Raw genomic sequence first — 55,092 nt, forward strand, 5'->3', positions numbered from 1 at the left:
GATTGAATGCTCGGCCGTCGTGCCTTCCTGAAGCTTTTCGGCGGCAGCATATTCGGATTGATGGCACTCGGGGGATATGCCCTCGGATACGAGCCGGTCGTTCGCCTTAACGTTACGCGTTATGCGCTGACTCCACCCGGATGGGCGCCTGGGCTCAAGCTCAGGATCGTCGCGCTTGCCGATTTCCATGCCTGCGAGCCGTGGATGAATGCCGAGCGCATTGCATCGATCTGTGCCCGCGCCAATGAGCTTGGTGGCGACATCATCTTGCTGCTCGGCGATTACACGTCAGGAACAGATCTCATTACCAACCGTGTCGATCATCGCATCTGGGCGGCAGAGCTCGCGAAGCTGAAGGCGCCGCTTGGCGTCCACGCCATTATCGGCAATCACGACTGGTGGCATGACGCGACCGCCCAGAGAACCGGTCATGGGCCGACATTCAGCCATCGGGCATTGGAAGCTGTCGGGATCGAAGTCTATTCCAATCGCGCGGCGCGCCTGGAGAAGAATGGACAAGGCTTCTGGCTTGCCGGCGTCGAGGACCAGTTGGCCTTGCGCCGCAGCATGCGCTGGAAGAGGCCGCTTACCAAAGGACTGGACGATCTCGGCGGCACGATGGCGCAGATCGGCGACGACGCACCGGTCATCCTTCTCGCCCATGAGCCAGATATCTTTCCTGCCGTTCCCCAGCGTGTCTCGCTCACTTTCTCGGGGCATACGCATGGCGGGCAGGTGAGGATTTTCGGCTGGTCGCCTTATTCGCCCTCGCGTTACGGTGACCGGTATGTTTATGGCCATATCGTCGAGGAGGAGCGCCATATTATCGTGTCCGGCGGCCTTGGCTGCTCCATCGCGCCGGTACGCTTCGGCGTGCCGCCTGAAATCGTCGTGATCGACGTGGGATAGGGATGATGTCGAAACGCAAGCTCATCAGATTGAATGCCGGTTCCCAGCGCTTCCAGATGCGCATCGCGGGGCTTGGATTTCGCGACGGCCATGTCCTGGTGCATCGCGCCGTGCATGAGACGTTTTGGACCTTTCCGGGCGGTCGGGCGGAGATCGGCGAGACCTCGGAGGAGACGTTACGGCGGGAAATGGTTGAGGAGCTTGGCGTCGAGGTTACGGTCAGGCGTCTGCTCTGGTCGGTCGAGAATTTCTTCCATTACGAAGAGATGGATTGGCATGAGCTCGGCCTCTATTACCTGATGGAGATTCCGGCGGATTTTCCCTTCGATCCCACGAAGATCGTGCATCGAATCCAGGATGGCGATGATGAGCTGGAGTTCAAATGGGTACGAGCGACGCGGGAAGCGCTGGTGGCGCTCGATATCCCGCCCTATTTCATCGCCGAAGAAATCGAAAACCTGCCGCTGATGTCTCGCCATCTCGTCTGGCGGGATGGTGATCTCGACAAGGCTTGACGAGGAGGCTTTATGTCCGCTTTCGATCCGGTTCGCAGCTTTCGCAAGCTTGCCTATAACAGCGCATTGGCGAATGTCCGACTGCATCGTGCCTGTGCGGCCCTGCGGCCCGGCGAATTTGAGGCCAAGCGCGTGAGCTTCTTTCCGTCGATCAAGGCAACCCTCAATCATATTCTGACGGTGGACTGGTTCTATGTCGATGCGCTGGAAGGCGGGACTCTGGGCCTCAAAGCTTTTGACATCGAGGAGCCCTATGATCGGCTGGACGAGCTGAGCCAGGAACAGGCCGATGTCGATCGCAGGCTGGTCGCGTTCTGCGAGGCGCTGACGCCGGAGACTGCGATGTGGATCATCGATATCCAACGCGACGGCCGCATCCAGCGCGAGAGGGCGGATGATGTGCTGAACCATCTGTTCCAGCATCAGACGCATCATCGCGGTCAGGTGCATGCCATGCTGGCCGGAACCAGCGTCGCGCCGCCGCAGCTCGACGAGTTCATCGTTTCAGACGATGCGCGCTTCAGGGGCGATGAATTGGCAGCGCTTGGTTGGGACGAAACGAAGCTGATGCGTTGATACCGGCCTTTTGGTGCGCCGATTTAGCCAGTGTCTCTATTGTTTGCTTGAGCAGGGCCTTTCCGCCGCCTCGCCAGCCAAGGGCTTGGATTTTTGACGTATCCATGACATTGACTGCGCCGCGCTCCGCTGGAACTGGCGGCGCGTGTGGACAGCCGGTTGCTGTCTGGAGATGGCTAAGGATCTCGCGCGTGTCGGTCAGAATATCCGACAAGTTGAAGGCCTCACCGTCCATGCGGCCGGCTTCTGTTTCCAGCAGAAGACGAACCGCACGACCGAGGTCGCGGCCGTGAACCTCGGTTCCTGACCGGAAAGGAACCGGCTTGCCATCCAGATAATCGTCGAACAGGTCATCCCATTTATTGGGCCGCAGGTCACCATAGACGCCCGTCGCCCTCAAGCTCGCGGTTATGAAACCGGGTGCGGACAGAGAAAAAAGTGCGTGTTCGGCGTCGCGCTTCACCTCGCCGTAGAGCGTGTTTGGCATCGGCTTGATCGCCTCGGTCAGCTCCTCTCCGGAAATCCCGTCTCCATAGACGGCGCGGGAGGAGAGAAAGATGCAGCGACGCATGCCGGCCTTCCGCGCCGTCTCGAACAACTTAACCGTCCCATTGAGATTGAGCCGGCGAAAGCCTTCCGGATCTTCCCCTTCGCCACCGCGATATTTACCGGCTACATGGCTAAAGGCGGCGTGCACAAAAAAATAGGCATCGTCGAAAGCGCCGCTCTGATTTCCCGTCGGATCAAGGCTTAAGGGGACAAAAGAGACAGGCTGCGAAAAGAGGCCCGAGGGAGGCGGATTGCGCCCGCCGATCGCAACCTTGTATCCGGCTGATAGCAGCTCTTCGGCGATGTATCGGCCGACGAGGCCTGTTCCGCCCGAGATGAGGACCTTCATGCCGCGGCCTGCGGATTTGTAAGTGTAGCGATATCGGGCAGGTTCCGGCCGGTATGGAAGCTATGCCACAGCTCGATCAGCGGTCTCAGCTGCTCGGCCTTGGGATGGTTTTCCTCCCAGGGCTTTTCATATTGATAGTGCAGGATCGAGACGCTGTTCCAGTTCCAGAGCTCAGGCATGCTGAACCAGACATATTGCAGCATGTTCATGAAGATGGGCAGTCCGTGCCAATCCGGGAAGAAGGCCTCGAGAAAGGTCTGGTCCGTGCGCCGCCAGAAGACGTCGGGGCGATCGAGCAGTTCCAGCATGTGCCGAAAGGTCGCAAGCGACGGCTTGGCGACGAAGACGCCGGAATTCAACCGATGGAAATCCGCAAGGCTTTCGTAGACGTTCGGTGCTGCCGAAAATTCCGGATAGTCGAAGAGCCTATCGACATTGCGCAGCACCAGAGCATCTGCATCGATGAAGACACAAGTGTCATATTCGATCAGCTGCCAGAGCCGCAGTTTGCAGAAATTGTCGAGCGGCGTGTGGAAGGAAGGCTTGCGACCCTTGGTAAAGGGGGCGGCGGTGTGCAGGTTGCCGCGGGCATGCCGCTCGTTGAAGGCATCCGACAAGGGAAGATGCTCGACTTCCACCAGCCGGCAGTCGAGTGCTGCCAATGGGGCGAGGTCGTTTTCGCTAACCCCTTCCGTATGCAGCACGACGATATCGGCCTTGGTGCCGCTGTGGACGATCGAGCGCGCCAGCGCAACGGCACCCATCGCGTAGTCGGCGTTCGTGACCAGTGTCACAAACGCCTGGCCGGCGCGGGGCCGGGTTTGCGGGCGCAATCCCTGCAGCATTTCGCTACCCGGCATCATGACACGGATTTCAACCTCTTGCCTTCGGGATCATGGTTGACCGTCGCGGCGAGATCCTTGGTCCAGGCGGAGATGGCCGGCACGCGCGAGCGGTCGACGCGATAGGCATATTTCTTGGCGACATCGACGATTTCGCCGAGGAGACCCGCCTCGAGTGTAATCGGCGCCAGGCCGAGATCGAGGAATTTGTCGTTCTTGACGATCAGCTCGTTCTCCGGAGCTTCCTTGCGCGGATTGGGCAGGCGCACGACTTCCGCGCCGCTCATCTTGGCGATCATCTCGGCGAGATCGCGCACGCGATGCGTTTCCGTCATCTGGTTGAAGATTTCGACGCGGGCGCCGCGGGCCGGCGGGTTCTTTAGCGCCAGTTCGATGCAGCGCACCGAGTCCTGGATATGGATGAAGGCGCGGGTCTGGCCGCCGGTGCCGTGTACGGTCAAGGGATAGCCGATCGCCGCCTGGATGAGGAAGCGGTTGAGCACCGTTCCATAGTCGCCGTCATAGTCGAAACGGTTGATCAATTGTTCGTGACGGCGCGTCTGCTCCGTATGGGTCCCCCAGACGATGCCCTGATGCAGATCGGTAATCCTCAGCCCGTCATTCTTGGCATAAAACTGAAAGAGCAGCTGATCGAGGCACTTCGTCATATGGTAGATGGAGCCAGGATTGGCCGGATAGAGGATCTCCTGGCTGACGGTGCGGCCATCGGTCGTCTCGATGCCGACCGGTAGATAGCCTTCGGGGATAGCGGCGCCGATCGTCGAATAGCCATAGACGCCCATCGTGCCGAGATGCACGAGATGCGAGTCGAGGTTGAGCTCGACGAGCGCGTTCAGGAGATTATGCGTGGCGTTGACGTTGTTGTTGACCGTGTAGTTCTTGTGCCGGTCGCTCTTCATCGAATAGGGGGCGGCGCGCTGCTCGGCGAAATGCACGATGGCATCGGGGCGATGCTCGGCCAGCCACTTCTTCAGGAGCTCATAGTCCTTGGCCAAATCGATCAGGTGGAAATGGATCCGGCGGCCAGTTTCGGCGTGCCATATGCGGGTGCGTTCCTGAATCGAATCCATCGGCGTCAGCGACTGGACACCCAGCTCGGTATCGATCCATCGGCGAGAGAGATTATCGAGGATGTGGATCTCATGACCGGCGTCGGAGAGGTGAAGAGAGGTTGGCCAACCGATGAATCCGTCACCGCCCATAACCGCAATTTTCATAGGATCTTCCTTCCATGCCGATCCGCTAGCCGGTGCGATTCCGGATAGTCGGAGTTTATGACAATTGTTCAAAGCTTGCTTGATGGCAGAACTTCGGCCAAAGAGGTGCCGGACATTCAAGGAGATGCGGCAACGATGAACAGCCCCTTTCTGATTGCTGGGGAACTGGAAGCCGGAAGCCACCGGCTGGTGCAGCGAGTCTACTATGAGGATACGGATTTTTCCGGGCTCGTCTATCACGCGCGCTACCTTCATTTCCTCGAGCGGGGACGCACGGACTATCTGCGTTGTCTCGGCGTGGAACAGCGTGAACTCCTGAATGCCGACGAGGAGGGGCTGGTTTTCGTTGTCCATCGCATGGAGATCGATTTCAAGGGGCCGGCGCGCATGGATGACGTGCTGACGATCCGGACCGTCACCGAAAAGGCTGGCGGCGCCAAGATGGTACTGTCCCAGGAGATCCGGCGCGACGATATGCTGCTGATAGCAGCCAAGGTCATCATCGCTGTCATCAACGCCAAGGGGCGCCCGCGCCGGCTGCCGGAAAAGCTGGCGGCACAGATGCTGACCGCATCGGAAAGTGCCGGTTGAACTCAAGTTCTCCTCGATCGGTGACGACGGTCTCGTCGAGGGCCGACGGTGATTGGCAACTGGCAGCTTGCAATAACTTGAGTTTTATGTGAAGGAATTCGCCGCGCAAGATTTGTCTGCGTTTGCCGCCGGTTTCGTCCGGTCAGTTCTTCCCTGGAGCTAGAATAACCTTCGCCGCCGTTAAATCCTTCATGTTTCGACGCTAACATTCTTTTAACCATAATAGTGTCTTACTGGTTATGTCGGAGTTTGTGCGGTGCACGCCTTCCTTTGACCAAATTTGACGGCAAGAAGGCAGTTGTAAGCTTGGAAGGCTTGACCAGGGCGTTCAGCGGCGGCTGCCAAACAATTCTTGTGAGATCACTTTTAGCCGCCCGGTCTAGCGCCGGGCGTTTGGATTCGGGGATTTTGGATCAATGGAACAAGTAGCACTGGCAGCGGCCACCACACCGGACATCACCCTCTGGTCGCTCTTCATGCAGGCGGGCCTGGTGGTCAAGCTCGTTATGATCGGCCTGCTGGCAGCGTCCGTATGGACCTGGGCGATCGTCATCGACAAATATCTGAGCTACGCGCGGGCACGCAGGCAGTTCGATCATTTCGAGCAGGTCTTCTGGTCTGGCCAGTCGCTCGAAGAGCTCTACCGCACGCTTTCGGAGCGCAACAATACGGGCCTCAGCGCCATCTTCGTCGCGGCCATGCGCGAATGGAAGAAATCCTTCGAGCGCGGCGCCCGTTCGCCGATCGGCCTGCAGATGCGTATCGACCGCGCCATGGACGTGACGCTCGCGCGTGAATCGGAACATCTGGTCGCCCGCCTGGGTTCGCTTGCCACCATCGGTTCGGCTGGCCCGTTCATCGGTCTCTTCGGCACCGTCGTTGGTATCATGACCTCGTTCCAGGCGATCGCCGGTTCGAAGTCGACCAACCTTGCGGTCGTTGCGCCGGGTATCGCCGAAGCGCTGCTCGCGACCGCCATCGGTCTGGTCGCGGCTATTCCCGCGGTTATCGCCTACAACAAGTTCTCGGCCGATGCCGGCAAGCTCTCGGGGCGCATGGAAGGTTTTGCGGATGAATTCTCCGCCATTCTTTCGCGTCAGATCGATGAGAAGCTGCAGCCGCGTCAGGCAGCACAGTAAGTAGCGGACAGAACCGGAGTAATTCACATGGCAATGTCTGTTGGAGGCAAGGGTGGCGGCGGTGGCCGCCGAGGCGGTCGTCGCGGCGGCGGCCGGGGCGGCCCGATCGCCGATATCAACGTGACGCCGCTGGTCGACGTCATGCTCGTGCTGCTGATCATCTTCATGGTGGCGGCGCCGATGATGACGTCGGGCGTGCCGATCGACCTGCCGCAAACGCAGGCGGGCGCGCTGAACGCCCAGACCCAGCCCATCACCATCTCGATCAAGGCAGATGGCCAGGTGTTCCTGCAGGAAACGCAGATCGACGTCGCCGAAATCGCCGCCAAGCTGCAGGCGATCGCGACCACGGGCTACAACGAACGCATTTTCGTGCGTGGCGACGGCAAGGCGCCCTACGGCGTAATTGCCGACGTCATGTCGCGCATCCAGGAAGCCGGTTACAAGAATATCGGCCTGGTTACGCAGCAGATAACGGACCACTGACGAACCGACATGAAGCGCAGTCTTGCTACCTCTGCTGTCATTCACATCCTGGTGCTGATCGGCGCCATGGTGACGCTGAGTGCGCCGGCGCCGCTTGAGACGCCGGAAAGCACGGCGATGGATGTCGATATCGTGACGGCGGATCAGCTGCAGCAGGGCGAAAAGAAGGCGCCGGTGACGGATCACGCCGCACGCAAGCCGACGACCAAGCAGGATCAGGTCGCCAACGCCCAGAATACCGGCGAGAACAAAGTCGACATCAAGAACCCGGTCGTGCCGACGCAAAGGCCGGAGAGCGAGACTGCGGCCCTGGCGCCGAAAAAGGTGGATGCGCCCGTTCCGCAGGACGATCCGAAGCCGAACGACGTCAAGACGATCGAACAGAAGGAAACGGAGGCTGCGCCCAAGGAAGTGGCCGCCATTCCGCAGCAGAAGCCGGATGTAGTGCCGACGCCGAAGCCCGATCCCACGCCGCCGACCCCGAAGGCCGACGCCACGCCGACCCCGCCGACGCCGCAGCCGACGGAGCAAGCTGAAATTCAGCTGCCAAACAACGTCCCTGTGCCGGATGTGAAGCCGCAGCCGACGCCGCCGAAGGCTGCCGAGCCGAAGCCGGAAGTAAAGCCGACGCCGAAGCCGGACGTGAAGGTCGCCGACGCCAAGCCGACGGACAAGACAACGACGCAGAGTACAAGCAAGACCACCTCGGCAGACGACGGCAAGAAGGACGCCGACAAGAAGCGCCAGACTCCAAAGGCCTCCAGCAAGGGCCTTGACGATGGTCTCGCCGATCAGATCAACGATCTTCTCAACAACACCTCGTCGAAAGGCGGCGCGAAGCGCTCATCGCAGCAGGCTTCCGCAGGCGCCGATACCCAGGTCGCTTCGCTTGGCGGCAAGAAGTCGCTTGGCGCCGGAAAGCTCAGCCAGAGCCAGCAGGACGGTTTGCGCGATCTGATCCAGAAATACTGGAACCTCCCACCCGGCCTTGAAGGCGCTGGCGACGTGCGAATCAAGGTGCACTTCAAGCTCGACAAATCCGGACAGATCGTCGGTCAGCCGGAAGCCACGACGAATGGCGGACCGGCTTCGACACAAGGTGCCATGCAATCTGCCGCTGTACGCGCGGTTCTTCGCGCGCAATCGGAGTTCATGACGATTCTTCCGGCGGACAAATATGAGGATTGGCAGGAAGTCGTCGTCAACTTCAGCGCAGCGGATCTGGGGATGTGATGCGGGGAGTGCGGCTTTTGACGAACCACTGTCCCCGTCTCGGCATGAGCTTGCTTGCGGCTTTGGGGATGATGTTGGCTAGTTCCATGTCGGTGCAGGCTGCAAGCCCTACGCAGCCGCATGAAAATTCGACCAGGGACAGTATCCGCTACGCCGTCGCGAGAAACTGGAACGTCGCTCCCGGCCTGGAGGGTGCGAAGCATGTCCGTGTCCATGTGCATCTCAAGCTCAGCCGAAGCGGAGAAATCGTGGGCGCGCCAAAGGTTACCGTAACCGGCGGTCCCAAGGCGACACAGCAAGCCATCGCGGCAAGCGCAATGCGAGCCGTGCTCCGGGCTGCCCCGCTCAAGAATCTGCCAACAGATCACTATGACGACTGGAAAGAAGTCACCCTCAACTTCGAACCGGCTCTCTGACGAATTAATGCTGAAAGGCTTGATACATATGATCAGAAACTCCCTCGTTCGTCTCCTGCTGGTGCTAGCAGGCTTGATGGCTGTGGCATCCACTCCGGCCTATGCCGTGGTCGAGCTCAACATCAACAAGGGCAACGTCCAGCCCATGCCGATCGCTATCACAGACCTTCTGTCGAATGATACGCTCGGCCCGCAGATCTCGAGCGTGATCGCCGCCGACCTGCAGCGCTCCGGACTGTTCGCTCCGATCAACAAGCAGGCCTTCATCGAGAAGATCACCAATCCGGATTCGACCCCGCGCTTCCAGGACTGGACCTCGATCAACGCGCAGGCTCTCGTGACCGGCCGCGTCACGCAGGAAGGCGGCCGCCTTCGCGCCGAATTCCGCCTCTGGGATACGTTCGGCAACAGCCAGATGATCGGCCAGCAGTTTTTCGCCCAGCCGGATAACTGGCGCCGTGTCGCGCATATCATCGCCGATGCGATCTATCAGAAGATCACCGGCGAAAAGGGCTATTTCGATACCCGCGTCGTTTTCGTCGCCGAAAGCGGCCCGAAGACGGCCCGCAAGACGCAGCTCGGCATCATGGATCAGGACGGCGCCAATGTGCGCATGCTGACCGACGGCAGTGACCTCGTGCTGACGCCACGCTTCTCGCCGAACCGGCAGGAAGTGACCTACATGTCTTTCGCCAACCAGCAGCCGCGCGTCTATCTGCTGCAGCTGCAGACGGGCCAGCGCGAACTGGTCGGCAACTTCCCCGGCATGACCTTTTCGCCGCGCTTCTCGCCGGACGGGCAGCGCGTGATCATGAGTCTGCAGCAGGAAGGCAATGCCAATATCTACACGATGGACCTGCGCTCGCGCACCACGACACGCCTGACCTCGACGGCCGCGATCGATACCTCGCCGTCCTATTCGCCCGATGGCACGCAGGTTGCCTTCGAAAGCGACCGCGGTGGACAGCCGCAGATCTATGTCATGAATGCCGATGGCTCCAACCAGCGCCGCATCTCGTTTGGTAACGGCTCCTACTCCACGCCGGTTTGGTCGCCGCGCGGTGATCTCATCGCCTTCACCAAGCGTGCCGGCGGCAATTTTTCCATCGGTGTCATGAAGCCGGACGGTTCCGGTGAGCGAATCCTGACCTCCGGCTCCTACAGCGAGGGACCGACCTGGGCGCCAAACGGCCGCGTCATCATGTTCTTCCGCGCGCCGTCCGGCGCAAGCGGGCCGCAAATTTATTCGATCGACCTGACCGGTTATAACGAACAGAAGATCCCGACGCCGGGCTTCGCTTCGGACCCGGCATGGTCGCCGCTTCTCGAGTAATGAAGGGCTCGCCACTTTATCGCCGCAAAGTCCTGTGACTGGACCGTTTGGCGACAATTTTAGGACATCATTAACCATACTTGTTGGAATCGGATTAACCGAACCCGGTTACAGTCTGGCAACCCTGATAGAGACTTATAGGAGAGACCGGCCATGAGCCGTACCGCAACCCAGGCCGTTGGCCACATGCAAAACCTCGCACGCAACCCGATCATGATCGCGCTTTTCGTCGGCCTTTCTCTGGCTGGCTGCGCTTCCAAGAAGGGTCTGCCGAACGATGCCAACGGTCTTGGCCTGAACGGTGCCGGCAATGCTACTCCGGGCTCGCCGCAGGACTTCACGGTCAATGTCGGCGACCGCGTTTTCTTCGTTGTTGATAGCTCCTCCATCAGCTCCGAAGCTGCCCAGACGCTCGATCGTCAGGCCCAGTGGCTCGCCCGTTATCCGAACTACTCCATCACGGTCGAAGGTCATGCCGACGAGACCGGCACGCGCGAGTACAACCTTGCTCTTGGCGCACGTCGCGCAGCAGCTGCGAAAAACTACCTCGCTTCGCGCGGTGTTCCCGCGAACCGCATGAAGACGATTTCCTACGGCAAGGAGCGCCCGGTCGCTACTTGCGACAACGAATCCTGCTGGTCGCAGAACCGCCGCGCTGTCACCGTGCTCAACGGCGCCGGCTCCTGATAGGCGAAGAAAGACTGATCGAAATGCAAAAGGCGGCCTCCTGGCCGCCTTTACTTTTTTGACCACACTTTGGCCGAACTCCGTTGCTTTTTGAGAGTAATTGTAAAAATCTCCTGTTCGAGCCCTCCGGCCCGAAGAATCAATAGGACAGGACGATCCATATGAAAAAACTTGTCGTGGCGAGCATGCTTTGTCTCGCTGCCGTCGTGGGTAGCGAACGCGATGCTTCTGCCTTGTCGTTGTTCGGAATCCATCTCGGGGGCCGCGAGGCTTCCGCGCAATCGGCTTCCGGCAATTCCCAAAGACAAGCACAATACGGCCAGGCGCCGGTCATCAACGTTCAAAACAGCGATGCCGAAGTTCGCCTGCAGCAGCTTGAGGACCAGATGCGCCAGCTGAATGGCCGTGTCGAGGAAATGAGCTATCAGCTGTTGCAGATGCAGGAGACGATCCGCAAGGCGCAGGAAGACAATGAATTCCGCTTCCAGCAGCTTGAAAAGCGCGGCGGCGGTGCTGCGCCGGCTGCCGGTGGGACGATGAAGAAGAGCGAGGCCGACGTGCCCGCGCAGAGCGGCGGCCAGCAGGACGATATTGCCGGCGTCATTACCGATTCGCAGAACGGCAGCGCCGCGCCGCGCGGCGCCGGCGGTGGCAAGCCGCCGAGCCAGCTTGGCTCTATCCAGTTCGACCAGAGCGGCGATCAGATCGGTTCCTCGATGACGGGGGCCAACAATGGTTCGGGCGCGCCGCCAAGCGCGGGCTCCGGCTCGCAGACGGCTTCGCTCGGCAGCGAGAACGACCAATACAAGGCTGCCTACGGTCATGTCCTGTCCGGCGACTATAGCGTCGCCGAACAGGAGTTCCGTCAGTATCTCGACAGCTACCCGAGCAGCTCCCGGGCTGCGGATGCGAATTTCTGGCTCGGCGAAGCGCTTTATTCGCAAGGCAAGTATAACGAGGCCGCCAAGACTTTTCTAAATGCGCATCAGAAATATAGCACCTCCGAAAAGGCGCCCGAAATGCTGCTGAAGCTCGGCATGTCGCTCGCGGCGCTCGACAACAAGGACACGGCCTGCGCCACGCTTCGCGAAGTGACCAAGCGTTATCCCAAGGCCTCCAAGGCTGTGACCGGCAAGGTTGCCAGCGAAGAGAAGCGGCTTGCCTGCTGATTGCCATGCCCATTGACGCTGTGACCAGCGGTGCCACAGTCCTGATGCCCGAAGCCGCCGCGACGGAATTTCTTCATTCTCTTTCGAAGCCTGCTCATGTTCTGGTCGCCGTTTCCGGCGGCAGTGATTCCACCGGGCTTCTGATTGCCCTTGCCGAGCGGCTGAAATCTCATCCTCACAAAGATATTACTCTGAGCGCTGCGACCATCGATCATGGTCTGCGCGCCGCAGCAGCAGATGAGGCGCGCGAGGTCGCGGCATTCTGTGCTTCGCGCGGCATTCCGCATTTCGTCCGCCGCTGGGAGGGGGAAAAGCCCGAGACCGGCATCATGGCGGCTGCGCGTGAAGCGCGCTACGGATTGCTCGCAGACCTGGCCTCCGATATTTCGGCCGATGTGATCGTAACAGCCCATACGCTTGATGATCAGCGCGAGACGATGGCGATGCGCAGCGCGCGCCGCGGGCAGGGCGGTCATGGCACAGGCATTGCTGATGCGGTCTTGTTCGATCGGCGCATCTGGATCGTCAGGCCGTTTCTCGCCTGTCGGCGGGCGGATATCAGGACCTTTCTCGGGAGGCATGGCCTATCCTGGTTCGACGACCCGAGCAATGAGGATATAAAATACGAGCGTGTGCGTACGCGCAGAGATCTCCAAGCGGAGCCGATGGCTGGTGTGCCTGTGGATATCGGCGCCGATCGCGCAGCTCTTTCCGAGAGAGCGGCTGCATGGCTCGATGATTGGGTCACAATTCACGCACAGGCGTCTTGTGTCATCGATCGAGCCAGACTTTCGGCGGATCGGGCAGCTGTCGCTTATGCGCTTTCCTATCTTGCTGCCGTCTTCGGCGGCAAGGCGTATGCGCCTGGACATGTGCAAATGGAGCGCGTTCTCGAATTTGTGAACAGTGCCAGCCCCGGTCGACGTACGGCCGGCGGCGTGGTCTTCGACCTCAGGCGCGATGGACTCTATCTTATGCGGGAAAGCCGCAATATCGCGCCGCTGAGGCTGTTGCCGGGCGAGAAAGGCATTTGGGACGGTCGTTTCGAGATCAGTAATTCGGGCAACGCCCCGGTTCGGATTGTCGCAGCAGGCACGGAAAATATGATTATTTTTCCGGCGACTATGCCGAAGGGCGTGGTGCTGCGCGCCCGGGCGGCGATGCCGCTCGCGGTGACGGAAGGGGAGGCAAAGGCGGCAGCGGTGACGGTTGTGCCCTATCTTGCGCCCTTCGACCGCTTTTTGACACGATTTGACCTCACATTCGCCAATCGCCTTTCTGCGGCCTTTGGCCGCGAAGCCTATATGCGGCTGCCGCTTTCGGTCCTATAGACGGAAAAAACATGCGGCGATGCGGTTTGCCTTGGCAAGGGCTTGGCGCAACCCTATGTTAGGGATCAAGTAATGCCGTCGCTCAAGCGGCGGAAGTTTCAGTGCTGGGGAGTTCGATGAACCCTAATTTTCGTAATTTCGCTCTGTGGGCAATCATAGCTCTGCTGTTGATTGCCCTGTTCAGCATGTTTCAGAACGCGCCGGCACAAACAGGCTCCAGGGAAATACCGTATTCGCAGTTCCTCCGGGAAGTGGATTCCGGTCGTGTTCGTGACGTGACCGTCACGGGCAACCGCGTTGTCGGCAGCTATGTCGAAAACGGAACGCCTTTCCAGACCTATGCTCCGGTCGTGGATGACAGCCTGCTTGAACGCCTGCAAAGCAAGAACGTCAACATCGTCGGCCGTCCGGAATCGGATGGCTCCTCGAGCTTCCTGAGCTATCTCGGCACGCTGCTGCCGATGCTCCTGATCCTCGGCGTCTGGCTGTTCTTCATGCGGCAGATGCAGGGCGGCTCGCGCGGCGCCATGGGCTTTGGCAAGTCGAAGGCAAAGCTTCTGACGGAGGCACATGGCCGCGTCACCTTCGATGACGTCGCCGGCGTCGACGAAGCCAAGCAGGATCTGGAAGAAATCGTCGAATTCCTGCGCGATCCGCAGAAGTTCCAGCGCCTCGGCGGTCGTATTCCGCGCGGCGTGCTGCTTGTCGGACCTCCCGGTACCGGTAAGACGCTTCTGGCGCGCGCCATCGCCGGCGAAGCCAACGTGCCGTTCTTCACCATTTCCGGTTCCGACTTCGTCGAAATGTTCGTCGGCGTCGGTGCAAGCCGTGTCCGTGACATGTTCGAGCAGGCCAAGAAGAATGCGCCTTGCATCATCTTCATTGACGAAATCGATGCCGTCGGCCGTCATCGTGGTGCCGGTCTCGGCGGTGGCAACGACGAACGCGAACAGACGCTCAACCAGCTGCTGGTCGAGATGGACGGCTTCGAAGCCAATGAAGGCATCATCCTGATCGCCGCGACCAACCGTCCCGACGTTCTCGACCCCGCGCTGCTGCGTCCGGGCCGTTTCGACCGTCAGGTTGTGGTGCCGAACCCGGATATCGTCGGCCGCGAGCGCATCCTCAAGGTTCACGCTCGCAACGTGCCGCTGGCTCCGAATGTCGATCTCAAGACGCTTGCCCGCGGTACGCCCGGTTTCTCCGGTGCGGATCTGATGAACCTCGTCAATGAAGCCGCTCTTATGGCCGCCCGCCGCAACAAGCGACTGGTGACGATGCAGGAATTCGAAGACGCCAAGGACAAGATTATGATGGGCGCCGAGCGTCGCTCTTCGGCCATGACCGAGGCGGAAAAGAAGCTCACCGCCTATCACGAAGCCGGTCACGCGATTACGGCGCTCAATGTCGCTGTCGCAGATCCGCTGCACAAGGCGACGATCATTCCGCGCGGCCGTGCGCTTGGCATGGTCATGCAGCTCCCCGAGGGCGACCGCTACTCGATGAGCTACAAGTGGATGGTGTCGCGCCTCTGCATCATGATGGGCGGCCGCGTTGCCGAGGAGCTGACCTTCGGCAAGGAGAACATCACCTCCGGCGCATCCTCCGATATTGAGCAGGCGACCAAGCTTGCCCGTGCGATGGTCACGCAGTGGGGTTTCTCCGACGAGCTCGGCCAGGTCGCCTATGGCGAGAACCAGCAGGAAGTCTTCCTCGGCCACTCCGTTTCGCAATCCAAGAACGTTTCGGAAGCGACGGCTCAGAAGATCGATAACGAGGTTCGCCGTCTGATCGACCAAGCCTATCAGCAGGCCAAGGATATCCTTACCTCCAAGCACGATGAGTTCGTCGCACTGGCGGAAGGCCTGCTCGAATATGAGACGTTGACGGGCGAGGAAATCAAGGCGCTGATCCGCGGCGAAAAGCCGGCGCGCGACCTCGGTGACGATACGCCGCCGAGCCGTGGTTCGGCCGTCCCGAAGACCGGCGCCAAGAAGGACGGTTCAGTCGGTGCCAAGGGCGATGAACCCGAAGGCGGTTTCGAACCACAGCCGCGCTAAAGGCGCGAGGCGTTCAATCTCGGTTGAGAGGCCAGCCACCTGTTTCAGGTGACTGGCCTTTTGTTTCGGAGAGGGCAGAAAGGCGTAACGCTTCCGATGTTGATCAGCCCTTGTGGCAACTGGCGGGTGGGCAAAGTAATGCGGAGGCAGTAGGCTGTGAATTGGACTATTGTCGGTCTCGACCTGGTACGGTTTTTTAGTGCTTATTAATGGTAACGCGTTGTAATAGGCGTTCTCGGTAATTTAAGTGCCGAGTTTTACAATCTGTGGCATGAGCCACAAGCATCGATGTTTGCAGTGTCGCTTGCTTTGGGGCGGCGATATCGATGCCGCTGCAGTCCCGATGAGGACGCGGCAACGACAGGAGTGCATATGAAACGTCGTTATTTCGGAACTGACGGAATTCGCGGTCAATCCAATATCTATCCGATGACGCCGGATCTTGCCATGCGCGTAGGTATCGCTGCCGGCACGATCTTCCATCGAGGCAGCCATCGCCATCGCGTCGTTATCGGCAAGGATACGCGCCTTTCCGGCTATATGCTGGAAAATGCCATGGTGGCGGGATTTACCGCGGCCGGTGTCGATGCCTTCGTTCTCGGCCCTATCCCGACACCCGCTGTCGCCATGCTGACGCGCTCGCTGCGCGCCGATATCGGCGTGATGATCTCTGCCTCGCACAATCCCTACGAGGATAACGGCATCAAGCTTTTCGGGCCGGATGGTTACAAGCTCTCCGATGATCTGGAAATGAGAATCGAGGAGATGCTCGACAAGGACATGTCGGAGCATCTTGCCAAGTCGGAGAATATCGGTCGCGCCAAGCGTATCGATGGCGTGCATGACCGTTATATCGAACATGCCAAGCGCACGCTGCCGCGCGATGTGACGCTGCAGGGTCTGCGGATCGCCATCGACTGTGCCAACGGCGCCGCCTACAAGGTCGCTCCGGCCGCTCTTTGGGAGCTCGGCGCCGACGTCGTCACCATCGGCAATGAGCCGAATGGCACGAATATCAATCTGAACTGCGGCTCCACCAGCCCCGTTGCCCTGCAGAAAAAGGTGGACGAAGTCCGCGCCGATATCGGTATCGCGCTCGATGGGGATGCCGACCGTGTCATCATCGTCGATGAGACCGGCACGATCATCGACGGCGACCAGCTGATGGCCGTCATTGCCGAAAGCTGGGCCGAGAGCCAGACGCTGCGCGGCAATGGTATTGTCGCAACCGTGATGTCCAATCTCGGCCTCGAGCGCTTCCTGGACGATCGTGGCATGTCGCTTGCGCGCACGGCCGTCGGCGACCGCTATGTCGTCGAGCATATGCGCCAGCACAATTACAATGTCGGCGGCGAGCAGTCCGGCCACATCGTATTGTCCGACTATGGCACGACGGGCGACGGCCTCGTGGCTGCGCTGCAGATCCTTGCTGCGGTGAAGCGCACGGGCAAGCCGGTCAGTGAAGTCTGTCGCCGTTTCGAACCGGTACCGCAGCTGCTGCGCAATGTCCGCATTTCCGGCGGCAAGCCACTGGAGGACATTCAGGTGCGCCAGGCAATTGCCGATGCGGAAAGCGAGCTTTCCCGCAACGGCCGTCTGGTGATCCGCCCTTCCGGCACCGAGCCCCTGATCCGCGTCATGGCGGAAGGCGACGATCGCGGCCAGATCGAACGTATCGTCGGCGGACTGATCGACGTGATCTCGAATGTGCGTTCGGCCGCTTGAGCAAACGAAAGAAGTAATTCCGGAATAATACTATGGCCGCCTCGTCGAGGCGGCCATAGTATTTTCAGTTTCGGCATGATGGTCAGCCTACTGGAACATTTCTCCGGGATAGGCGCCCCAAAGCTTGTCCTGCCTGACATAGCCTCTGGCGGAATGCTCCCGGACCGAAACACGACACCAGGTCCCAGTGCAGGATTGCAGCGAGACCAGTACGCGCGGCTGCAGCTCCGCGATTGCCTTGGCGGCGGGATTCGGATCGGTGCGCAGCATGGCATTCTTCGTCAGCCACGGGGCGACTACGGCCGTCCGTGTTCCGGAGAGCAGGGCGCTGTGCATCCAGCCGGTCACTCCGGTATCATCGCGCACCTGTCGCCAATGGCCATATTCGTCGATGATTTCCAAGGGAAGACCCGGCTTCATATAGATCCATTTCGTGGCATAGATCGTCGAAGGCCCGACGCGCATGCGCGCCTTATGAGCTCGGAGCGAAACGTAGCGCGGGATCGGCAAGCCCGTCTCGCGCCCTTTGTTCCAAGCAGTGGCCGTGGCTGCCGCCGGCTTGACCGGCATCGTGCCTGCCAGTGTGACGGAGCTCAAGAAGATAAGAGCAAGGCCCAGGCCGGCCCATATTGTTCGACGGTAAGTCAGCGACTTCCTCCTGAATTATCTCCCGGCCGAAGCACTGTAATGGTTTGTTTCTTGCCAATTGGTTTAGAGGGTCGGGCCTGGCTTTGTGCCCGGACGCTGTGTTCCTGTGAGGAAATAGAGGAAGCGGGTAATCGTATCCCATTCTCTTTATTTAAAAATCAATGTTCTCTAATATATAAAATAAAGTATAATTTCTGAATAAACAGGGTAAATATTCGTAGTTAATCAGGTTTTAACTCCTTTTCATCATTATCCCTGTCATGTCTTTTCAATTGGCAAGCATTTGCTGTGCCAAGGGCAAGAAATTTGGAGCCAAAGCCATGATGAAAACCCTGATAGGGGCACTTGCCACTTTGCTTGTTGGCACGTCGGCCTTTTCTGCTGATCTCTATACACCGGAACCGGTTCAGCCGGCGCCGGAAGTGACCGTCGCCCAATCCAGCGGCTGGTATCTGCGCGGCGATGTCGGCTATGCCTTCACGAACCTGCGCGGTGCCAACTACTTCCAGGGCTCCAATTCCAGCCTGGTCGATTTCGATCGTGCGAAGCTGGACGGCAATGTCACGCTCGGCGGCGGTGTCGGTTACCAGATCAACAACTACCTGCGCACGGACTTGACGCTCGATTATCTCTTCAAGTCCGACTTCAAGGGCTCCACGAAGGGCGATTGCGGCGCCTGCGGCCCGGGCTTTACTCCGACCGCGGCGACCTCTCGCGATCTCGCTTCGCTGACGGCCTATAGCTTGCTTGCCAACGCTTATGTCGATCTCGGCACTTACGGCATCTTCACCCCCTATGTCGGTGGCGGTCTCGGCGGCACCTATGTCAAGTGGAGCAATCTGAAGAACACGTCGTGCTCGGACGCCAACCCGGATTCCTGCGACGGCTCGGTCACGCATAATGGCCGCGGCAGCTGGCGCTTCACCTATGCGCTGATGGCCGGTACATCCATCGACCTGAGCTGCAATCTCAAGGCCGATGTTGGCTATCGCTACCGTCACGTTCAAGGCGGCGACATGTTCGGCTATAACGAGAATGGCGGTCCTGGCTACGACAAGGGTCTGAACCTGCACGAAGCCCGCATCGGTGCCCGCTACACCTTCGGCGGCTGCCAGACCGCAAGCTACATGCCGCCGGCCGATATCCCGGTTCAGCCGTCGGTCTACAAGTAAGCAATATCCAATCCACGTTATTAAAAAGCCGTCCGGTTTCTTCCGGGCGGCTTTTTCTTTTTCCCATTCCGTTAAGTAATTCCGCGCTGTTTTAAAGCTTCATTAACCATGAATTCCCTATGGTTAATGAAATGAGAATGGCCGCCTTCCTGCATCGGATCCTCTTTTTGAGGATATTGCGAGGAAGCACAGGCCAGCCGATTCGACGCGCGGGCGTCGGCCCGAGGATGGAAGGCGAGGGGTAATGATCCGTTTTGACGCTTTGGCGCTGGCCGCAGCGATGGCAGGCGCATCGGCGGGTATTGCCTTTGCGGCCGATGCAGCACCACCGGAAATCAAGATGCCGGAGGTCAGCGTCAAGGATGCCAGGGGATGGTATGTGCGCGGCGATGTGGGCTATTCGGTCAACGCCAGCCGCACGGATACGAGACTTCGTGCCTATGATCCTGCGGGTGGCGATTACAGTTCGAGCAGCTTTGATTCCACCCGGTTCGGCAGTGATTTCTCCGGCGGCCTCGGTATCGGCTATCAATTCAACGATCTGTTTCGCGCCGACGTGTCAGGCGATTTCTTCAGCGGCGATTTCAATGGCCGCATTTCGAGCGATTCGCCTTGTTCCGGCGGGGCCAGCGGCACGGGATGCTCTACGAAGGCCCGTTCCTCCTTCAGGGCCGGCAGCCTCATGGTCAACGGCTATGTCGATCTCGGGACGCTTGCGGGTTTCACGCCCTATGTCGGCGCCGGTCTTGGTGCCACGCGGGTTTCCTGGAACAGCGTCAATGTCACCGGCTCCTGTCTTGATGGCGCATCGGGTTGTGGCGGTGCTGCGTCGGTCAGTGCTCGATATCCTGGCGAAAGTGACTGGCGCATGACCTATGCCTTGATGGCGGGTGTCGCCTATGAAGTCGCGCCGAACGTCAAGGTCGATCTCGGCTATCGCTTCTCCCATATCGCCGGCGGCGACATGTTTGGCGATTCTGCGGCCAGCGCCACCACAGGCCGCGACGGGGCATTGTCGCGTCACGAAATTCGTGTCGGCCTGCGGATCACCACCTGGTAAGGCTCATCGCCTATGGCGTCGTCAGCACATAGGCGATGCGGCGAAAGAAATCCAAAGTTCGAAAAATGTGCGCCGGAAAACGCCGCAGGGCAGAAGATTTGGCTGCTCGATAATCGCGGCGCCAGCCGATCATGGTCGTTCTCTGCAGCCGGCTGAAACCGGCAATATTCGCGCGCGTGCTGACGATGGATATATGCATGTCCCAGCCGCGCTCGACGGCCACATCCCAGGGCAGCGACATCACGGAGAGCGATTTCACGATCTTCTCGGCGCCGTGGCGCGTGACGAGATAGCAGGCGGTGGAACCCTGTGGACCGAACAGGCAACGCCCGACGATATCTCCCTTGAGGCTGCGCGCCATGGCGCGAAAGCCGTTCCAACGGTGATTGACAAGCTTGATGAGATCGGCGGCTGGCGCGGCTTCCCTGGCTGCCGCGGCACGTGCCAGAAACTCGGCATCCAAGGCGACATCGTCTTCGATGATGATGGCTATTTCGCCGCCATTTGCCAGAAACTGGCGCAGAGCCGTCAAGTGACTGCGGTAGCAGCCGTATTCGCCGGGCAGAATGGTCCGGCCATGTCGGCGCTGGAAACGGACATGGTCGACATCGATCCATTGGTCGCGCGGGACGAGCGCGCCATCGATGCCATCGATGCGTTCGAATCGGAAGCCGAATTCATCGCTTTGCCGCTGGATCTCGGCCAGCCGCTCTGCCGCGCGATCGATATTGATCAAATAGACCGGCATGGCCTGTACGGGCATCAAAGGGTTTTCGGCGAGTGCAGTTAGGGACATCGGGCACACTTGTTATTTCTATCGGCGCAAAATTGGCGCGCTCACCGTCTTATATGATTGCGCGTCTGCACGGAATCCAGCTTTTATGGAGCCAAATTTGGCTTATTTCCATTGCGCGTAACTTGCATGTCATCACACTTTCTGCACGACTTCGTGAGGGAGTGCCATCCGTAATTTTTACTATTGCGCTTGCGGGCGGCTTCCAATATATCCGGCGGCGGGACACCCTTCCCCAACGAAGGGCTTTCTATCTGAGAGGATAGCATCATGACTAAGCTCGCCAAGCCGGACATCCGTCCGAATAATACCCATTTCTCTTCTGGTCCATGCTCGAAGCGCCCCGGTTGGACGCTTAACGCTCTTTCCGACGCGGCTCTTGGCCGTTCGCACCGCGCGAAAGTCGGCAAGGCAAAGCTGAAGCAGGCCATTGATCTCACTCGCGAAATTCTGGAAGTGCCTGCGGATTACCGCATCGGCATCGTTCCGGCGTCCGACACCGGTGCCGTCGAGATGGCGCTCTGGTCGCTGCTCGGCGAACGCGGCGTCGACATGCTCGCCTGGGAAAGCTTCGGTGCCGGCTGGGTTACCGACGTCGTCAAGCAGCTGAAGCTCAAGGACGTCCGCAAGCTCGAAGCCGGCTATGGCGAGCTGCCCGATCTTTCCGCTGTCGATTTCGACCGCGACGTGGTCTTCACCTGGAACGGCACCACCTCGGGTGTTCGTGTTCCGAATGGCGATTTCATCCCCGCCGATCGCAAGGGCCTGACGATCTGCGACGCCACCTCGGCAGCCTTCGCTCAGAACCTCGATTTTGCCAAGCTCGATGTCGTCACCTTCTCCTGGCAGAAGGTACTTGGCGGCGAGGGCGCTCATGGCGTCATCATCCTGTCGCCGCGCGCTGTCGAGCGCCTGACGACCTATCAGCCGGCCTGGCCGCTGCCGAAGATCTTCCGCATGACCAGCGGCGGCAAGCTGATCGAAGGCATCTTCACCGGTGAGACGATCAACACGCCCTCGATGCTCTGCGTCGAAGATTATATCGACGCTCTCCTCTGGGCGAAGGATCTCGGCGGCCTCAAGGCGCTGATCGCCCGCGCCGATGCCAACGCCAAGGTCATCCACGATTTCGTTGCCGCCAACGACTGGATCGCCAATCTCGCCGTCAAGGCCGAGACGGAATCCAACACCTCCGTCTGCCTGAAGATCGTCGACAAGGATGTCGTCGCTCTCGATGCCGATGGCCAGGCGAATTTCGCCAAGGGCCTGGTTGCGCTTCTCGAAAAGGAAGGCGTCGCCTATGACGTCGGCCATTACCGCGACGCGCCGTCAGGCCTGCGCATCTGGGCGGGTGCCACGATCGAAGCTTCCGACATGCAGAAGCTGATGCCCTGGCTCGCCTGGGCTTTCGAAACGCAGAAGGCGACGCTCTCCCAGGCTGCTGCCTGAGGTTTGACGCGTTTATGGCTCCGCCGGTGAGGCGGAGCCCAGCATTCCGAATTCTCATTATTTTCATGCAATTCCGACCGGAAAGCCGTTTCGCATTTTGTGGGATTGCTCGTCTTAGCTGACTTTTCAGGAGGCCTCCATGGCACCTCGCGTTCTCGTATCCGACGAACTGTCGGAAACCGCCGTCCAGATCTTCCGCGATCGCGGCGTCGAAGTCGATTTCCAGCCGCAGCTTGGCAAGGACAAGGACAAGCTGTTCGAAATCATCGGCAATTACGATGGTCTTGCCATCCGTTCCGCCACCAAGGTGACGGAGAAGATCATCGAAGCGGCCAAGAACCTGAAGGTCGTCGGCCGCGCCGGTATCGGCGTCGACAATGTCGATATTCCTGCTGCCTCGCGCCGCGGTATCATCGTCATGAACACGCCGTTCGGCAATTCGATCACGACCGCCGAACACGCCATCGCACTGATGTTTGCCGTTGCCCGCCAGCTTCCGGCTGCCGATGCCTCGACACAGGCCGGCAAGTGGGAAAAGTCGAAGTTCATGGGTGTCGAAATCACCGGCAAGACCCTCGGCATCATCGGCGCCGGCAATATTGGCTCCATCGTGATTGCCCGCGCCCTCGGCCTGAAGATGCATGTCCTGGCCTACGACCCCTTCCTGTCGAAGGAACGCGCCGAGGAAATGGGCGTTACCAAGGTCGAGCTCGATGAGCTCTTCGCCGGCGCCGACTTCATCACGCTGCATGTGCCGCTGACCGACAAGACCCGCAACATTATCGACGCCTCGGCCATCGCCAAGATGAAGCAGGGCGTGCGCATCATCAACTGCGCCCGCGGCGGTCTCGTCGATGAGGCAGCCCTTGCTGCCGCCATCAAGTCCGGCCACGTCGCCGGTGCCGCTTTCGACGTCTTCGAAGTCGAGCCGGCCAAGGAAAGCCCGCTCTTCGGCCTTCCGAATGTCGTCTGCACGCCGCATCTCGGTGCTTCCACGACCGAAGCCCAGGAAAACGTCGCGCTTCAGGTCGCCGAGCAGATGTCGGACTACCTGATGAAGGGTGCCGTCTCCAATGCCATCAACATGCCCTCGATCACGGCGGAAGAAGCACCGATCCTGAAGCCGTTTATCAAGCTTGCCGATGTTCTCGGCGCTTTCGTCGGCCAGGTCACGGACGATCCGATCAAGGAAATCGAGATCCTCTACGACGGCGTCACCGCCAACATGAACACCAAGGCTCTGACGAGCGCGCTGCTCGCCGGCCTGATCCGCAATCAGGTTGCCGATGTGAACATGGTTTCGGCGCCGATCATGATCAAGGAAAAGGGAATCGTGCTTGCCGAAGTCAAGCGTGACAAGACCGGTGTCTATGACGGCTATATCAAGCTCACGGTGACCACCGACAGCATGACGCGTTCCGTCGCCGGTACCGTCTTCTCGGACGGCAAGCCGCGCTTCATCCAGATCAAGGGTATCAACCTCGATGCCGATGTCGGCAATCACATGGTCTATATCGCCAATACCGACGTTCCCGGCATGATCGGCTTCATCGGCACGACGCTCGGCTCCGCGGGCGTCAACATCGCCAACTTCCAGCTCGGCCGCGACAAGCAGGGTGGCGATGCCATCGCGCTTCTCTATGTCGACGGCCCGATCAGCGATGAGGTGCTCGGTAAGCTGACGGCGCATCAGGCGATCCGCCAGGCAAAGCCGCTGGTCTTCAACGTCGACTGAGCCTGCCCGCCCTGAAGAAGGGTGCAGCTACAGAGTTCGCTCCTCCCAAGAGCCAGTCTGAAAGCCCGGTGCGACGCGAGTTGCGCCGGGCTTTCTTTATTGTTGTGAGGGTTGTGGATAAGCCCGGTGCGCAGACTATCGGGGGCAAGGAAACGCGCCTATCTCTATATTATGGAGGCTTTGCGGAAGAACATCCTCGGGGAAGGAATGGGCACGCCGATCGAATGGCTGGCAAAGCCGGTCTCGGTGGCGATCGTGCTGTTTGCGCGCGCCATCACCGCCGTTCGGGCGATCTGGCCCGAGAGCGGCATGCAAACCCGCCGCTGCATCTATTTCGCCAATCATTCCAGCCATGGCGATTTCATTCTGATCTGGACTGTCCTGCCGCCACGATTGCGCCGACGCGTTCGCCCGGTAGCTGGCGCGGATTATTGGCTGAAATCCCCGCTGAACAGCTTCATCGGCCGCGACGTTTTCAACGCCGTGCTGATCGAGCGCGATCGCGAAGCGCGCAAGGAGGATCCGGTCACGCAGATGACGCAGGCGCTCGACGCCGGTTCCTCGCTGATCCTGTTTCCGGAAGGCACCCGCAATCTGACCGATCAGCCGCTGCAGCCTTTCAAGAGCGGGCTTTTCCATCTTGCCCAGGCTCGCCCCGATATCGATCTCGTGCCCGTCTGGATCGACAATCTTAATCGCGTCATGCCTAAGGGCGAGTTCGTGCCTATTCCGCTGATCTGCACCGTCACCTTCGGAGAGGCGCTGCATATCGGCGAGACCGAGGAAAAGGCGGAGTTCCTGGCAAGAGCCGAAGCGGCCTTATTGGCGCTGGCGCCCAAGCGGGCAGGAGACTGAGCATGAGTGCGGCAAGCGCCGATCTGATCCATCTCGTTCTCGGCATTTTCGGCGTTCTGATCGTCGCCTCGATCATCGGCTATGTGCTGGAACAGCGCCTGTCGCCCGACGGATCGAATGCTGCAATCGAAAACCTGAACGCGCGCATCAAGGCCTGGTGGGTGATGGTGGTGCTGATCGGCATCGCCTTCATTGCCGGGCGTGCCGGCGTCATCCTGCTGTTTGCCTTCTGCTCCTTTGCGGCACTGCGCGAATTCGTGACGCTGATCAACACGAAACGGGCGGATCATTGGGCGCTTGCCGCCGCCTTCTTCGTCGCCCTGCCGGTGCAATATTACCTGCTCTGGGCCGAGCAATACGGTATCTATTCGATCTTCATTCCCGTCTACGCCTTTCTCTTCATGCCGATTATCGCGGTGCTGCGCGGAGATACCGAGCGGTTTCTCGTGCGCATCGCCGAAGTGCAATGGGCGCTGATGATCTGCGTCTTCTGCGCTTCGCATGTGCCAGCGCTGCTGACGCTGCATATTCCGGGATATGAAGGCCGCAACGTGCTGCTGATCGCCTTCCTGGTGATCGTCGTGCAGCTCAGCGACGTCCTGCAATATGTCTGGGGCAAGCTCTTCGGGAAGACGAAGATCGCGCCGCGTCTGTCGCCATCGAAGACGGTCGAGGGTTTTGTCGGCGGCGTCATCAGCTCCTCGTTGATCGGGGCGACGCTCTGGTGGGTGACGCCGTTCACGCCGCTGCAGGCCGGGCTTCTCGCCTTCATCATCACCATCATGGGCTTCTTCGGCGGGCTTGTTATGTCGGCGATTAAACGGGATCGCGGCGTCAAGGATTGGGGCCATCTCATCGAAGGGCATGGTGGGCTGATCGACCGGCTGGACTCGGTCGTCTTTTCCGCGCCGATCTTCTTCCATCTCGTGCGCTTCTGGTGGTCATTGTCATGAGCGGAAAGGTGAAAGCGCTTGCCGGCAGCAGCATCGTGCACGTGCTTTTCGCCTTCCTTGCCATGGGCGGCTGGGCCGTCTTCGCCAATCGTATGCATCCGATGCCGCGGCCGCTGGTATCAGGCCTCGTGCAGGGCGTGCTTTCTGGCTGCCTGACGCTGTTCCTGAAATCCGTGGTCGAGGCTTTGTCGCGGCGATTCAGCGGCCTTGTGCGCCTTTGGGCGCCGCCACTGATCGCCTGCCTGGGCTCGGCGACCATCTTGGTTGTCATCCACGCGCTGAGCGGCACGCCGGAGATCCTGAAGACCATCGCCGTGCCACTGCTGGTCTCCTCCAGCTATGCGGCGATCTATAATTATTCAATTTCAGGCAATGCCGCGAAGTCATGAAAGGTGAGGGGCGATGACAGGCGAGGGGATGGGCGACAGACGACCGCTGGCGAGCCGCAACACGCGATGGGCTCAGACGCTGGCGCGGCGCATGACCGCGCTTTCGGTAACGCCGAACCAGATCTCACAAGCGAGCATGCTCATGGCAGCGCTGGCAGGGGCTTCGTTCTGGCTCTCTGGCGTCGCGGAAAGCGTCGGGATGCGGGTGGTCCTGCTGATCCTTGCCGCCTTGTTCTGCCAGCTGCGTCTGCTCTGCAATCTGCTCGATGGCATGGTGGCAGTCGAAGGCGGAAAGGCTGAAGCCGATGGGCCGTTCTGGAACGAATTTCCGGATCGGATCGCCGATATCCTCATCTTTGCCGGTATTGGCTATGGCATCACAATGCCAGGCCTCGGCTGGGCGGCGGCTGCCTTTGCTGTGCTGACGGCCTATGTGCGCGAGCTTGGCCGCGCCACCGGCAATCCCAGCGATTTCGTCGGCCCGATGGCCAAGCAGCACCGCATGGCGGTTGCGACGACGGCGGCTTTGCTCTCGCTCGTCGAAGCGCTATTGAGCGGCGGCAGCTGGGTTTTGACCGTTGCGCTCTGGATCGTCGCCATCGGCTCGGCGGTCACGGTGTTGAGGCGCAGCCGCAATCTGATCCGGCATTTGAAGGCAAAGGGATGATCCGCGATTTCGCTCACCCCTTGCATGGGTTGGCAATCCTTTCTATATCCGTCCACAATTGAGGCAGGCTGCAAAGAGCGGCTAAAGGCCCTTGTGATGAAAATTCGCCGCTTTTGCATGGCATCCGGCGGCAAGAAGCATGATCCCGAAAAGTGTGCAGCGGTTTTTGGATCAGATCGTGCGAAATGAAATCGTGAGAGCGTGACGACGTTTCGAAGAAAGGTCATCCCGCTCGGCAGCATCGAAGATCGTTCAAGACTGGCGGCAACGACCGTGAATACACTGGATTTTGACAAGAGGCCGGAAGATACCCGCGTCGTCGTCGCCATGTCGGGCGGTGTCGACAGCTCCGTCGTTGCCGGTATTTTGAAGCGGCAGGGCTATGACGTGCTCGGCATCACGCTGCAGCTCTATGACCATGGCGCCGCCGTGCATCGCGCCGGCTCCTGTTGCGCCGGCCAGGATATCGACGATGCGCGCCGCGTCTGCGAAACGCTCGGCATCCCGCATTACGTACTCGACTATGAAAAGCGCTTCCGCGAGACGGTGATCAATCCCTTTGCCGAGAGCTATGTGGCCGGCGAAACGCCGATCCCTTGCGTTGCCTGCAACCAGACCGTCAAGTTCGCCGATCTACTGGCGACCGCCAAGGAACTCGGCGCCGATGCGCTGGCAACAGGGCATTATATCCGCTCGCGCCCGAATCCCTCCGCTGAACATCCGCATCGCCGCGCGCTTTATCGCCCGGCCGATGCCGATCGCGATCAGAGCTATTTCCTCTTTGCGACAACGCAGGAGCAGATCGATTATCTGCGCTTTCCACTCGGCGGCATGCCAAAGGCCGAGACCCGCGCGCTTGCCGAGGAGATGGGTCTGGTCGTTGCCAAGAAGGCTGACAGCCAGGATATCTGTTTCGTGCCGCAGGGCAAATATTCCGATGTCATCGCCAAGCTGAAGCCGAATGCGGCGCTTGCCGGCGAGATCGTCCATCTCGACGGCCGCGTGCTCGGCCAGCACGAGGGCATCCTGCATTATACGATCGGCCAGCGCCGCGGCATCGGTGTGGCTACAGGCGAGCCGCTCTACGTCGTCTATCTCGACGCCCGCTCGCGCCGCGTCATCGTCGGCCCGAAGGAAGCGCTGGAAACGCATCGCGTCTACCTGCGAGATGTGAACTGGCTGGGCGACAAGCCGCTGATCGAGGCCGCTTCCGGCGAAGGCTTTGCCTGCTTCGCCAAGGTCCGCTCCACCCGTGCACCGTCGCCGGCCGTGCTGCACGCCGATGCCAGCGGCGTCTATGTCGATCTTACGGTTGGCGAGGCCGGCGTCGCTCCTGGCCAGGCCTGCGCGCTCTATTCGGCACCCGGCGACGACGCCCGCGTCTATGGCGGCGGCTTCATCGAACGCTCGGAACGCGAGCCGATGGCGGAAGCTTCCTTGAAGGCGCTGCTGGCAAGCCCGGTCGCAGCTTAAACGATAGACAAGATCGGTTTGGAGAAACCACTGATTTTTCCAAATCATCCGCTTGACACCGAGCCGAACCGCACCTTATAAGCCGCTCAACCGACGAGCCAGCGCTTTTCGAGCGGGCGGTTCGTTTGACCTTTGTGTTTGGTGTTCGACATCAAGCGCAGCGTGGCGGAGTAGCTCAGTAGGTCAGAGCAGAGGAATCATAATCCTTGTGTCGGGGGTTCAAATCCCTCCTCCGCTACCATACGTCCCCAACAACTCTGCACGGCTACCTAAGAAAGCGCTCGTTTGTTATGGGCGCGAAAGCTAAACCCTTTCGACATTTGAAAGGGCTGAATTCAAGAACCGGCCGCGCCAATCCCCTTGGGGCCGTCGAGACGAGCGACGTCGTCATCCAAAGTTCGCACCGCTACTGCCAAGGTTGCTAGTGCCGACATCATGAGGGCGTGGTCTTGGCCTTCCTGGGATTGCGATTGGGACAGAGCAAGAGCTCGATCATGAAGCTGCTGGCTGATGGTATCGAGCCGATCGATAGTGTCTTGGTTCATAGCCGTCTCCTTCACAAACCAATTCGGCAGAGCGCCATATGTTTGGGAATGCAGGCTGCGGCTTATTTGTTCCGGGCGAACCTGATCGGCAGGGCGGCAACTGCGATTTGGGATATCGCCGGCAACTCCATATCGATCAGATTTGGCTGATAGCTCTTCCGGTATCTATGTTTTGCAAGGCGGCCAGAGGCATTAGCCGCCGAGGGACGGCCTCATACAAATTCGACGCCCATGCTGTTGATTTTTCGCCAGCGCACTGCGCAGGCCAATAATCTCTCGTCCGAAAGTTGCAGTTTGAAGGCGTTGGGTGCGGCGAGTGGGTTTTCGATTTGGATCATGGCGCCGGTATCGGACAGATTTCGGACGAGGCAATCGAAGACCGAGTGGCCGTCGTTAAATATGATTTTCGCGCCGAGAAGCGTTCGCTTTCGGGTGGCTACCCGGCCTTCGGGTGAGAATGCCGTCATCGCGCTGGCTCCTTCAGTCCTGTTTTTCACTAATATGGCATGTTCTAATATCGAAGATATTAACGGGAAGTCGCAAATTGAGCGCTTCCCGCAGTCAGATGTAGCGAAGGGGAGTGGCGGGCATTGGCAAGATGCCGGCAGGACGGGGGCGGGCCCAGCCTGTGGCGCATCGGCACCGCCATATCTTCGAGAGCCTGTCTCTCCGGTTTGATCGCAAGCGGAATATCTCAGCGATGTCGGATGAAGGCAGCCACCGGCGAACAAGTTGCCGTCAATTGCGTTGTATTTTCAAACGGCCAATGGAAATCCATGCAACATCTCTTGCAAGACGAAACATGCTCTGGCACCGTGCCGCCATAGGGGATCGGGATTTTCAATGAGATTGTTTTTGGCAGCGGCCACCATGCTGGTGATCGCAAATTCCGCGATGGCTGCAGACGATGCCGTGAGCAATGCGTTCCGGGTCTGCAAGATGATCGACAATACCGGCTTGTTTACAGCACCTTGCCAGGTTTCCAGCCGGAGGTACGCCGTCATGGCGACCATAGATCTGCCGAACGCCGATGCCAGGAAGGCCTGCGCGCAGATCACCGGCGTGGTTTCGTCAAAGGGGCTCCATTTTCCCGGGGGAGAATGGACCGTGCAGATCAAGTCACCGACCAGCGGCGACAAATCCATCGCATTTTGCAGATTGCCGAAATAGAGCAACTCCAGGAAAACTGCGTAGCGGTTTTCCGTCCGGAACTGCGAAAAAACAAAGAGATAGAGCGTTCTCGCAATTCAAGGAAGCGGAGAAGCTCTAACGCCGTCAGGCCGAGGCGTTCAGTTCCTCTTCGGCATAGGCAAGCTGCAGTTCCATCTGGACCGCATGCATGAAGAGGCCGGCTTGCCGCGAGATTTCGCCGTCTTCCACTCCCTGTTCGCGCAAGGCGTTGGCAAAGAGTGCCATTTCCGAGCGCCAGAAGCGGTTTGCCGCCTCACCATGTAGCTGCTGAAGGGCTGTGGCACACCGCCTGACATCACTGGTACGCCTGTCGGCCGGGAATGGTAGAAGCGACATATTCTCTCCGTCATCGGCAGGGGCGAATCGCCTGCCTCTGTTGGCAAAGATCGCCGGCACTCGTTCACAAAAAGTGAATAATGTCAGAGAGATCCCGCGTGGCGCGGGAAGGATGGGTGATTCACTGCATTACGGATATGCCTGCTTCCCGAGCAGCCTTGATCAAGGCCTCTCTTACGGCTTCGGCAGGGACGGCGCCAAGCATAGCTTCGAGGCAGACCCGTACCGCTGCGACATAGTCTTCGCCATTTGCCACCGGCCAATGTTCCAGCAGCAGCTCTGCGACCTGATGCACCGAATTGACGCGGCGGGTTCCGCCATTCTCACCCATGACAAGCGTGACAGCTGGAAATGGTCGTAAAGTGTTTCGTTTCAAAACGCATTACCTCCGAAACGTTCATGCTTCGGTAACACAGCAAGAAGCGTTCCGATTCGGACGCTTTCCGGCCGAGGTCAGTGAAACAGGTTCCGCTCCTTGGTACGTGGCGAGCAAATTCACCTCGTAAATTCTCGCAATGATTGTAGAAGTGCGGCGAATTATCGTATCTCTCCCGCAGAATTGGATAGATCTTGGGAGAGCTTGTGGTCACGCACGCGCGGTGGCCGACGGCCCTATGCCGAGATACCGCATGCAGAGCACGGAAGCTTGCGTACTCAAACACGGATCGGCAACAGGTTCAGTATCGCTATCTAGTCGAGCACGCCGGCTTCGATGCAGGCCTCGATGAACACCTTCCTGGCGTACTCGCAAAGAAAGGGGTCGGTCACAGCTTCAAGGCAGAGGCTTCTGGCCGAATCGTATTTTTCGCCTCTGACGGTCGGCCAGCGGAAAAGGCGGTGATTGTGGGCTTCCTTCGGGCTTCGAATTGCTTCCGGCATGCCGTGGCCGATACGCAGATATACGGGCTCTGGCCAGCGGCTTGCGCCGGCCCTAAAGGTCATTTTCATTTCGATGATGCTCCGACATTGCGAGTGAAACTCCCGCCACGGCAAAAAGTTTCGCAATTTCCGGAAAATCGGTCCGCACCATTTCTGTAGGAGCGGTGCGGCGCTCAACAGTGTGGCAGCCTACCGGACATACCCCAATCAAGCCTTGTGAAAACGGTGCGCAGCAGGTCTCGAAACAGGGCAGCAATTCCTACTGAATCACCGGCATCTCAAGGGGGACGCCAGCCTCCGATGCTGCAGCGACAAAGCTATTGCGGGCTTCCAGCGGTTGTCCCTGGCCTCTTTCGACGTCGGCACAGACCTGCAGAGCCATCATGAAAGCCTTGCCCTCTGCGACAGGCCATGCGTTCAGCAGCATGTCCAGCGCTTCCTTGGTGTTCGCGACCGTATAGACTTTTCCGGTGCGCTTGCAGATGACCATGATGGGATAATTCCAGTCTTTATTGTTCATGGCAGGAGGCTCCGATCCGACGCCGCCGAAATTAACGCTACGGTGTGCGGAATCTCAAGTTAATTTCAAGACGATATCTGGAGCACTCCGGAACTGTTTCAATCGTCGGGAAATCAATTCGAATGCCGGTGTGATCAACTTTCGAGTCATAACTTTCGACGTCGTGTTTTTCACAGGAAATCATTGCGCGGAGATTACTTGCACTGGGCGATGAGATCATAAAAGACTTGGCCCACAGCGTGGCCGACAGGAGAGGGTGATGGGAAGCTTTGCCGAGATCAGGGAGCGGGCCGAGAAGCGCAAGGGAGGCGCCGACGCGTTAAAGGCGCTGATGCCCAAGGCGCCGAACCATGAAGTGCTGCGTGCTCTGCCCGATGATCGGATCTTGTCGGAGATGACGCGCTACATCTTCTATGCGGGTTTTGTGCGCAACGTCATCGATTCGAAATGGGCTGGTTTCGAAACGGCATTCTCCGGCTTCGACCCCGCTTTTCTCAATCTGGCGCCGGATGATTACTGGCATGATCTGACCTCGGACGCACGGGTCATCCGCAACGGCGCCAAGATCATGTCGGTGCGGGCCAATGCACAGTTCATCCGCGCGATTGCAGATGAGCACGGCAGCGTCGGCCGTTTCTTCGCCGATTGGCCGCTGGAGGATCAGATCGGCCTGCTTGCTCTCCTGGACAAGCAGGCGAACCGGCTCGGCGGCATGACCGGGCAGTATCTCCTGCGGGCAATCGGCCGCGACAGCTTCGTCATGAGCCATGACGTTCTCGTCTGCCTGCGGCTTTCCGGCCTTCCTATCTCGGAGAATAAGCCCACCAAGAAGGATCTTCGACTGATCCAGGATCAGTTCAGCGCCTGGCACGTCGAGACGGGCCTACCGATGACTTATCTCTCGCGCATCTGCGCCTTCTCCGTCGGAATGCCGGGAGAAGAGGACGAGGCCTGATTGATCTCATCCATCGAATGATGTTGGATCGCGCCGCGAGATTGGAGGAGCAGAATGACGAATGATAGCAGACCCTTGGCCATCAGCGCGCCGGAGCCGCGCTCGCTCGAGCTTATCTTCACCAAGGATGCATTGTCGCTCCTTCATTCGAAATATCGCATCGTCGAGGCGGATCCGGACAATATCGCCGGACTGGGCGACGAGGTGCTCGCTGAGGCGCGCTACATCATCGGCCAGCCGCCACTATTGAGGGAAACGCTGGACCGCATGCCGCAACTGCGCTGTATCCTGAATGTCGAGAGCAATCTCATCAACAACATGCCCTATGAAGTGCTTTTCGAGCGCGGCATCCACGTCGTGACCACTGGCCTCGTTTTTGCCGAGCCGGTCGCCGAGATCGGCCTGGGGTTTGCTCTGAGCCTGGCGCGCGGGATCGTCGATGCCGATGTCGATTTCCGCGAGGGCAGGGAACTCTGGGGTAGCGATGGCAATGCGAAGGCGCGGCTCGTTGCCGGCAGCGATGTCGGTATTGTCGGCTTCGGTGATCTCGGCAAGGCGCTGAACCGCGTGCTTTCCGGCTTCCGCGCCAATATCAGGGTGTTCGATCCCTGGATGCCGCCGTCGATCCTCAAGGAGCATGGCGTGCAGCCCGCTGGGCTCGATGAGGTGTTGTCCAACAGCGATTTCGTCTTCGTTGTTGCCGCAGTCACCAGCGAGAACAAGGGATTTCTGGGTGCCGAGGCTTTTGCCAGGATGCGCAAGGGCGCGGCCTTCATTCTGCTCAGCCGGGCCGATGTCGTCGATTTCGATGCACTGATGGCGGCTGTCGCCTCGGGCCATATCGTGGCGGCAAGCGATGTCTACCCCGAGGAGCCGCTCGGCTCCGATCACCCGGTACGCAAGCTCAAGGGCTTCCTCCGCTCCGCCCATCGTGCCGGTGCGCTCGACAGCGCCTTCAAGAAGATGGGCGACATGGTGCTGGAGGATATGGATCGGATGGATCGCGGCCTGCCGCCGATGCGCTGCAAGCGCGCCGAGCGGGAAACGGTATCGCGCATGCGCTCGAGGCCAGTGACGCGCAACTGATCTTTCGTCTTCACTCCCGGAGCAATGTCTTTCTGTACCGGGAGTGGATTCGTATCGACGAAGCTAGCGGCGATCAAGCCTATTGGCGAGGCGATCGCCCAGCCATTGCATGCCCCAGACCAGAATGATCAGGATGATGACAACGGCGATCATGACGCTCGTCTCGTAGCGTTGATAGCCATAGCGGATGGCAAGGTCACCGAGGCCGCCGCCGCCGATCGTGCCGGCCATGGCCGAAGCGCCGATCAGTGTGACCATAGTCACGGTGAAGCCGGCGACGATGCCGGGCATCGCTTCCGGTATCAGCACTTCGCGGACGATCGTCCAGCGATTGCCGCCCATGGCGCGCACGGCGTCGATCAGGCCGCGATCGACGTCGCGGAGCGAGACCTCTGCGACGCGCGCGTAATAGGGGATCGCGGCGATGGTCAGCGGCACGATCGCGGCTGTCGTGCCGAGCGCGGTTCCGACGATCAGGCGCGTCAGCGGAATTAAGGCGATGAGCAGGATGATGAAGGGCACGGCGCGGAAGCCGTCGACCAGGATGCCCAGGACGCGGTTGATCGCACCCTGTTCGGCGATGCCGCCGCGGCTGGTAGCGACAAGAGCAAGGCCGAGCGGCAGGCCGATGATGAGGGAAAGAAAGCCGGAGGCGCCCGTCATCCAAACGGTTTGCCAGAAGGAGCGCCAAAGCAGGCCGAGGATTACATCAGTTGTCATAGCCTAGAACCTCCACCCGTGCGGAGCGGGCTTTCAAGAAGTCACCGACTTGGGTCGGCAAGGTCGCGTCGCGCGTCGGCACCGCGACGAAGAAGCGGGCAACGGGCTGGTTCTGGATATGGTCGATGCCGCCATGGACCAGCCGGAAGGAGCGGGGAAGAGCGGCCGAGAGTTCGGCAAAGAGCGCACCCTGCGCGGCAGGGCCGGCAAGATCGATGCTGAGGATGGCTTCGGCACCCGATGTCGGGGAAAGGCGGGCGGCAATATGGTCTGGAAGCTGCGGGCGCGCGCCGCTGAGCAGGCTCGCGGTGATGTCCTGCTGGGGATTGGCGAAAACCGTCCATACCGAGCCCTCCTCGACGATCCGGCCGGCATCGATGACCGCGACGCGATCGGCGATCGAGCGGATCACTTCCATCTCGTGGGTGATGAGCAGGATCGTCAGGCCGAGCTTGCGGTTGATGTCCTTCAACAATGCCAGAATGGATCGGGTTGTTTCCGGGTCGAGCGCCGATGTGGCTTCGTCCGACAGGAGAATTGCGGGCCGGGCGGCAAGGGCGCGGGCAATGCCGACGCGCTGCTTCTGGCCGCCGGACAGGGCGGACGGGTAGGCCTTGGCCTTGTCGGCAAGGCCGACGAGTTCGAGCAGTTCGCGGGCGCGCTGTAATCGTTCCGCCTTGGCGACGCCCTCGATTTTCAGCGGCAGTGCGATGTTTTCCTCGACCGTCCTGGAGGACAGCAGATTGAAGTGCTGGAAGACCATGCCGATGCGGCGCCGCAGCGGTTGCAGCTCCTTCTCCGAAAGGCGGGCGATATCGCGGCCCTCGATGTGGATCTCGCCGCTATCGACACGCTCCAGCCCGTTCAGGCAGCGGATTAGCGTCGATTTGCCGGCGCCGCTGCGGCCGATGATGCCGACGATTTCGCCGCGGCGTGCGGTCAGCGATATGCCATCCAGCGCCGGCGTCGCGCCGAACCGGCGGCGGACATCGACCAGGCGGACGATCTCGTCGCCTGTCGCTTCAGGCGGTGCCTGTCCGTCGATCGATGTGGCTGGGGTGAAAGAATTCATAGTGCTTCTCTTTGTATAAAAGCGGCCTCCGAGTTCGTTGAGGCCATTGTACCCCCCTCTGTCACTTCGTGACATCTCCCCCACAAGGGGGGAGATCGTTGGGAGTTTGTTGCGCGCTTAGCAGAACAATCCGCAATGTGTCAGCAGATGCGATGCGTGTTTCTGGCAATGGCTTGCCAAATATTACCAATCTCCCCCCTTGTGGGGGAGATGTCCCGAAAGGGACAGAGGGGGTGCACACTCTCCACGAATTTCTCGGCCAATTTCAGTTACACTTCATCGCATCCTGCCGGGGAAAACATCAAAGGCGGCCCGGGCAAGATGCCCTGGCCGCCCGCCGTTCAGCGCTGTCCCCCGCGCCGTTCTGAGATCAATAGGCGCTCTGACCGGTGCCCTTGTAGACCTTGTCGAACTCGGCCTTGACGGTGTCGTTCTGATAGGAGGCGACCAGCGTTTTGACCCAAGCTTCATTCTCGCTGCCCTGCTTGACGGCGATGAAGTTGCGGTACGGATTGTTTTCGGTCTGCTCCTGCGCGATGCGGTCTTTCGCCGAGAGCCCTGCTTTCAGTGCCCAGTCGGTGTTGACGACGGCTGCATCGAGATCATCGATCGAACGGCCGACGATGCCGGCATCCAGTTCCTTGATGTCGACGTTCTTCGGGTTTTCAGCGATATCGGCAACCGTGGCGAGGATGCCGGTGCCTTCCTTGAGCTTGATGATGCCCTCATGCTGCAGAACGAGCAATGCGCGGCCTTCGTTGGACGGATCGTTTGGCACCCCGATGGCAGCACCCTTCGGAAGGTCGGCTACCGTCTTGTACTTCTTCGTGTAGAGGCCGATCGGCCAGATGCCCGTGTAGCCGGCAATCGCGATGTGATAGCCGTGCTGCTTGATCTGGTTGTCGAGGTAGGGCTTGTGCTGGAAGGCGTTGGCGTCGATTTCGCCGCGCTCGAGTGCTTCGTTGGGCTGGGTATAATCGTTGAAGACGACCGGCTCGACCTTCAGGCCCTTCTTGGCGGCCTCGGCGACCACGACGCGCCAGACATCCTCGTCCTCGCCGCTCATGATGCCGACCTTGATCGTCTTGTCTGCAGCGAAAGACGGCATGGCGGTTGCTGTCAGGCCGAAGACGGCGACAGCGGAAGCGAGGATGGCGGCAAGGCCGGCGCGGCGGGAAAGGCGCAGCGCAGCGAAACCTCTAGAAAGCTTTTCAGTCATGGGAAATCCTGTTCCAGATGATCGAGATCGTTCTCTCGTTGACAGCAGGATCATTTCAGACGCGTGCTCAATCCGCGAAGCAGGATCATGCGTTGTGCACTGCGGTTCTGAAAAACTCTTTTCAGTGCAACGCAAAAGAGCAAACTTATTTTCTATAATTACTATAGATTACTTATGCGGCAAAATAGGCATTTGCTCAAAAATTGATCGCCTCAGCGATGGATTGGGTCCTTCCAGAGGACCTCTTCCGGCTTTTCGACCGGTTCGATATCCAGATTGACGACGACCGGCTCCTGCCCGGAGCGGACAAGCACGCATTCCAGCGTTTCGTCGCGGCTTGCATTGATCTCCTGGTGCGGCACATAAGGCGGCACGAAGATGAAATCGCCAGGCCCGGCTTCGGCGACGAATTCCAGGTTCTCGCCCCAGCGCATCCGCGCCCGGCCTTTGACCACATAAATGATGCTTTCGAGATCGCCGTGATGATGGGCGCCGGTCTTGGCGTTGGCGTGGATCGTCACGGTTCCCGCCCAGATCTTTTCAGCGCCTGCGCGGGCATGATTGATTGCTGTTGCGCGGTTCATGCCCGGCGTCTGCGCCGTATTCGGGTCGAGGGCATTGCCCGGAATGATCTTGACGCCATATTCACGCCAATCGACCTGTTGGTGGCTATGATCGTGCCCGTGTTGATGCTCGTGTTCATGATCGCCGCACATGGTCGCGTCCTTTCGGCCCTGAATGGAGATTCGCATGCCTTCCACAGATGCGCTGTCATTTCACTCTACGTGAAGCCATTCAAAAATAAAGAGAATTGCAGAAAGTTATCATTGAGGCTTTTCAAGTCGAGATTAATCTATAGACTTGATCAAGTTACATGACCGGTGGGAACATTTCGTGTGCGTCCCGCGTTGCGCCGGTCACAAGATGGTTTGCCGCGCCGCTCCCCCCATTTAAGGCGCGCCAAACTGAAGAAGCAGCGCTTGGGTCTCGGAGGAGAGACCATCAACTTTCATATATGCGCCGGACTTCCAATTGAAAGGAGACAGACATGTCGAATGCCTTGCCGCCCCTTCATGAGGGTCATGCCCCCATTACCCTGCAGCAGCTCTTCCGCGAAGCGCTCTATGCCTTCGAGGAATGGGACAGCGAAGTAACCGAACCGATCGTGACGTTCGAGGGACGTATCCATCCCATTAGCGTCGTGTTCGAAGCTATGCGCGAATGCACTGATATCGTGCCCAACAATATCGTCTCGGCCGTGACAGAGCGGCTGACCAAGCCTTGGGAGGGCGAGGGTCCGCTCGACACGATGACCTTTTCGACCGCCGCCCGCGTGATGGGCGTTCTGGTTCGCAAAAGATTGCTGGTCGTGAACAACGGCGTCAACGTCGCTGCCATTGCGGCAGATACCCAGGCGGCGGAAACGTCGGATCGCTAACAGCGAAGATTGTTTATGGAAGGCCCGCCGGCATGTGCCCGCGGGCCTTTTGCGTGTCATCGGCCGCCGACATCGAATTCCGGATCGACGGGGATCTGCATCGCCGTCACGAGATGATTGGTCTGTCCGGCAAGTCCGATAACCGCCAGCAGTTCCCCATGCTGGGCGTCAGTCATGCCCTTTGCTCTGGCGGCTGCGGTATGCGAATGGACGCAATAGGTGCAACCGTTGGCCGTGGAGACTGCTATGTAGATCATCTCGCGCACGAGCGGATCAAGTGCGCCGTCCGCCACCATGACCGCTTTCAGGCCCTCCCAGGTGCGCTTAAGCAATGCAGGATCATTGGCGAGGCCGCGCCAGAAATTATTGACGAAATCGGATTTTCTCACCGCGCGAATGTCGTCGAACACAGCCTTGACCGCCGGGATTGCCTCGGCTTCCGCATCATCGAGTAACTTGACCGTCGCCATTCCTTATCTCCCTTCATTTCATCAGCTCTCATTATGTGGAACCATAATCTATTTCCTGACGACCTGGGCGCGGGAGCTTCCATTATCCTTCCTCTTTTCGTTTGCAAAAGTCATCCATATGTGAAAATACTATTCACATAAGAAGATTGAGGCTGACGCAGGAACCGGTGACGAGGATAATCCTCAAGGCGGAGAGGCGCTTTGGGCCGGGGTGATGTCGGGGAGCGGGAATATCAATGACACTGAAGAGGGACTTGCCGCTGGCCGGACTTGTCGTCGTCGACATGAGCCAGTTTCTGTCGGGTCCCTATTGCTCGCTGCGGCTGATGGATCTCGGCGCCAGGGTGATCAAGATCGAGCGTCCCGGTGGCGGCGATCTTTCGCGCAGGCTTTATCTCAGCGACGATGAAAGCGGTGATTCGACGATCTTCCACGCGATTAACCGCTCCAAGGAAAGCCTCGCGGTCGATCTGAAAAACGAGCGCGATATGAGCGCGCTGCGCAAGCTGGTCTCCAAGGCCGATGTGCTTATTCAGAACTTTCGCCCCGGTGTGATCGAGCGGTTGGGGCTGGATTACGAGGCCGCAAGCAAGCTCAATCCGCGTCTCGTCTATTGCTCGATCAGCGGCTACGGCGAAGAGGGACCATGGGTCGGGCGGCCGGGGCAGGATCTTCTGGCGCAATCGCGTTCCGGCGTCATGTGGCTGAACGGCGACGAGGGACAGGGGCCCGTGCCTTTTGGTCTCGCGATCGGCGATATGCTGGCGGGTGCGGCTGCCGCCCAGGGTATTTTGGCGGCGCTGGTGCGGCGCGGCGTGACGGGCGAGGGTGGACTGGTGGAGACCAGCCTGCTGGAAGCCCTGGTCGATCTGCAGGTTGAGGTGCTGAGCGTTCACATGAATAATGGCTATAAGCTGCCCGAGCGCTCCCATGTTCGTAGCGCTCATGCCTATCTTTCCGCCCCCTATGGCGTCTATCCCGCCGCCGACGGCTATCTCGCCATCGCTATGACGCCGATTTCCAAACTTGCCGATCTGCTCGGGATAGACGAGCTTGCGGCCTATCGCGATCATGAGAAAAGCTGGTTCACGGCGCGCGATGAAATCAAAGCGCTGATCGCTGCGCGCATCGCCAGCCGCAACGTTGACGACTGGCTAGCGATCCTCGAACCTGCCGACATCTGGTGCGCAAAAGTGCTGAACTGGCCGGAGCTTCTGGGCAGTGAAGGTTTTCGCGTTCTTGACATGCTGCAGACGGTCGGGCGCGATGATGGCGTCAGCCTGCGTACCACCCGCTTGCCTATCCGTATCGATGGGCAGCGACCGAAATTCGAGCGTGCGGCCCCGCACGTTGGCGAGCATAATGCGGCACTCTGGGAGGAGTTCGACCTTGGCTAAAGGGGTCGAGAGGCCGCGATGGATTTAGAAGGAGTTTTCCAATGACGCGCATCACCAATCTTCGCGTTTTCGATTTGCGCTTCCCGACATCGCAGAGCCTCGACGGTTCGGACGCGATGAATCCAGATCCGGATTATTCGGCAGCCTATGTCATTCTCGAGACCGACAGACCAGGTCTTGCCGGTCACGGCCTGACCTTCACCATTGGCCGTGGCAACGACATCTGCTGCATGGCGATCGAGGCGATGCGGCATCTTGTCGTCGGCACGGAGCTTGCGACGGTTCTGGAAAACCCCGGCAAATACTGGCGGCATCTGACCAGCGACAGCCAGCTGCGCTGGATCGGCCCGGAGAAGGGCGCGATGCATCTGGCGACGGGCGCGGTCGTCAATGCTGTCTGGGATCTGCTTGCCAAGGAGGCCGGCAAGCCGGTCTGGCGGCTAGTTTCGGAGATGGATGCCGAGCAGATCGCCGATATCGTCGATTATCATTACCTGACCGATGTGCTGACCCGCGACGAGGCCGTCGCTATCCTGAAGAAGGCGGAAGCCGGCAAGGCGGACCGCATCGCCACGCTCGAGCGCGAGGGCTATGCCTGCTACACGACATCTGCCGGCTGGCTCGGCTATGACGATGCCAAGCTGCGCCGCCTGTGCCAGGAGGCGATCGACGCCGGTTTCAACCATGTGAAGATGAAGGTCGGCCGCGATCTCGAAGACGATATCCGCCGCCTGACCATTGCCCGCGAAGTGATCGGCCCCGACCGTTATCTCATGATTGACGCCAACCAGGTCTGGGAAGTCAATCAGGCGATCGACTGGGTGAAGAAGCTCGCCTTCGCCAAACCCTTCTTCATCGAAGAACCCACAAGCCCGGATGATGTTGCGGGACACCGCAAGATCCGCCAGGCCATCGGGCCGGTGAAGGTCGCGACCGGCGAGATGTGCCAGAACCGCATCATGTTCAAGCAGTTCATCGCCGAGGGCGCGATCGATATCGTGCAGATCGATTCCTGCCGCATGGGCGGTCTCAACGAAGTGCTGGCGGTGCTGCTGATCGCCGCCAAGTATGGATTGCCGGTCTGGCCGCATGCCGGCGGCGTTGGCCTGTGTGAATATGTGCAGCACCTGTCGATGATCGATTATATCGCCGTCTCGGGCACCAAGGACGGCCGCGTGATCGAGTATGTCGATCATCTGCACGAGCATTTCATCGACCCCTGCATCATCCGCGACGCAGCCTATATGCCGCCGAGCCTGCCGGGCTTCTCGATCGAGATGAAGCCGGAATCGATCGCGGAATATACGTTCAAGGGTTGAAACTGCTGGCTTGCTCGAAGCAGAAGCCCGCCATCTGGCGGGCTTTTGTCGTTTACATTCGGAAGATCCGCCTCAGGCGGATTTGTTCAACCAAGCCTGAATAACGGGCACGTCCGCATCGTCAAACTCGTGACCGCCTGGAACTGTTGCAAGCTCAACCACGGCGCCGCCATTCCGCAGACGTTTGGCTAGCGGTTGAGTATAGGGACCATACAGATCCTTCTCTCCGGCAACCAACAGCACCTGGGCATCCGACATGTCCGCTGCAGGCGGATTTTCGAGGGCCGCCATGGAGCGCAGCAGCACCGTGCGGCGGATAAGGTGCGGGTGCAGCGACAGCATGGCGTTCAGCAGGTTGGCGCCGTTCGAATAGCCGATATAAACGATGCGGTCCGGATCAAGCCCGTAGGCATGGACCGCGCCATCAATGAAGGCGGCAAAGGCTTCGGCCTCGCTGGCGATATCGGCCTGATCGAAGGACATCGGCCCATTGCGGCGGAACCAGCGCGGGGCGCCTTCCTCGAGTGCACGGCCACGTACGCTGAGCAAGGTCGCGTCGGCATCGATCTTGTGACCGAGCGGCAGCATGGTTGTTTCGTTGGCACCCGAGCCGTGCAGCAGGACGAAGATGTTGCCGTTGGGCTCATCGGGCGTGAAGAAGCGATGGATGAAGGGCAGATCGCGATAGATGACGCGGGGCTCGCCGGGCATGGAGAACTGCGGCAGAATCACGTTCAGCTCGGCCAAAAGCTTCGGACTGTCGCCGGGAGCGAAGAGGCGCGTGCCAAGCGTTGCCTCGTCCTCGTCAATCAACATGCCCGGCGCGTCCGTCGCGAGTTCGAACAGGATACGGCCGGGCTCGCGAACGTAAAGCGAGCGAAAATATTTGCGGTCATGCATCGTCGTCGGCCCGGAATCGATCGCCTGGAGTGCGGTGTGGACCGACTGCAATTCGGCATTGTCCGCGGCGCGAAAGGCGACGTGATCTACCGTGCCCGTGCCCGGGGCGCTTGCCCAGAAACCGCGGGCATCGCGGATATCGAGGATATCGCCGGGCTCCGAGACGAGCCGGCTGATCGCTCCGCTGGTGGCAAGCGGACGGTAGTCGAAGTAATCGACCAGCATGGCTCGCGTCTCCTCTGGCGTTTCGGTGAACAGCGTTGCGCCGCGGATGCGGGCAATCGCGTGCTCCTGCGGAATGGTGTCGCTCGTCCAAGGAGCTGCGGCCTGCAGCGTGTTCGTTCCCACCAGTTTGACGATGACGCCGTCCGGATCCTTCAGCCGAAGCACAGGCTCGCCGAATTCCTCTGAGGGACCCTCCGGCTTCAGACCGGCGCTCAGGGCGCGTGTCAGCCAGAAGCCGATGCTGGCCGGATCGATGGCGAGCGAGATTTCGCCGACCTGACCGACGCCGGCCCGGCCGGGAGAACCATCTTCCCAAACCAGAAAGGTGATCAGCGAGCCCGGGGAGCCCACGGCATCGCCATAGAGGAGATGAAGCTGCGTGGCATCCTCAAAACCGCCGGTGCGCTTGACGAGGCGCAGGCCGAGGAAGCCGACGTAGAAATCGACATTCGCCTGGACCTTACGTGTGATCAGCGTGATGTGGTGGATGCCGGCGACCATGGGATGCTCCAGACCGTTATTTCGTTCTGGTGGTATTTAGGCTGGCGTCATTGTTCAATGCAATGCGCCGTCCGTGGAGGCACTGTTCACAAAACAGGTTATTGCCTGGCTTGGCAGGCGGCGAGCATCAGTGCTCGCCGAGGCTGTCTTCGGGCGATCTGCGGCGGTGGCCGCTGATTTCCGAACCGGCTGTGCGCGAAAAGCTGGCGTTCCAGATGACTGCGAGAAGCGCAATGGCCGTGACGACAATGAAGGCGACGGAGAAGTCGATCATCTCGGGCTTGGCGTGGCCAAGGAACTGCGTCGAGCCATGCAGGGCAAGGGCGGCGACGCAAATGCCGAGGGACAGCATCAATTGCTGGAAGGTGGAGTAGAAACTCGTGGCAATGCTCATGCGGTCGCGCTCGATCTCGTCATAAGCGATCGTGTTGTAGGCCGTGAACTGGAACGACATGAAGAAGCCGCAGAAGAACAGGATCACGAAAATGACCGGTAGCGGCCAATCCGGCTTGAAGATGGCGCACATGCCGTAACCGAGCGTGCCGATCAGGCCGAAGATGATAAGGGCGGTGCGGAAGCCGAGCGTGCGAAGGATGCGGACCTGCAGCGGCTTCATCGCCATCGAGCCGAGCGCGGTCGCAATGGCGATCTGACCGGCTGCGGCTGCCGAAAGGCCGAAGCCGAGCTGCAGCATCAGCGGAATGAGGAAGGGATGAGCCCCCTGGCTGATACGCGTCAGCGAACCGGCGATGACGGAGGTGCGGAATGTCGGCACCTTCATCAAGGAGAAATCCATGATCGGTGAGGGGTGCTTGCGGGCATGGCGCAAATAGGCGATGCCGAAGAGCAGGCCGATGGAGATCAGGAAGACCGCGAGATAGCCTTCGCCCTCGCGGCTCGACATCTCGAAGCCGAAGAGCAGAGAGCCGAGCGAGATGCCCGAGAGGATGAAGCCCGAGAGATCGAAGCGGCCGGTGCGCGGGCCTTTCACCTCCTCGATGAACATCGTCACCAGGATGAAGCCGATAATGCCGATCGGCACGTTGATGTAGAAGATCCAGCGCCAGTCGAGATAGGTGACGAACATGCCGCCGATCGGCGGGCCGAGAATGGGGCCGACCAGCGCCGGAATCAGCAGCCAGGACATGGCGTTGACCATATCCTTGCGGGCGACGCTGCGCATCAGCACGAGGCGACCCACGGGCAGCATCATCGCGCCGCCGAGACCCTGAAGGAGGCGCGCAATCACGAGGAAGAACAGGTTCGGCGCCTGCGCGCAGAGAAGCGAGCCGACGACGAAGACGGCGATGGCGGATCGGAAGACGGTGCGCGACCCGAAGCGGTCTGCAATCGCGCCGCTGGCGGGAATGAAGATCGCGAGGCTGAGAAGGTATGAAGTCAGCGAGATGCTCATGGCCGGCGCGCTGACGCCGAAGTCTCTCGCCATGGTCGGAAGGGCTGTTGCGAGCACGGTCGCGTCAAGCTGTTCCATGAACATTGCGCTTGCTACGATAAGCGCTACTACACGAAAATTCGGTGCGGCCCGCCTGACGGGGGCGGCCTGGAATATCTGATCCGACATTGTCGGGGATCGCTCTCGATGGTGCGGTGGGGTCCTAAGACAGAACCGCAAGTCTGGTCATGGCGCGAAGGCCTATTTGAACGGCGGTTTGTATACTCCTGCTTGCACGCGATTGCTATATCAGAAATCGCAAATCCCATTCATGGGATGAAAAAAATGACGCACATGCAGGGGCAAACGGCATCAAATGAACGTGAGGTGAATGAATAGGCGCGATATCGCGCCGAAATGCTCACGCTTGGTTTGTTCGCGTAAGATAATGTGCTCGTTTGGCCGGATGCCATAGGCAAAAAGACCGGTGCCAGTTGGTGATGGCACCGATCCGAATCATCGTTTTCAGCAGGCACCGAGGCGATCAGTAGCCTTCGGCCAGCCCCGAGCCGGCGCGGCTGTCCATGGCGCCGTTGTAGCGGGCGCCACCGCCCTTGGCGATGTCGCTGAGGCTCTTGCCGCCCACGAGAATGCCCGCGGCCTGGCCCCAGATCGGCCAGCTATTGTCGACCTGAACCGTATAGCCCATGCCGGTCAAAAGCTTGATCGTATCGGGCGAAAGTGCGCGCGGCTCCATGTAGACTTTATCCGGCAGCCATTGGTGATGGATGCGCGGGGCGTCAATGGCTTCCTGAATGTTCATGCCGAAATCGATGACGTTGATGATCGCTTCCAGCGTGATGGTGATGATGCGCGAGCCGCCGGGGCTGCCGATCACCATGAAGGGCTTGCCGTCCTTGGTGACGATCGTCGGGCTCATGGACGATAGCGGCGTCTTCTTCGGCTGGATGGCATTGGCCTCACCCTGCACCAGGCCGTAAAGGTTGGGCACGCCGGGCTTGGAGGTGAAGTCGTCCATCTCGTTGTTCAAGAGGATGCCCGTGCCGGGCGCAACGACACCGGCGCCGAAGGAGCCGTTCAGCGTGTAGGTGACGGCGACGGCATTGCCGTCATTGTCGATGATCGAATAATGCGTCGTCTCGTGGCTTTCGCCGAGGCCCTTCGGCATCAGATCCTTGGAGACGCCGGCCTTATAGGGGGAGATGCCATCGCGGATCTTCTGGGCATAGGCCTTGTCCAGCAGCTTGCTGACGGGGTTGTCGACGAAATCGGGATCGCCGAGCGCCGAGTTGCGGTCGACATAGGCGTAACGCATGGCTTCGACCATGTAATGGACCGTGTCGGCTGAGGCATAACCGGTATAGGAGAGCGGGTAGCCTTCCAGCACGTTGAGGATTTCGCAGATGATGACGCCGCCGGAGGAGGGCGGCGGCGAGGAGATGATCTCGTAGCCGCGATAATTGCACTTCACGGGCTCGAGTTCGCGGACCTTGTATTGTTCGAAATCCTGGTTTGCGAGAATGCCGCCCTTGTCCTGGCTTGCCTTGACGATGGCGTTGGCGACCGGCCCTTTATAGAAGCCATCCGGCCCCTGATCGGAAATGCCTGATAGGGCATTGGCGAGATCCGGCTGCACCAGCTTGTCGCCCGTGACAAAGGGTTTGCCGTCCGACTTGGTAAAGATCGCGGCGGTGGCCGGATCGCGCGACAGCCACTTCTTGCCCTCATTCAGTTCGGCGGCGTCGGCCTGGTTCAGCGTGAAGCCTTCCTTGGCATAGCGAATGGCCGGCGCGATCAGATCCTGGCGGGACTTTGTGCCGTATTTCTCGCGGGCGGTCTCGAAGCCCATGACCGAGCCGGGGACACCCACGGCGAGATAGCCATCCGTGCTGGCGCCTTTGACGATATTGCCCTTGTCGTCGAGATACATGCCTTTGGTCGCCGCCAGGGGTGCGCGTTCGCGAAAATCGAGAAAGGTCGTCTTGCCGTCGCGCATGCGGATGGTCATGAAGCCACCGCCGCCGATATTGCCGGCGGTCGGGTAGACCACCGCCAGCGCATAGCCGACTGCAACGGCGGCATCGACGGCATTGCCGCCATTTTTCAGCACCTCGACGCCAACATCGGTGGCGAGATGTTGAGCGGTGACCACCATGCCATGCTCCGCCTCGACCGGTGGCGGCGCGGCAGCTCTGGCGGTGACGGAAAAGAGAGCAAATGTGACCAGGGTTACCGACGAAATCGCCCGCTGGCGGAAGTGGCGCATGATGAGTATGCCTCCCATTATTATCTTGATGGAAAATCGCCAACGAATGACATGGCGTCGCGCATGAAAATGGCGATATCCGCTGTCACAATTTTTTAATGGAGCGGATCCCGCCATGGGCCGGAATCCGATCAGCTATGTCTTCCATGCAATACTACGGATAATTTTGGTCCTCCTGCCACGCAGAAAAACGCTTCGCACTTGCAATAGTCTTTTATTAGTTGAATCTATTTTAGATTGTTGCTTGTCGAGGCGAGTGTTGCGTGGAGGGTAATCATGGCCGTGACGAAGCTCGAGCAATGGAAGAGCGAGCGCAGGATCAAGAGCAGGCCATTCATCGTTGGCGAAAGGACGCATGTCGTGGAAATCGAATGCGACCATTGCAGCCGACATTTCCTTCGATGGGCATCGACGGCAGCCGCCTATTGGCGCTGTGACGATTGCACTGCGATTGTCTAAGCCATCGGTTCCGATGGTTACGCGATCAGGATAGCACGGAAGTCGTTGACGTTCGTTCCCGTGGGGCCGGGGACGAAGAGATCGCCGATGGCATTGAAAGCAGTCCAGGCATCATTGTTTGCCAGCATCTCGGCCGGTACCATTCCGGCTTTGCGCAAACGCGCCACCGTACCAGCATCGACAAAGGCGCCGGCATTGTCCTCGCTGCCGTCTATGCCGTCTGTATCGGCCGCCATGGCGTGAATGCCGGCGTGGCCGTCGATGTCGATCGCCAGCGACAGCAGGAACTCCGAATTTCGTCCGCCCTTGCCGTTGCCCTTCAAGGTCACCGTCGTTTCGCCGCCTGACAATAGTACGACCGGCTTGGTGAAGGGGCGGTTGCGGTGAAGTACTTCGCGGGCGATGGCAGCGTGGACGTGGGCCGCTTCGCGGGCCTCGCCCTCTATGGCGTCCGAGAGAATGGCGGCTTCAATGCCAGCGGCACGTGCTACCTCGGCGGCGGCTTCCAGCGAGACGCCGGCAGATGCGATAAGATGCACTTCATTGCCGGCAAAGCGCGGATCGTCCGGGCGCGGCGCATCCGCTTCAACTTTCTCGATATGGGCGAGAACGGCCGGCGGCAGGTCGATGCGGTAGAGACGGATGAGGTCGAGTGCGTCCGCGCGCGTGCCCGCGCCCGGTACGGTCGGGCCGGAGGCCACCAGGGCAGGGTCGTCGCCGGGAATGTCCGAGACGACGAGCGAGACGACTTTGGCGGGATGGGCCGCGGCAGCCAGCCGGCCGCCCTTGATGGTCGACAGATGCTTGCGAATGACATTCATCGCAGAGATTGGTGCGCCCGAGGCAAGCAGCGCCTTGTTGACTGCGACTTCATCGGCAAGGCTCAAGCCGCCAGCGGGCGAGGGCAGCAACGCCGAGCCGCCGCCTGATATCAGAGCGATTACCAGATCGTCCTCCGTGAGGCCCTCGACAAGTTTAAGAAGCCGACGAGAAGCGATGAGGCCCGCTTCATCCGGCACAGGATGGGCTGCTTCGACGATCTCGATCTGCCGGCACGGGGCGGAAAATCCGTATCGCGTCACGACAAGACCTTCCAGTGGGCCTTGCCAGCATTGCTCCAGCGCGGCCGCCATCTGGGCAGATCCCTTGCCGGCGCCGATGACGATCATCCGGCCCTTTGGCTTAGCAGGCAGATGCGTACGGATGCCCGTCAGCGGATCGGCGGCGCGCACGGCTGCATCGAACAACGAGGTCAGGAAGGCGCGGGGATCGGAAACGGTCATGTCGAACTGCCTGTCAGCGATGTGCTTGTAACCATTTGGTGGCTTAACTGGAGGAAAGACGCAAGAGGAGGGAACCGCAATTGTGTCTTGCGCGACGAATCCCTATTTAGAAAGAAAGAGTTTCACGCTTTTTATTTCAAGGATTTTTCGATATGGCCGAATTGAAAGTGAAGACGAGGCAGACGGGCGCAACCGCTACGGTCGGCCGCACCGGTTTTCCGCATGTGACCTCGGTGACCGGCGGCGAAATCGACATCGTCACCTCGCCGTCGCAGCCCGGTTTCAATCCGCTCGATCTGCTCTACTCGTCGCTCTCGGCCTGCCTGGTCTTGAGCGCCCGCATGGCGGCAAGCAGCCTTGGCGTGCTCGACAAGCTCACCGAAGTCACCGCCGTCGTCACGGGTGAGAAGGCGACCGAAGGCCTCTCTCGCGTGGAGAAGTTCAATATCGCCTTCACCATCAAGGGTGATTTCAGCGATGAAATCCGCAACGCGATCGCGCATGCCGCCGAAGATGAGATTTGCACGGTGAGCAACACGATCCGCGGCAATCCGCAGTTTTCGACAACGATTTCGGGGTGAGTTTTAGCTCTATCCCGCCCCTGGCGGGCGGGAAAGCAAAATCAGCATTTAGCCGCAAGGCTAAGTGCTAGATTTTGCAAGGGAGGGGGTAGGCAGGTGCGTACCGGCTTTCCTAGTGCAATAGCAACAAGTAACGGACCCCCGCTCTTGCGATTTCAATGGCTTAGAAATTGCGCTATCATTCTGAATATGTGTGACCTTCCGTGTCGCAATTCCTAAACCAATGAAATTGCTTTCTCGCCCGCCAAGGGCGAGATGGTTCGGTGTCCGCCGTTGCCCCTCATTCCGCCGGAAACTCAAACCCTTCAAGATAAGGCCCAAGCTCCGGATCGATATCTACCTTTACCGCATTATTGTAGATCGCCGTCGCAATCATGATCCCGGCAAAGGCTACGAGATTGGCAAGCGTTGGCTCATCGTAGCAGGCCTTCAATCGATCCCAAATCTCCTCCGGAATGGCGTTGGAATCCCTGACGATCGCCTTGCCGAATTCGATCAATAGCGCTTCCTCTTCCGTCGGCACGATCGTTTCCGGCGTCAGGCCGGCATTGATCAGCGCGCGCCGGAAGAAGCCGACGGGGATGATCGAGCGGCATTCGAGCGCTATGGCATGGCAGAGCAGCCAGACGGCACGATCGTCCAGCGCCGGGCGCAATTCCTCGCGCAAAGGAAACCATTCCGCATAGATGCGATGCGCCACCGGCGAGTGCAGCAATGTCCGCTTCATATTTGTCATGCGGCCGCGCAGCTGCATTTCGCGATCATGCTCGGCGCGCACGGCCTCGGAAGCGGTCTCGTAATCGATCGGCGCGATATGACTCATGTTATTCTCTTGTGATGGGCTCTCTTACTGCGCGGCTTCGGCAGCAACTTTGAAGAAGCGGTTTTCCGGGCGCGGCAGGCCGAGGTGTTCGCGCAATGTCGTGCCTTCGTAGTCGCGGCGGAAGATGCCGCGGCGCTGCAGCTCTGGAACGACGCGCGTGGTCACGTCAAGCAGGCCTTGCGGCAGGAAGGGGAAGACGACGTTGAAACCGTCCGAGCCTTCCTCGTACAGCCATTGCTCCATCTCATCGGCGATGCTCTCAGGCGTGCCGACGAAGGCAAGGCCGGCATAGCCGCCGAGGCGCTGAGCAAGCTGGCGCACGGTGAGCTTTTCGGCTTCGGCAAGGGCGATGACGCGCTCGCGGCCGCTCTTGCTGGCATTGGTTTCCGGAATCTCCGGCAGCGGGCCATCGGGGTCGAATTTGGAAGCGTCGTGTCCCAACGCGATCGACAGGGATGCGATGGCGCTATCGTAATGGACGAGGCTGTCGAGCTTTGCCCGCTTGGCCTTTGCTTCCTCGACCGTGTCGCCGACGACGATGAAGGCGGCGGGCAGGATCTTCAGATGATCCGGATTGCGGCCGATCGCCTTCATCCGGCCCTTGATATCGGCGAAGATCGACTTGCCGTCGACAAGGTTTCGGGGTGCTGCGAAGACGGCCTCAGCCGTTTCGGCGGCAAGCTGGCGGCCGGCATCCGATTGCCCGGCCTGAACGATGACGGGCCAGCCCTGCGGCGGGCGGGCGATGTTGAGCGGACCACGAACGCTCAGTTCCTCGCCCTTGTGCCCGAGGACATGCATCCGCTCGGGATCGAAGAAGATGCCGCTTTCGGGATCGCGGATGAAAGCATCGTCGGCAAAACTGTCCCAGAGGCCGGTGACGACGTCGTAGAATTCGCGGGCGCGATGGTAGCGCTCGCCATGTTCCATATGCTCTTCGAGGCCGAAATTAAGGGCGGCATCGGGATTGGACGTCGTGACGATATTCCAGCCGGCGCGGCCGCCGCTGATGTGATCGAGCGAGGCGAAGCGGCGGGCGATGTGATAGGGCAGGTCGAAGGTGGTTGACGCCGTGGCGACGAGGCCGATCCTATCGGTGACGGCGGCCAGCGCCGAAAGCAGGGTGAAGGGCTCGAACGAGGTAACCGTCTGGCTGCGCTTCAAAGCCTCGATCGGCATGTTGAGGACCGCGAGGTGATCAGCCATGAAGAAGGCGTCGAATTTCGCTTTCTCCAGTTCCTGCGCGAAGCTCTTGATGTGCTGGAAGTTGAAGTTGGCGTCCGGATAGGCGCCGGGATAACGCCAGGCACCGGTATGCAGGCTGACGGGGCGCATGAATGCCCCGAGCTTCAATTGCTTCTGTTCGGTCATGGGCTCTCTCTCGAAAATCGTCAGGCCGTCATGAAGTAGTGACGGCATTGCCCGTAGGGTAATGCACTACGACGTAGGCGTGCTGGCCGCGCATTCAAAGAGCCGATTTCATTTATTTGATCGCTTTCGCGGAATATTCATCCGGCCTCGACTTCAGTGCTGTTCTGTCCGGCAAAAACCTTGACCAGCCAGTCTATGAAGACGCGAACTCGCGGCGAAAGCTGGCGGCTGCGTGGATAGAGCATCGAGACGGGCGTCCGTGTTGGTGGATAATCCTTCAGCACATGCAGCAGTTGACCTGATTGTAGGGCTTCCTCGGCGTGATAGCGCGGAACCTGGATCAGGCCGAGGCCGAGCTTTGCCGCGGCGAAATAGCTCTCGGCAGCGTTGACGGAGATGGTGGCCGGCAGGGTGATTTCGCGCACGGCGCCGTCGATCTGGAATTCCAGCGGCAGCAATCCGCCGGTTGCGGAGGAGCGGAAGCCGACCATGCGGTGGCCGGCGAGCGTCTCCGGATGGGCGGGCATGCCGAAGCGCTCAACATAGGCAGGTGCCGCAAGCGTCACTTCTTCCAGCATGGCGACGCGGCGGCCGACCATGTCGCTATCCTGCAGCGTGCCGACGCGCAGCACGCAATCGATCCCCTCGCGGATGAGATCGACGAACCGGTCGCCCTCGGTGATCTGCAATTCGATATCGGGATAGGTTTCGAGAAAGGAGGGCAGGTTCGGCAGGACGAAGTGCCGCGCGAGCGTTCCATGTACGTCGACGCGCAGGACGCCCTTCGGCTTCGCCCCGGCAAAGGCGCCTTCCGCATCCTCGATATCGGAGAGGATGCGCAGGCAGCGCTGGTAATAGGCCTCGCCATCGAGTGTCGGGCTGACATGCCTTGTCGTGCGCTGCAGCAGGCGTACGCCGAGACGCGCCTCGACCTGTTTGATCGCATCCGTCACCGTCGAGCGGGGCAGACCTGTGTCTTCGGCGGCCAGCGTGAAGCTGCGCCGTTCCACGACCCGGCAAAACACCCGCATGGCATCGAATTTGTCCATATTATTTGTTCGCTAAATTCGGATAGTGATGCCGATTATTGGCTGATTATCCGCACCATGAAAAGGGGCATCTTCTCCTCATCGAAACGCGCTGCGGCGCAAAGCAACGAAGGATGAGGAAAATGAGCAGCAATTCTAATAAGGTAGCGATCGTGACAGGCGCATCGCGCGGTATCGGCGCCGCGATCGCCGAGCGTCTGGCCGAGGATGGCTTCACCGTCGTCATCAACTATTCCGGCAGCGAGGTGGCAGCCGAGGAACTGGCCCGCAAGATCGAGGAAAAGGGTGGTAAGGCGCTGACCGCGAAAGCCGATGTCTCCGATGTCGAAGCCGTGCGCCGCATGTTCGACGCAGCCGAAGCCGCCTTCGGCGGTGTCGATGTCCTCGTCAACAATGCCGGCATCATGCAGCTTGCGAAGATCGCCGACGCGGACGACGCCCATTTCGACCGTCATATCGCTATCAACCTCAAGGGCACGTTCAATACGTTGCGCGAAGCCGGCAAGCGCCTGCGTGACGGCGGCCGCATCGTCAATTTCTCGACCAGCATCGTCGGCCTCAAGCTCGAAACCTACGGCGTCTACGCCGCAACCAAGGCCGGCGTCGAGCTTTTGACCGGCATCATGGCGAAGGAACTGCGTGGGCGCTCGATCACGGTCAATACGGTCGCGCCCGGCCCGACGGCGACGGATCTCTTTTTGAACGGCAAGAGCGACGAGCTGATCGACCGCATGGCCAAGATGAACCCGCTGGAGCGCCTCGGCACGCCGCAGGATATCGCCGCCGCTGTTTCCTTCCTCGTCGGCCCGGATGGCGGCTGGATCAACGGTCAGACGCTGCGCGCCAATGGCGGCATGATCTGAGCCAATCAGGCGGCAGGCAATGCCTGCCGCCTGCCTCCCTCTCTCAATCAATCGTCAGCTAAAGCCAATTCAGCAAAGGAACAGGACCATGAGCAAGCAAGTCATCGTAATCACTGGCGCATCGAGCGGCTTCGGGGCTCTGACAGCACGCGCGCTCGCTAAGGCAGGCCACACTGTCTATGCCGGCATCCGCGAAACCAAGGGGCGCAATGCGCCGCAGGTCGAAGCAGCTGCGGCATTCGCTGCGGAGAACGGCGTCGATCTCAGGACTGTCGAACTGGATGTCGCCTCCGATGCTTCAGTGGAAGTCGGCATCGCCGCTGTTATCGCCGAGCAGGGCCACATCGACACCATCATACACAATGCCGGCCATATGTCCTTCGGCCCGGCGGAAGCCTTCACGCCCGAGCAGTTTGCCGAGCTCTATGACATCAATGTGCTCAGCACCCAGCGCGTCAATCGTGCCGTGCTGCCTCATATGCGCAGGCAAGGAAAGGGGCTGGTCGTTTGGGTCTCCTCGTCCAGCACGCGCGGCGGCACGCCGCCCTATCTCTCACCCTACTTCGCAGCCAAGGCGGCGATGGATTCGCTTGCGGTTTCCTACGCGTCGGAGCTGACACGCTGGGGCATCGAGACCGCCATCATCGTGCCAGGCGCTTTTACGAAGGGCACCAACCATTTTGCCCATTCCGGTTCGCCGGCAGACAAGGCTCGCGCTGCGGAATATGACAATGGTCCTTATGCCGGCGTTCCCGATCAGGCGCTGAAGGGTCTAGCCTCGCTGGAACCGGCGGATGCCGATGCGGCTTCGGTGGCGACGGCAATCGTTGATATTGTCGACATGCCGTTTGGAACGCGGCCGTTCCGTACCCATATAGATCCTTCAGAGGATGGTGCTGAGATCGTCAATGGTGTTGCCGATCGGGTTCGCGCGGAGCTTTTCCGGCGCATCGGTCTGGAAGACCTGCTGAAGCCGCATGCAAAGGCCTAAGGCCCGCAATCATCCTTGGAACGTGTCAAATCGCCGCTTCTGTGCCACAGAAGCGGCGATCTGTTGCGTGCATCGGGGCTATTTTGCGTTGTACAGCATTCCAAGCCTTAGAGTTTCGTACTAAAGCGAATCCTTCAGAGGGTCGGGAGATATCCATGGACGCGAAGGACATTGGCGAAATTGCCAGCTGGCTCATGCAAGCCGGTCTCAAGGGAATGACGGAAGTCGATATCCTCTCGGGTTTCTGCGAGCAGTGCCGTCAGCATGGTCTCAACATCGATCGGGCCATGGCGCTGATGGATACGCTGCATCCGGTCTATGAGGGTCGCGCGTTCCGCTGGGACGGCAATCAGATCATCGAGCGCGAGTTCGAATATGGCCCGACGCAACAGGGGATCGCCTCCGAGAATTGGCAGCGTTCCGCCTTCTATCATATGCTGACGACAGGCGGAGACGAGGTGCGCCGACGTATCGGCTTCGGTGATCCGACCGATTTCTACGGGCTCGACACGCTGCTGGCCGATGGTCACACCGATTACATCGCCATGATCCACCGCTTCGAAGAGGGCGGCACGATCGGCGAGATGGATTGCTTCTATTCCAACTTCGCCACCGCCGCCGAAATGGGATTCCCGGAAGAGGATTTGCGCGTGCTGCGCAAGCTGACGCCGGCGCTCGCCCTCGCCATCAAATGCACCGGCATGAGCCGTATCGCCCGTACCATTGCCGAAGTCTATCTCGGCGAAGACGCCGCCCGGCATGTGCTTGAAGGCAAGATCACCCGAGGCAAGACGGAGCGGATTTCGGCGGCACTGTGGTTTTCCGATCTCGCCAACTACACGCGCATCTCCGATACGGCCGAGCCGGATGAAATCAT

General features: G+C 59.8%; 58 protein-coding genes and 1 tRNA gene (2 of these 59 cut by a window edge). 35 read left to right on the forward strand and 24 right to left on the reverse strand.

Features of this window, described 5'->3' with window-relative positions; all coding sequences use genetic code 11:
• The 4 genes in view from ruvB to FBZ99_RS06395 are tightly spaced (at most 12 nt apart) and all read left to right on the forward strand, a layout consistent with a single transcriptional unit that may run on beyond the window.
• On the forward strand, positions 1-6 hold the 3' end of the coding sequence (ruvB, locus tag FBZ99_RS06380) for a Holliday junction branch migration DNA helicase RuvB (protein ID WP_113250509.1). Its footprint begins 1,035 nt before the window's first position; only the last 6 of its 1,041 coding nucleotides appear in the window; its start codon lies off the left edge, out of view; its stop codon occupies positions 4-6.
• Positions 7-909 carry a metallophosphoesterase gene (locus tag FBZ99_RS06385; protein WP_145632011.1) on the forward strand — a complete coding sequence of 301 codons (903 nt, stop codon included), beginning with the start codon at positions 7-9 and terminating at the stop codon, positions 907-909.
• 5 nt (positions 910-914) lie between these two features.
• Positions 915-1,424 carry an NUDIX hydrolase gene (locus FBZ99_RS06390; RefSeq protein ID WP_173002430.1) on the forward strand — a complete coding sequence of 170 codons (510 nt, stop codon included), beginning with the start codon at positions 915-917 and terminating at the stop codon, positions 1,422-1,424.
• Between the two features lie 12 nt (positions 1,425-1,436).
• Entirely contained in the window at positions 1,437-2,000 is a 564-nt protein-coding gene (locus tag FBZ99_RS06395) for a DinB family protein (protein WP_145632013.1), read from the forward strand.
• Here the strand turns inward: FBZ99_RS06395 and FBZ99_RS06400 are convergent.
• From FBZ99_RS06400 to FBZ99_RS06410, 3 genes are read right to left on the reverse strand one after another with little or no spacing between them, the layout of a single operon-like run.
• Complete coding sequence (locus FBZ99_RS06400) at positions 1,945-2,898, reverse strand: NAD-dependent epimerase/dehydratase family protein (protein WP_145632015.1); 954 nt, start codon at positions 2,896-2,898, stop codon at positions 1,945-1,947. The two genes, FBZ99_RS06395 and FBZ99_RS06400, sit on opposite strands and share 56 nt — an antisense overlap.
• Positions 2,895-3,758, reverse strand: coding sequence for a glycosyltransferase (locus tag FBZ99_RS06405; RefSeq protein ID WP_233788681.1), 864 nt, complete (start codon positions 3,756-3,758; stop codon positions 2,895-2,897). The genes FBZ99_RS06400 and FBZ99_RS06405 overlap by 4 nt, the downstream gene beginning before the upstream one ends.
• A complete protein-coding gene (locus FBZ99_RS06410) occupies positions 3,758-4,978 on the reverse strand; it encodes an NAD-dependent epimerase/dehydratase family protein (protein ID WP_145632017.1) in 1,221 nt (406 codons plus the stop codon). Before FBZ99_RS06410 ends, FBZ99_RS06405 begins: the two co-directional genes overlap by 1 nt.
• Before the next feature lie 135 nt (positions 4,979-5,113).
• Here FBZ99_RS06410 and ybgC point away from each other — a divergent pair, with 135 nt between their 5' ends.
• From ybgC to glmM, 11 genes are all read left to right on the forward strand, one after another.
• A complete protein-coding gene (ybgC, locus tag FBZ99_RS06415; protein WP_069611881.1) occupies positions 5,114-5,569 on the forward strand; it encodes a tol-pal system-associated acyl-CoA thioesterase in 456 nt (151 codons plus the stop codon).
• Positions 5,570-5,985: 416 nt separating this feature from the next.
• Positions 5,986-6,708 carry a protein TolQ gene (gene tolQ / locus FBZ99_RS06420; protein WP_047629119.1) on the forward strand — a complete coding sequence of 241 codons (723 nt, stop codon included), beginning with the start codon at positions 5,986-5,988 and terminating at the stop codon, positions 6,706-6,708.
• 27 nt (positions 6,709-6,735) lie between these two features.
• Positions 6,736-7,194, forward strand: a complete 459-nt coding sequence (gene tolR, locus FBZ99_RS06425; protein ID WP_069611827.1) for a protein TolR — start codon at positions 6,736-6,738, stop codon at positions 7,192-7,194.
• A 9-nt stretch (positions 7,195-7,203) separates the two neighbouring features.
• Positions 7,204-8,427 (forward strand): hypothetical protein, encoded by a 1,224-nt coding sequence (locus FBZ99_RS06430; protein ID WP_113395227.1) that lies wholly within the window; start codon positions 7,204-7,206, stop codon positions 8,425-8,427.
• An 86-nt stretch (positions 8,428-8,513) separates the two neighbouring features.
• Positions 8,514-8,843, forward strand: coding sequence for a cell envelope integrity protein TolA (locus tag FBZ99_RS06435; protein WP_113330345.1), 330 nt, complete (start codon positions 8,514-8,516; stop codon positions 8,841-8,843).
• 28 nt (positions 8,844-8,871) lie between these two features.
• Positions 8,872-10,176, forward strand: coding sequence for a Tol-Pal system beta propeller repeat protein TolB (gene tolB, locus FBZ99_RS06440; RefSeq protein WP_069611824.1), 1,305 nt, complete (start codon positions 8,872-8,874; stop codon positions 10,174-10,176).
• Between the two features lie 153 nt (positions 10,177-10,329).
• Positions 10,330-10,863, forward strand: coding sequence for a peptidoglycan-associated lipoprotein Pal (gene pal / locus FBZ99_RS06445; RefSeq protein ID WP_069611823.1), 534 nt, complete (start codon positions 10,330-10,332; stop codon positions 10,861-10,863).
• 161 nt (positions 10,864-11,024) lie between these two features.
• A complete protein-coding gene (gene ybgF / locus FBZ99_RS06450) occupies positions 11,025-12,032 on the forward strand; it encodes a tol-pal system protein YbgF (protein ID WP_069611822.1) in 1,008 nt (335 codons plus the stop codon).
• Between the two features lie 5 nt (positions 12,033-12,037).
• On the forward strand, positions 12,038-13,363 hold the full coding sequence (gene tilS / locus FBZ99_RS06455; protein WP_145632019.1) for a tRNA lysidine(34) synthetase TilS: 1,326 nt from the start codon (positions 12,038-12,040) through the stop codon (positions 13,361-13,363).
• A 116-nt stretch (positions 13,364-13,479) separates the two neighbouring features.
• Complete coding sequence (gene ftsH / locus FBZ99_RS06460) at positions 13,480-15,423, forward strand: ATP-dependent zinc metalloprotease FtsH (RefSeq protein WP_113330342.1); 1,944 nt, start codon at positions 13,480-13,482, stop codon at positions 15,421-15,423.
• A gap of 372 nt (positions 15,424-15,795) precedes the next feature.
• Positions 15,796-17,148 carry a phosphoglucosamine mutase gene (glmM, locus tag FBZ99_RS06465; protein ID WP_145632022.1) on the forward strand — a complete coding sequence of 451 codons (1,353 nt, stop codon included), beginning with the start codon at positions 15,796-15,798 and terminating at the stop codon, positions 17,146-17,148.
• Between the two features lie 87 nt (positions 17,149-17,235).
• On the opposite strand, the gene FBZ99_RS06470 is transcribed toward glmM, so the two are convergent.
• Positions 17,236-17,718: an SH3 domain-containing protein gene (locus FBZ99_RS06470; RefSeq protein WP_233788675.1), complete on the reverse strand. Its 483-nt coding sequence runs from the start codon at positions 17,716-17,718 to the stop codon at positions 17,236-17,238.
• A gap of 398 nt (positions 17,719-18,116) precedes the next feature.
• Between FBZ99_RS06470 and FBZ99_RS06475 the strand changes: the two genes are divergently transcribed.
• Complete coding sequence (locus FBZ99_RS06475; RefSeq protein WP_069611818.1) at positions 18,117-18,968, forward strand: outer membrane protein; 852 nt, start codon at positions 18,117-18,119, stop codon at positions 18,966-18,968.
• Positions 18,969-19,212: 244 nt separating this feature from the next.
• Entirely contained in the window at positions 19,213-20,028 is an 816-nt protein-coding gene (locus FBZ99_RS06480; protein WP_145632024.1) for an outer membrane protein, read from the forward strand.
• A gap of 10 nt (positions 20,029-20,038) precedes the next feature.
• Here FBZ99_RS06480 and FBZ99_RS06485 read toward each other — a convergent pair whose 3' ends face one another.
• Complete coding sequence (locus tag FBZ99_RS06485) at positions 20,039-20,824, reverse strand: glycosyltransferase family 25 protein (protein WP_233788676.1); 786 nt, start codon at positions 20,822-20,824, stop codon at positions 20,039-20,041.
• A gap of 267 nt (positions 20,825-21,091) precedes the next feature.
• Here FBZ99_RS06485 and FBZ99_RS06495 point away from each other — a divergent pair, with 267 nt between their 5' ends.
• The 8 genes from FBZ99_RS06495 to FBZ99_RS06530 all read left to right on the forward strand — a co-directional run bounded on the left by FBZ99_RS06495 (position 21,092) and on the right by FBZ99_RS06530 (position 28,583).
• Positions 21,092-22,270 carry a phosphoserine transaminase gene (locus tag FBZ99_RS06495; protein ID WP_145632026.1) on the forward strand — a complete coding sequence of 393 codons (1,179 nt, stop codon included), beginning with the start codon at positions 21,092-21,094 and terminating at the stop codon, positions 22,268-22,270.
• Between the two features lie 139 nt (positions 22,271-22,409).
• A complete protein-coding gene (serA, locus tag FBZ99_RS06500) occupies positions 22,410-24,005 on the forward strand; it encodes a phosphoglycerate dehydrogenase (protein WP_145632028.1) in 1,596 nt (531 codons plus the stop codon).
• A gap of 207 nt (positions 24,006-24,212) precedes the next feature.
• Positions 24,213-24,860 (forward strand): lysophospholipid acyltransferase family protein, encoded by a 648-nt coding sequence (locus FBZ99_RS06505; RefSeq protein WP_145317519.1) that lies wholly within the window; start codon positions 24,213-24,215, stop codon positions 24,858-24,860.
• Positions 24,861-24,862: 2 nt separating this feature from the next.
• Positions 24,863-25,813, forward strand: a complete 951-nt coding sequence (locus FBZ99_RS06510) for a phosphatidate cytidylyltransferase (RefSeq protein ID WP_145632030.1) — start codon at positions 24,863-24,865, stop codon at positions 25,811-25,813.
• Positions 25,810-26,202 (forward strand): hypothetical protein, encoded by a 393-nt coding sequence (locus FBZ99_RS06515; protein ID WP_145632032.1) that lies wholly within the window; start codon positions 25,810-25,812, stop codon positions 26,200-26,202. Before FBZ99_RS06510 ends, FBZ99_RS06515 begins: the two co-directional genes overlap by 4 nt.
• Before the next feature lie 13 nt (positions 26,203-26,215).
• Positions 26,216-26,869 carry a CDP-alcohol phosphatidyltransferase family protein gene (locus FBZ99_RS06520; protein WP_145632034.1) on the forward strand — a complete coding sequence of 218 codons (654 nt, stop codon included), beginning with the start codon at positions 26,216-26,218 and terminating at the stop codon, positions 26,867-26,869.
• 273 nt (positions 26,870-27,142) lie between these two features.
• Positions 27,143-28,342 (forward strand): tRNA 2-thiouridine(34) synthase MnmA, encoded by a 1,200-nt coding sequence (gene mnmA, locus FBZ99_RS06525; protein WP_145632785.1) that lies wholly within the window; start codon positions 27,143-27,145, stop codon positions 28,340-28,342.
• 164 nt (positions 28,343-28,506) lie between these two features.
• A tRNA-Met gene (locus FBZ99_RS06530) sits at positions 28,507-28,583 on the forward strand.
• A 94-nt stretch (positions 28,584-28,677) separates the two neighbouring features.
• On the opposite strand, the gene FBZ99_RS06535 is transcribed toward FBZ99_RS06530, so the two are convergent.
• The 7 genes from FBZ99_RS06535 to FBZ99_RS06565 all read right to left on the reverse strand — a co-directional run bounded on the left by FBZ99_RS06535 (position 28,678) and on the right by FBZ99_RS06565 (position 31,813).
• A complete protein-coding gene (locus tag FBZ99_RS06535) occupies positions 28,678-28,887 on the reverse strand; it encodes a hypothetical protein (RefSeq protein WP_145632037.1) in 210 nt (69 codons plus the stop codon).
• Positions 28,888-29,099: 212 nt separating this feature from the next.
• Positions 29,100-29,354 carry a PilZ domain-containing protein gene (locus tag FBZ99_RS06540; protein ID WP_113355115.1) on the reverse strand — a complete coding sequence of 85 codons (255 nt, stop codon included), beginning with the start codon at positions 29,352-29,354 and terminating at the stop codon, positions 29,100-29,102.
• A 288-nt stretch (positions 29,355-29,642) separates the two neighbouring features.
• Positions 29,643-30,062 carry a hypothetical protein gene (locus FBZ99_RS33055; protein WP_186450289.1) on the reverse strand — a complete coding sequence of 140 codons (420 nt, stop codon included), beginning with the start codon at positions 30,060-30,062 and terminating at the stop codon, positions 29,643-29,645.
• A gap of 100 nt (positions 30,063-30,162) precedes the next feature.
• The gene (locus FBZ99_RS06550; protein ID WP_069611806.1) at positions 30,163-30,414 is read right to left on the reverse strand and encodes a DUF6074 family protein; all 252 of its coding nucleotides are present in this window, start codon (positions 30,412-30,414) and stop codon (positions 30,163-30,165) included.
• A 121-nt stretch (positions 30,415-30,535) separates the two neighbouring features.
• Entirely contained in the window at positions 30,536-30,745 is a 210-nt protein-coding gene (locus FBZ99_RS06555; RefSeq protein WP_173002450.1) for a DUF982 domain-containing protein, read from the reverse strand.
• 359 nt (positions 30,746-31,104) lie between these two features.
• Positions 31,105-31,362 (reverse strand): DUF982 domain-containing protein, encoded by a 258-nt coding sequence (locus FBZ99_RS06560; RefSeq protein ID WP_145632040.1) that lies wholly within the window; start codon positions 31,360-31,362, stop codon positions 31,105-31,107.
• Positions 31,363-31,552: 190 nt separating this feature from the next.
• The gene (locus FBZ99_RS06565; RefSeq protein ID WP_092712227.1) at positions 31,553-31,813 is read right to left on the reverse strand and encodes a DUF982 domain-containing protein; all 261 of its coding nucleotides are present in this window, start codon (positions 31,811-31,813) and stop codon (positions 31,553-31,555) included.
• 259 nt (positions 31,814-32,072) lie between these two features.
• Here FBZ99_RS06565 and FBZ99_RS06570 point away from each other — a divergent pair, with 259 nt between their 5' ends.
• Together FBZ99_RS06570 and FBZ99_RS06575 are read left to right on the forward strand one after the other, a co-directional pair.
• Entirely contained in the window at positions 32,073-32,768 is a 696-nt protein-coding gene (locus tag FBZ99_RS06570) for a DNA-3-methyladenine glycosylase I (protein WP_145632042.1), read from the forward strand.
• A gap of 54 nt (positions 32,769-32,822) precedes the next feature.
• Positions 32,823-33,854, forward strand: a complete 1,032-nt coding sequence (locus FBZ99_RS06575) for a hydroxyacid dehydrogenase (RefSeq protein WP_145632044.1) — start codon at positions 32,823-32,825, stop codon at positions 33,852-33,854.
• A 63-nt stretch (positions 33,855-33,917) separates the two neighbouring features.
• On the opposite strand, the gene FBZ99_RS06580 is transcribed toward FBZ99_RS06575, so the two are convergent.
• The 4 genes from FBZ99_RS06580 to FBZ99_RS06595 all read right to left on the reverse strand — a co-directional run bounded on the left by FBZ99_RS06580 (position 33,918) and on the right by FBZ99_RS06595 (position 37,581).
• A complete protein-coding gene (locus FBZ99_RS06580) occupies positions 33,918-34,574 on the reverse strand; it encodes a methionine ABC transporter permease (protein ID WP_069611800.1) in 657 nt (218 codons plus the stop codon).
• Positions 34,564-35,646, reverse strand: coding sequence for a methionine ABC transporter ATP-binding protein (locus tag FBZ99_RS06585; RefSeq protein WP_113395215.1), 1,083 nt, complete (start codon positions 35,644-35,646; stop codon positions 34,564-34,566). The genes FBZ99_RS06580 and FBZ99_RS06585 overlap by 11 nt, the downstream gene beginning before the upstream one ends.
• 370 nt (positions 35,647-36,016) lie before the next feature.
• Complete coding sequence (locus FBZ99_RS06590) at positions 36,017-36,865, reverse strand: MetQ/NlpA family lipoprotein (RefSeq protein WP_113330324.1); 849 nt, start codon at positions 36,863-36,865, stop codon at positions 36,017-36,019.
• 212 nt (positions 36,866-37,077) lie between these two features.
• The gene (locus tag FBZ99_RS06595; protein ID WP_113330436.1) at positions 37,078-37,581 is read right to left on the reverse strand and encodes a cupin domain-containing protein; all 504 of its coding nucleotides are present in this window, start codon (positions 37,579-37,581) and stop codon (positions 37,078-37,080) included.
• 332 nt (positions 37,582-37,913) lie between these two features.
• Here FBZ99_RS06595 and FBZ99_RS06600 point away from each other — a divergent pair, with 332 nt between their 5' ends.
• Positions 37,914-38,303, forward strand: a complete 390-nt coding sequence (locus FBZ99_RS06600; protein WP_069611796.1) for a hypothetical protein — start codon at positions 37,914-37,916, stop codon at positions 38,301-38,303.
• Positions 38,304-38,359: 56 nt separating this feature from the next.
• Here FBZ99_RS06600 and FBZ99_RS06605 read toward each other — a convergent pair whose 3' ends face one another.
• Positions 38,360-38,773: a carboxymuconolactone decarboxylase family protein gene (locus FBZ99_RS06605; RefSeq protein WP_113330323.1), complete on the reverse strand. Its 414-nt coding sequence runs from the start codon at positions 38,771-38,773 to the stop codon at positions 38,360-38,362.
• A gap of 236 nt (positions 38,774-39,009) precedes the next feature.
• Between FBZ99_RS06605 and FBZ99_RS06610 the strand changes: the two genes are divergently transcribed.
• Together FBZ99_RS06610 and FBZ99_RS06615 are read left to right on the forward strand one after the other, a co-directional pair.
• Positions 39,010-40,170, forward strand: coding sequence for a CaiB/BaiF CoA transferase family protein (locus tag FBZ99_RS06610; RefSeq protein ID WP_145632047.1), 1,161 nt, complete (start codon positions 39,010-39,012; stop codon positions 40,168-40,170).
• 41 nt (positions 40,171-40,211) lie between these two features.
• Positions 40,212-41,489: an L-fuconate dehydratase gene (locus FBZ99_RS06615; RefSeq protein WP_145632049.1), complete on the forward strand. Its 1,278-nt coding sequence runs from the start codon at positions 40,212-40,214 to the stop codon at positions 41,487-41,489.
• A gap of 72 nt (positions 41,490-41,561) precedes the next feature.
• Here FBZ99_RS06615 and FBZ99_RS06620 read toward each other — a convergent pair whose 3' ends face one another.
• The 3 genes from FBZ99_RS06620 to ggt form a co-directional block, all read right to left on the reverse strand.
• Positions 41,562-43,115 carry a VOC family protein gene (locus FBZ99_RS06620; RefSeq protein ID WP_113330320.1) on the reverse strand — a complete coding sequence of 518 codons (1,554 nt, stop codon included), beginning with the start codon at positions 43,113-43,115 and terminating at the stop codon, positions 41,562-41,564.
• Positions 43,116-43,242: 127 nt separating this feature from the next.
• Complete coding sequence (locus FBZ99_RS06625) at positions 43,243-44,697, reverse strand: MFS transporter (protein ID WP_113330319.1); 1,455 nt, start codon at positions 44,695-44,697, stop codon at positions 43,243-43,245.
• 355 nt (positions 44,698-45,052) lie between these two features.
• On the reverse strand, positions 45,053-46,795 hold the full coding sequence (gene ggt / locus FBZ99_RS06630) for a gamma-glutamyltransferase (RefSeq protein WP_113355229.1): 1,743 nt from the start codon (positions 46,793-46,795) through the stop codon (positions 45,053-45,055).
• 276 nt (positions 46,796-47,071) lie between these two features.
• On the opposite strand from ggt, the gene FBZ99_RS06635 reads away from it, so the two are divergent.
• On the forward strand, positions 47,072-47,254 hold the full coding sequence (locus FBZ99_RS06635; protein ID WP_113395526.1) for a hypothetical protein: 183 nt from the start codon (positions 47,072-47,074) through the stop codon (positions 47,252-47,254).
• 17 nt (positions 47,255-47,271) lie between these two features.
• Here FBZ99_RS06635 and FBZ99_RS06640 read toward each other — a convergent pair whose 3' ends face one another.
• Positions 47,272-48,537: a glycerate kinase type-2 family protein gene (locus FBZ99_RS06640; RefSeq protein ID WP_145632051.1), complete on the reverse strand. Its 1,266-nt coding sequence runs from the start codon at positions 48,535-48,537 to the stop codon at positions 47,272-47,274.
• A gap of 152 nt (positions 48,538-48,689) precedes the next feature.
• Between FBZ99_RS06640 and FBZ99_RS06645 the strand changes: the two genes are divergently transcribed.
• Positions 48,690-49,118, forward strand: a complete 429-nt coding sequence (locus tag FBZ99_RS06645; protein WP_145316198.1) for an OsmC family protein — start codon at positions 48,690-48,692, stop codon at positions 49,116-49,118.
• A gap of 280 nt (positions 49,119-49,398) precedes the next feature.
• Here the strand turns inward: FBZ99_RS06645 and FBZ99_RS06650 are convergent, their stop codons facing one another.
• The 3 genes from FBZ99_RS06650 to FBZ99_RS06660 form a co-directional block, all read right to left on the reverse strand.
• Positions 49,399-49,941 carry a carboxymuconolactone decarboxylase family protein gene (locus FBZ99_RS06650; protein WP_145632053.1) on the reverse strand — a complete coding sequence of 181 codons (543 nt, stop codon included), beginning with the start codon at positions 49,939-49,941 and terminating at the stop codon, positions 49,399-49,401.
• A gap of 24 nt (positions 49,942-49,965) precedes the next feature.
• Positions 49,966-51,312, reverse strand: coding sequence for an LLM class flavin-dependent oxidoreductase (locus tag FBZ99_RS06655; protein ID WP_113355854.1), 1,347 nt, complete (start codon positions 51,310-51,312; stop codon positions 49,966-49,968).
• 137 nt (positions 51,313-51,449) lie between these two features.
• Positions 51,450-52,361: a LysR family transcriptional regulator gene (locus FBZ99_RS06660; protein ID WP_145632055.1), complete on the reverse strand. Its 912-nt coding sequence runs from the start codon at positions 52,359-52,361 to the stop codon at positions 51,450-51,452.
• A 122-nt stretch (positions 52,362-52,483) separates the two neighbouring features.
• Between FBZ99_RS06660 and FBZ99_RS06665 the strand changes: the two genes are divergently transcribed.
• The 3 genes from FBZ99_RS06665 to FBZ99_RS06675 all read left to right on the forward strand — a co-directional run.
• Complete coding sequence (locus tag FBZ99_RS06665) at positions 52,484-53,224, forward strand: SDR family oxidoreductase (protein ID WP_145632057.1); 741 nt, start codon at positions 52,484-52,486, stop codon at positions 53,222-53,224.
• Positions 53,225-53,312: 88 nt separating this feature from the next.
• Entirely contained in the window at positions 53,313-54,215 is a 903-nt protein-coding gene (locus tag FBZ99_RS06670) for an SDR family oxidoreductase (RefSeq protein ID WP_145632062.1), read from the forward strand.
• Between the two features lie 155 nt (positions 54,216-54,370).
• Positions 54,371-55,092, forward strand: the 5' portion of a protein-coding gene (locus FBZ99_RS06675; RefSeq protein WP_113330311.1) for an adenylate/guanylate cyclase domain-containing protein. The gene runs 490 nt beyond the window's last position; 722 of the gene's 1,212 nt are visible here — the first part of the coding sequence; the start codon lies at positions 54,371-54,373; its stop codon lies off the right edge, out of view.

Source organism: Rhizobium sp. ERR 1071, assembly GCF_007828675.1.
GTDB classification, from domain to species: Bacteria; Pseudomonadota; Alphaproteobacteria; order Rhizobiales; family Rhizobiaceae; genus Rhizobium; species Rhizobium dioscoreae.

Excerpts from the sequence above, each read along its gene's own strand:
- FBZ99_RS06385 (WP_145632011.1), top strand. The coding sequence starts at position 7 with ATGCTCGGCCGTCGTGCCTTCCTGAAGCTTTTCGGCGGCAGCATATTC.
- FBZ99_RS06390 (WP_173002430.1), top strand. The coding sequence starts at position 915 with ATGTCGAAACGCAAGCTCATCAGATTGAATGCCGGTTCCCAGCGCTTC.
- FBZ99_RS06395 (WP_145632013.1), top strand. The coding sequence starts at position 1,437 with ATGTCCGCTTTCGATCCGGTTCGCAGCTTTCGCAAGCTTGCCTATAAC.
- FBZ99_RS06400 (WP_145632015.1), bottom strand. The coding sequence starts at position 2,898 with ATGAAGGTCCTCATCTCGGGCGGAACAGGCCTCGTCGGCCGATACATC.
- FBZ99_RS06405 (WP_233788681.1), bottom strand. The coding sequence starts at position 3,758 with ATGCCGGGTAGCGAAATGCTGCAGGGATTGCGCCCGCAAACCCGGCCC.
- FBZ99_RS06410 (WP_145632017.1), bottom strand. The coding sequence starts at position 4,978 with ATGAAAATTGCGGTTATGGGCGGTGACGGATTCATCGGTTGGCCAACC.
- ybgC (WP_069611881.1), top strand. The coding sequence starts at position 5,114 with ATGAACAGCCCCTTTCTGATTGCTGGGGAACTGGAAGCCGGAAGCCAC.
- tolQ (WP_047629119.1), top strand. The coding sequence starts at position 5,986 with ATGGAACAAGTAGCACTGGCAGCGGCCACCACACCGGACATCACCCTC.
- tolR (WP_069611827.1), top strand. The coding sequence starts at position 6,736 with ATGGCAATGTCTGTTGGAGGCAAGGGTGGCGGCGGTGGCCGCCGAGGC.
- FBZ99_RS06430 (WP_113395227.1), top strand. The coding sequence starts at position 7,204 with ATGAAGCGCAGTCTTGCTACCTCTGCTGTCATTCACATCCTGGTGCTG.
- FBZ99_RS06435 (WP_113330345.1), top strand. The coding sequence starts at position 8,514 with ATGTCGGTGCAGGCTGCAAGCCCTACGCAGCCGCATGAAAATTCGACC.
- tolB (WP_069611824.1), top strand. The coding sequence starts at position 8,872 with ATGATCAGAAACTCCCTCGTTCGTCTCCTGCTGGTGCTAGCAGGCTTG.
- pal (WP_069611823.1), top strand. The coding sequence starts at position 10,330 with ATGAGCCGTACCGCAACCCAGGCCGTTGGCCACATGCAAAACCTCGCA.
- ybgF (WP_069611822.1), top strand. The coding sequence starts at position 11,025 with ATGAAAAAACTTGTCGTGGCGAGCATGCTTTGTCTCGCTGCCGTCGTG.
- tilS (WP_145632019.1), top strand. The coding sequence starts at position 12,038 with ATGCCCATTGACGCTGTGACCAGCGGTGCCACAGTCCTGATGCCCGAA.
- ftsH (WP_113330342.1), top strand. The coding sequence starts at position 13,480 with ATGAACCCTAATTTTCGTAATTTCGCTCTGTGGGCAATCATAGCTCTG.
- glmM (WP_145632022.1), top strand. The coding sequence starts at position 15,796 with ATGAAACGTCGTTATTTCGGAACTGACGGAATTCGCGGTCAATCCAAT.
- FBZ99_RS06470 (WP_233788675.1), bottom strand. The coding sequence starts at position 17,718 with ATGCCGGTCAAGCCGGCGGCAGCCACGGCCACTGCTTGGAACAAAGGG.
- FBZ99_RS06475 (WP_069611818.1), top strand. The coding sequence starts at position 18,117 with ATGATGAAAACCCTGATAGGGGCACTTGCCACTTTGCTTGTTGGCACG.
- FBZ99_RS06480 (WP_145632024.1), top strand. The coding sequence starts at position 19,213 with ATGATCCGTTTTGACGCTTTGGCGCTGGCCGCAGCGATGGCAGGCGCA.
- FBZ99_RS06485 (WP_233788676.1), bottom strand. The coding sequence starts at position 20,824 with ATGTCCCTAACTGCACTCGCCGAAAACCCTTTGATGCCCGTACAGGCC.
- FBZ99_RS06495 (WP_145632026.1), top strand. The coding sequence starts at position 21,092 with ATGACTAAGCTCGCCAAGCCGGACATCCGTCCGAATAATACCCATTTC.
- serA (WP_145632028.1), top strand. The coding sequence starts at position 22,410 with ATGGCACCTCGCGTTCTCGTATCCGACGAACTGTCGGAAACCGCCGTC.
- FBZ99_RS06505 (WP_145317519.1), top strand. The coding sequence starts at position 24,213 with ATGGGCACGCCGATCGAATGGCTGGCAAAGCCGGTCTCGGTGGCGATC.
- FBZ99_RS06510 (WP_145632030.1), top strand. The coding sequence starts at position 24,863 with ATGAGTGCGGCAAGCGCCGATCTGATCCATCTCGTTCTCGGCATTTTC.
- FBZ99_RS06515 (WP_145632032.1), top strand. The coding sequence starts at position 25,810 with ATGAGCGGAAAGGTGAAAGCGCTTGCCGGCAGCAGCATCGTGCACGTG.
- FBZ99_RS06520 (WP_145632034.1), top strand. The coding sequence starts at position 26,216 with ATGACAGGCGAGGGGATGGGCGACAGACGACCGCTGGCGAGCCGCAAC.
- FBZ99_RS06535 (WP_145632037.1), bottom strand. The coding sequence starts at position 28,887 with ATGAACCAAGACACTATCGATCGGCTCGATACCATCAGCCAGCAGCTT.
- FBZ99_RS06540 (WP_113355115.1), bottom strand. The coding sequence starts at position 29,354 with ATGACGGCATTCTCACCCGAAGGCCGGGTAGCCACCCGAAAGCGAACG.
- FBZ99_RS06550 (WP_069611806.1), bottom strand. The coding sequence starts at position 30,414 with ATGTCGCTTCTACCATTCCCGGCCGACAGGCGTACCAGTGATGTCAGG.
- FBZ99_RS06555 (WP_173002450.1), bottom strand. The coding sequence starts at position 30,745 with ATGGGTGAGAATGGCGGAACCCGCCGCGTCAATTCGGTGCATCAGGTC.
- FBZ99_RS06560 (WP_145632040.1), bottom strand. The coding sequence starts at position 31,362 with ATGAAAATGACCTTTAGGGCCGGCGCAAGCCGCTGGCCAGAGCCCGTA.
- FBZ99_RS06565 (WP_092712227.1), bottom strand. The coding sequence starts at position 31,813 with ATGAACAATAAAGACTGGAATTATCCCATCATGGTCATCTGCAAGCGC.
- FBZ99_RS06570 (WP_145632042.1), top strand. The coding sequence starts at position 32,073 with ATGGGAAGCTTTGCCGAGATCAGGGAGCGGGCCGAGAAGCGCAAGGGA.
- FBZ99_RS06575 (WP_145632044.1), top strand. The coding sequence starts at position 32,823 with ATGACGAATGATAGCAGACCCTTGGCCATCAGCGCGCCGGAGCCGCGC.
- FBZ99_RS06580 (WP_069611800.1), bottom strand. The coding sequence starts at position 34,574 with ATGACAACTGATGTAATCCTCGGCCTGCTTTGGCGCTCCTTCTGGCAA.
- FBZ99_RS06585 (WP_113395215.1), bottom strand. The coding sequence starts at position 35,646 with ATGAATTCTTTCACCCCAGCCACATCGATCGACGGACAGGCACCGCCT.
- FBZ99_RS06590 (WP_113330324.1), bottom strand. The coding sequence starts at position 36,865 with ATGACTGAAAAGCTTTCTAGAGGTTTCGCTGCGCTGCGCCTTTCCCGC.
- FBZ99_RS06595 (WP_113330436.1), bottom strand. The coding sequence starts at position 37,581 with ATGTGCGGCGATCATGAACACGAGCATCAACACGGGCACGATCATAGC.
- FBZ99_RS06600 (WP_069611796.1), top strand. The coding sequence starts at position 37,914 with ATGTCGAATGCCTTGCCGCCCCTTCATGAGGGTCATGCCCCCATTACC.
- FBZ99_RS06605 (WP_113330323.1), bottom strand. The coding sequence starts at position 38,773 with ATGGCGACGGTCAAGTTACTCGATGATGCGGAAGCCGAGGCAATCCCG.
- FBZ99_RS06610 (WP_145632047.1), top strand. The coding sequence starts at position 39,010 with ATGACACTGAAGAGGGACTTGCCGCTGGCCGGACTTGTCGTCGTCGAC.
- FBZ99_RS06615 (WP_145632049.1), top strand. The coding sequence starts at position 40,212 with ATGACGCGCATCACCAATCTTCGCGTTTTCGATTTGCGCTTCCCGACA.
- FBZ99_RS06620 (WP_113330320.1), bottom strand. The coding sequence starts at position 43,115 with ATGGTCGCCGGCATCCACCACATCACGCTGATCACACGTAAGGTCCAG.
- FBZ99_RS06625 (WP_113330319.1), bottom strand. The coding sequence starts at position 44,697 with ATGTCGGATCAGATATTCCAGGCCGCCCCCGTCAGGCGGGCCGCACCG.
- ggt (WP_113355229.1), bottom strand. The coding sequence starts at position 46,795 with ATGCGCCACTTCCGCCAGCGGGCGATTTCGTCGGTAACCCTGGTCACA.
- FBZ99_RS06635 (WP_113395526.1), top strand. The coding sequence starts at position 47,072 with ATGGCCGTGACGAAGCTCGAGCAATGGAAGAGCGAGCGCAGGATCAAG.
- FBZ99_RS06640 (WP_145632051.1), bottom strand. The coding sequence starts at position 48,537 with ATGACCGTTTCCGATCCCCGCGCCTTCCTGACCTCGTTGTTCGATGCA.
- FBZ99_RS06645 (WP_145316198.1), top strand. The coding sequence starts at position 48,690 with ATGGCCGAATTGAAAGTGAAGACGAGGCAGACGGGCGCAACCGCTACG.
- FBZ99_RS06650 (WP_145632053.1), bottom strand. The coding sequence starts at position 49,941 with ATGAGTCATATCGCGCCGATCGATTACGAGACCGCTTCCGAGGCCGTG.
- FBZ99_RS06655 (WP_113355854.1), bottom strand. The coding sequence starts at position 51,312 with ATGACCGAACAGAAGCAATTGAAGCTCGGGGCATTCATGCGCCCCGTC.
- FBZ99_RS06660 (WP_145632055.1), bottom strand. The coding sequence starts at position 52,361 with ATGGACAAATTCGATGCCATGCGGGTGTTTTGCCGGGTCGTGGAACGG.
- FBZ99_RS06665 (WP_145632057.1), top strand. The coding sequence starts at position 52,484 with ATGAGCAGCAATTCTAATAAGGTAGCGATCGTGACAGGCGCATCGCGC.
- FBZ99_RS06670 (WP_145632062.1), top strand. The coding sequence starts at position 53,313 with ATGAGCAAGCAAGTCATCGTAATCACTGGCGCATCGAGCGGCTTCGGG.